The sequence below is a fragment of the Paenibacillus montaniterrae genome, assembly GCF_018403185.1.
Lineage (GTDB): Bacteria > Bacillota > Bacilli > Paenibacillales > Paenibacillaceae > Pristimantibacillus > Pristimantibacillus montaniterrae.
Genome location: NZ_BOSE01000003.1, coordinates 1 through 57,671, shown reverse-complemented (window position 1 = coordinate 57,671; position 57,671 = coordinate 1). Strand labels below are relative to the sequence as shown.

The 57,671-nt window shown below is 47.4% G+C and carries 45 protein-coding genes (1 of these 45 running past the window's edge); 6 read left to right on the top strand and 39 right to left on the bottom strand.

The window, feature by feature from the left end:
* The 10 genes from KJS52_RS09390 to KJS52_RS09345 all read right to left on the bottom strand — a co-directional run.
* Positions 1-2,187: the 5' portion of a hypothetical protein gene (locus KJS52_RS09390; protein ID WP_213514517.1), read on the bottom strand. Its footprint begins 1,824 nt before the window's first position; the window shows 2,187 of its 4,011 coding nt (coding positions 1-2,187); its start codon is at positions 2,185-2,187; its stop codon lies off the left edge, out of view.
* Between the two features lie 23 nt (positions 2,188-2,210).
* Positions 2,211-2,645: a phage tail protein gene (locus tag KJS52_RS09385; protein WP_281425587.1), complete on the bottom strand. Its 435-nt coding sequence runs from the start codon at positions 2,643-2,645 to the stop codon at positions 2,211-2,213.
* A 29-nt stretch (positions 2,646-2,674) separates the two neighbouring features.
* The gene (locus KJS52_RS27830; RefSeq protein ID WP_306433578.1) at positions 2,675-2,818 is read right to left on the bottom strand and encodes a DUF6760 family protein; all 144 of its coding nucleotides are present in this window, start codon (positions 2,816-2,818) and stop codon (positions 2,675-2,677) included.
* Between the two features lie 41 nt (positions 2,819-2,859).
* On the bottom strand, positions 2,860-3,237 hold the full coding sequence (locus KJS52_RS09375) for a phage tail assembly protein (protein ID WP_213514515.1): 378 nt from the start codon (positions 3,235-3,237) through the stop codon (positions 2,860-2,862).
* A gap of 127 nt (positions 3,238-3,364) precedes the next feature.
* Complete coding sequence (locus KJS52_RS09370; RefSeq protein WP_213514514.1) at positions 3,365-3,802, bottom strand: phage tail protein; 438 nt, start codon at positions 3,800-3,802, stop codon at positions 3,365-3,367.
* A gap of 35 nt (positions 3,803-3,837) precedes the next feature.
* On the bottom strand, positions 3,838-5,526 hold the full coding sequence (locus KJS52_RS09365; RefSeq protein ID WP_213514513.1) for a phage tail sheath family protein: 1,689 nt from the start codon (positions 5,524-5,526) through the stop codon (positions 3,838-3,840).
* A 1,240-nt stretch (positions 5,527-6,766) separates the two neighbouring features.
* Complete coding sequence (locus tag KJS52_RS09360) at positions 6,767-7,330, bottom strand: Pvc16 family protein (protein WP_213514512.1); 564 nt, start codon at positions 7,328-7,330, stop codon at positions 6,767-6,769.
* 5 nt (positions 7,331-7,335) lie between these two features.
* Entirely contained in the window at positions 7,336-9,606 is a 2,271-nt protein-coding gene (locus KJS52_RS09355) for an AAA family ATPase (protein WP_213514511.1), read from the bottom strand.
* A gap of 137 nt (positions 9,607-9,743) precedes the next feature.
* A complete protein-coding gene (locus KJS52_RS09350; protein ID WP_213514510.1) occupies positions 9,744-10,961 on the bottom strand; it encodes a hypothetical protein in 1,218 nt (405 codons plus the stop codon).
* A 62-nt stretch (positions 10,962-11,023) separates the two neighbouring features.
* Positions 11,024-14,167: a hybrid sensor histidine kinase/response regulator gene (locus KJS52_RS09345; protein WP_213514509.1), complete on the bottom strand. Its 3,144-nt coding sequence runs from the start codon at positions 14,165-14,167 to the stop codon at positions 11,024-11,026.
* A gap of 131 nt (positions 14,168-14,298) precedes the next feature.
* Between KJS52_RS09345 and KJS52_RS09340 the strand changes: the two genes are divergently transcribed.
* Positions 14,299-15,669: an aldehyde dehydrogenase gene (locus KJS52_RS09340; RefSeq protein ID WP_213515115.1), complete on the top strand. Its 1,371-nt coding sequence runs from the start codon at positions 14,299-14,301 to the stop codon at positions 15,667-15,669.
* A 139-nt stretch (positions 15,670-15,808) separates the two neighbouring features.
* Here KJS52_RS09340 and KJS52_RS09335 read toward each other — a convergent pair whose 3' ends face one another.
* The 8 genes from KJS52_RS09335 to KJS52_RS09300 form a co-directional block, all read right to left on the bottom strand.
* Positions 15,809-16,726, bottom strand: coding sequence for a nucleotidyl transferase AbiEii/AbiGii toxin family protein (locus tag KJS52_RS09335; protein WP_213514508.1), 918 nt, complete (start codon positions 16,724-16,726; stop codon positions 15,809-15,811).
* Positions 16,726-17,334, bottom strand: coding sequence for a type IV toxin-antitoxin system AbiEi family antitoxin domain-containing protein (locus KJS52_RS09330; protein ID WP_213514507.1), 609 nt, complete (start codon positions 17,332-17,334; stop codon positions 16,726-16,728). The genes KJS52_RS09335 and KJS52_RS09330 overlap by 1 nt, the downstream gene beginning before the upstream one ends.
* Before the next feature lie 326 nt (positions 17,335-17,660).
* Positions 17,661-18,434, bottom strand: a complete 774-nt coding sequence (locus tag KJS52_RS09325) for a hypothetical protein (RefSeq protein ID WP_213514506.1) — start codon at positions 18,432-18,434, stop codon at positions 17,661-17,663.
* A complete protein-coding gene (locus tag KJS52_RS09320; protein ID WP_213514505.1) occupies positions 18,431-18,973 on the bottom strand; it encodes an RNA polymerase sigma factor in 543 nt (180 codons plus the stop codon). The genes KJS52_RS09325 and KJS52_RS09320 overlap by 4 nt, the downstream gene beginning before the upstream one ends.
* Positions 18,974-19,135: 162 nt before the next feature.
* Positions 19,136-19,936 (bottom strand): DUF4097 family beta strand repeat-containing protein, encoded by an 801-nt coding sequence (locus KJS52_RS09315; RefSeq protein ID WP_213514504.1) that lies wholly within the window; start codon positions 19,934-19,936, stop codon positions 19,136-19,138.
* 186 nt (positions 19,937-20,122) lie between these two features.
* Positions 20,123-21,091, bottom strand: coding sequence for an SDR family NAD(P)-dependent oxidoreductase (locus KJS52_RS09310; RefSeq protein WP_213514503.1), 969 nt, complete (start codon positions 21,089-21,091; stop codon positions 20,123-20,125).
* A 144-nt stretch (positions 21,092-21,235) separates the two neighbouring features.
* Complete coding sequence (locus KJS52_RS09305; RefSeq protein ID WP_213514502.1) at positions 21,236-21,757, bottom strand: TetR/AcrR family transcriptional regulator; 522 nt, start codon at positions 21,755-21,757, stop codon at positions 21,236-21,238.
* 314 nt (positions 21,758-22,071) lie between these two features.
* Complete coding sequence (locus tag KJS52_RS09300; protein ID WP_213514501.1) at positions 22,072-23,226, bottom strand: MFS transporter; 1,155 nt, start codon at positions 23,224-23,226, stop codon at positions 22,072-22,074.
* 150 nt (positions 23,227-23,376) lie between these two features.
* On the opposite strand from KJS52_RS09300, the gene KJS52_RS09295 reads away from it, so the two are divergent.
* Entirely contained in the window at positions 23,377-24,255 is an 879-nt protein-coding gene (locus KJS52_RS09295; protein WP_213514500.1) for a LysR family transcriptional regulator, read from the top strand.
* A 20-nt stretch (positions 24,256-24,275) separates the two neighbouring features.
* Here the strand turns inward: KJS52_RS09295 and KJS52_RS09290 are convergent, their stop codons facing one another.
* Positions 24,276-25,241: a helix-turn-helix transcriptional regulator gene (locus tag KJS52_RS09290; RefSeq protein ID WP_213514499.1), complete on the bottom strand. Its 966-nt coding sequence runs from the start codon at positions 25,239-25,241 to the stop codon at positions 24,276-24,278.
* 128 nt (positions 25,242-25,369) lie between these two features.
* On the opposite strand from KJS52_RS09290, the gene KJS52_RS09285 reads away from it, so the two are divergent.
* Positions 25,370-26,284 (top strand): SDR family oxidoreductase, encoded by a 915-nt coding sequence (locus KJS52_RS09285; protein ID WP_213514498.1) that lies wholly within the window; start codon positions 25,370-25,372, stop codon positions 26,282-26,284.
* 124 nt (positions 26,285-26,408) lie between these two features.
* Here KJS52_RS09285 and KJS52_RS09280 read toward each other — a convergent pair whose 3' ends face one another.
* From KJS52_RS09280 to KJS52_RS09270, 3 genes are read right to left on the bottom strand one after another with little or no spacing between them, the layout of a single operon-like run.
* Positions 26,409-27,149 carry a hypothetical protein gene (locus KJS52_RS09280; RefSeq protein WP_213514497.1) on the bottom strand — a complete coding sequence of 247 codons (741 nt, stop codon included), beginning with the start codon at positions 27,147-27,149 and terminating at the stop codon, positions 26,409-26,411.
* A complete protein-coding gene (locus KJS52_RS09275; protein ID WP_213514496.1) occupies positions 27,136-28,023 on the bottom strand; it encodes an ABC transporter ATP-binding protein in 888 nt (295 codons plus the stop codon). Before KJS52_RS09275 ends, KJS52_RS09280 begins: the two co-directional genes overlap by 14 nt.
* Positions 28,020-28,394 (bottom strand): GntR family transcriptional regulator, encoded by a 375-nt coding sequence (locus KJS52_RS09270; protein ID WP_373871354.1) that lies wholly within the window; start codon positions 28,392-28,394, stop codon positions 28,020-28,022. The genes KJS52_RS09275 and KJS52_RS09270 overlap by 4 nt, the downstream gene beginning before the upstream one ends.
* 288 nt (positions 28,395-28,682) lie before the next feature.
* Between KJS52_RS09270 and KJS52_RS09265 the strand changes: the two genes are divergently transcribed.
* The gene (locus tag KJS52_RS09265) at positions 28,683-30,080 is read left to right on the top strand and encodes an MATE family efflux transporter (RefSeq protein ID WP_213514495.1); all 1,398 of its coding nucleotides are present in this window, start codon (positions 28,683-28,685) and stop codon (positions 30,078-30,080) included.
* A gap of 153 nt (positions 30,081-30,233) precedes the next feature.
* On the opposite strand, the gene larC2 is transcribed toward KJS52_RS09265, so the two are convergent.
* The 8 genes from larC2 to KJS52_RS09225 form a co-directional block, all read right to left on the bottom strand.
* Complete coding sequence (gene larC2 / locus KJS52_RS27690) at positions 30,234-30,710, bottom strand: nickel pincer cofactor biosynthesis protein LarC2 (protein WP_213514494.1); 477 nt, start codon at positions 30,708-30,710, stop codon at positions 30,234-30,236.
* A gap of 98 nt (positions 30,711-30,808) precedes the next feature.
* Complete coding sequence (gene larC / locus KJS52_RS27685; protein WP_213514493.1) at positions 30,809-31,939, bottom strand: nickel pincer cofactor biosynthesis protein LarC; 1,131 nt, start codon at positions 31,937-31,939, stop codon at positions 30,809-30,811.
* Complete coding sequence (gene larB, locus KJS52_RS09250; RefSeq protein ID WP_213514492.1) at positions 31,936-32,694, bottom strand: nickel pincer cofactor biosynthesis protein LarB; 759 nt, start codon at positions 32,692-32,694, stop codon at positions 31,936-31,938. The genes larC and larB overlap by 4 nt, the downstream gene beginning before the upstream one ends.
* Before the next feature lie 245 nt (positions 32,695-32,939).
* Entirely contained in the window at positions 32,940-34,421 is a 1,482-nt protein-coding gene (locus KJS52_RS09245; RefSeq protein ID WP_213514491.1) for a gluconokinase, read from the bottom strand.
* A 52-nt stretch (positions 34,422-34,473) separates the two neighbouring features.
* Positions 34,474-35,280 (bottom strand): ATP-dependent sacrificial sulfur transferase LarE, encoded by an 807-nt coding sequence (gene larE / locus KJS52_RS09240; RefSeq protein ID WP_213514490.1) that lies wholly within the window; start codon positions 35,278-35,280, stop codon positions 34,474-34,476.
* Between the two features lie 656 nt (positions 35,281-35,936).
* The gene (locus KJS52_RS09235) at positions 35,937-37,169 is read right to left on the bottom strand and encodes an IS110 family RNA-guided transposase (RefSeq protein WP_213514489.1); all 1,233 of its coding nucleotides are present in this window, start codon (positions 37,167-37,169) and stop codon (positions 35,937-35,939) included.
* Between the two features lie 579 nt (positions 37,170-37,748).
* Positions 37,749-38,519: an SDR family oxidoreductase gene (locus KJS52_RS09230; RefSeq protein WP_213514488.1), complete on the bottom strand. Its 771-nt coding sequence runs from the start codon at positions 38,517-38,519 to the stop codon at positions 37,749-37,751.
* A gap of 79 nt (positions 38,520-38,598) precedes the next feature.
* On the bottom strand, positions 38,599-39,867 hold the full coding sequence (locus tag KJS52_RS09225; RefSeq protein ID WP_213514487.1) for a nickel pincer cofactor-dependent isomerase, group 22: 1,269 nt from the start codon (positions 39,865-39,867) through the stop codon (positions 38,599-38,601).
* A gap of 224 nt (positions 39,868-40,091) precedes the next feature.
* On the opposite strand from KJS52_RS09225, the gene KJS52_RS09220 reads away from it, so the two are divergent.
* Positions 40,092-41,309, top strand: coding sequence for an ROK family transcriptional regulator (locus KJS52_RS09220; RefSeq protein ID WP_213514486.1), 1,218 nt, complete (start codon positions 40,092-40,094; stop codon positions 41,307-41,309).
* Between the two features lie 115 nt (positions 41,310-41,424).
* On the opposite strand, the gene KJS52_RS09215 is transcribed toward KJS52_RS09220, so the two are convergent.
* The 8 genes from KJS52_RS09215 to KJS52_RS09180 form a co-directional block, all read right to left on the bottom strand.
* Positions 41,425-42,096 (bottom strand): DUF4956 domain-containing protein, encoded by a 672-nt coding sequence (locus KJS52_RS09215; protein ID WP_213514485.1) that lies wholly within the window; start codon positions 42,094-42,096, stop codon positions 41,425-41,427.
* 31 nt (positions 42,097-42,127) lie between these two features.
* The gene (locus tag KJS52_RS09210) at positions 42,128-42,838 is read right to left on the bottom strand and encodes a polyphosphate polymerase domain-containing protein (RefSeq protein ID WP_213514484.1); all 711 of its coding nucleotides are present in this window, start codon (positions 42,836-42,838) and stop codon (positions 42,128-42,130) included.
* Complete coding sequence (gene pelG, locus KJS52_RS09205; protein WP_213514483.1) at positions 42,839-45,943, bottom strand: exopolysaccharide Pel transporter PelG; 3,105 nt, start codon at positions 45,941-45,943, stop codon at positions 42,839-42,841. It lies immediately after the preceding gene.
* Complete coding sequence (gene pelF / locus KJS52_RS09200) at positions 45,918-47,357, bottom strand: GT4 family glycosyltransferase PelF (RefSeq protein ID WP_213514482.1); 1,440 nt, start codon at positions 47,355-47,357, stop codon at positions 45,918-45,920. Before pelF ends, pelG begins: the two co-directional genes overlap by 26 nt.
* A gap of 8 nt (positions 47,358-47,365) precedes the next feature.
* A complete protein-coding gene (locus tag KJS52_RS09195) occupies positions 47,366-49,207 on the bottom strand; it encodes a DUF2194 domain-containing protein (RefSeq protein ID WP_213514481.1) in 1,842 nt (613 codons plus the stop codon).
* Positions 49,185-50,102 carry a hypothetical protein gene (locus KJS52_RS09190; protein WP_213514480.1) on the bottom strand — a complete coding sequence of 306 codons (918 nt, stop codon included), beginning with the start codon at positions 50,100-50,102 and terminating at the stop codon, positions 49,185-49,187. The genes KJS52_RS09195 and KJS52_RS09190 overlap by 23 nt, the downstream gene beginning before the upstream one ends.
* A gap of 4 nt (positions 50,103-50,106) precedes the next feature.
* Positions 50,107-52,296, bottom strand: coding sequence for an NAD-dependent epimerase/dehydratase family protein (locus tag KJS52_RS09185; protein WP_213514479.1), 2,190 nt, complete (start codon positions 52,294-52,296; stop codon positions 50,107-50,109).
* A gap of 99 nt (positions 52,297-52,395) precedes the next feature.
* Positions 52,396-55,086 (bottom strand): right-handed parallel beta-helix repeat-containing protein, encoded by a 2,691-nt coding sequence (locus tag KJS52_RS09180; RefSeq protein ID WP_213514478.1) that lies wholly within the window; start codon positions 55,084-55,086, stop codon positions 52,396-52,398.
* A gap of 347 nt (positions 55,087-55,433) precedes the next feature.
* On the opposite strand from KJS52_RS09180, the gene niaP reads away from it, so the two are divergent.
* Positions 55,434-56,657, top strand: coding sequence for an MFS transporter (gene niaP / locus KJS52_RS09175; protein WP_246563371.1), 1,224 nt, complete (start codon positions 55,434-55,436; stop codon positions 56,655-56,657).
* 640 nt (positions 56,658-57,297) lie between these two features.
* Here the strand turns inward: niaP and KJS52_RS09170 are convergent.
* Entirely contained in the window at positions 57,298-57,501 is a 204-nt protein-coding gene (locus tag KJS52_RS09170; protein WP_213514477.1) for a zinc ribbon domain-containing protein, read from the bottom strand.
* Positions 57,502-57,671 lie beyond the last annotated feature (170 nt).

Genomic DNA, 57,671 nt, shown 5'->3' with positions numbered 1-57,671 from the left:
AGAAGACTGCAGTCGGCGTACAATCGGCTGCAGCAGCTGCTCTAGCCTTGCCTGTACAGGCTCAAGCACTGTAATTTGTCGATTAACATGGGGTAGTCTTAGTCTTAGCTTTGCAGGCTGCTGGGCAAAAATGAGAACAGCCTGGCTTCGCTTTGCTGCATAAAACTGCTGCTGTATGCGAGCAACGAGCGCTCGCTTTGTTAGCAGATAGAAGCTTAGGCGATCATCTCGCTGAAGCTTCGTTATATTTCCTGCGCTTCTTTCATTATGATGCTTTGTATTTGCAATCTTGTTCGTACTCGCAGCCGCGGCTGGTAAAACGACTCCAGTACGCCTTGCACGTTCTATCTTTTGCTTTCTATATACAGGCAGTTCCGCTTGCTGTTTAGCCATTCGTTGAACAGTTAGCTGCTGCTCATGCTCTGACAGCTTGCGATGAACTAGCCGAATAGTCGTCGTTGCGGATCCTTGTTGCTTCTCTTGCCCTGATCGAATGGAAACAACTGTTTCCCCTTGCTGGTTGAGCCTTATATTCCAGTCTCGCAGCCCGGCAATTTGCTGCGGGCTTGTTTGAAGACGTTTGGGCATTATGACTTGCTCGCTATGTTGCTGGTTGTTTCCTGCAGCTTGCTCCTGTTCGTTGTGTCGCTGCTTGTTTCCTGCAGCTCGCTCCTGCTCATTGCGATGCTGCTTGCTTCCCGCAGCTTGCTCCTGCTTGCTGCGCTGTATTGCCGAGGACGCTCTCTGCTCTGCTACAGCAGTATATAAAGGCTGCGTACGATGCACCTGAGTTACTTTGCGCTCATGCAGGCTTTTTTGATCTTGTGTCATTCGGTAGCTTAACTGCAGCGGCTCGTTTGGCTTTGATTTTATGACTAGCTGCTGCATGTTCCGCAATAAAGCGGCTGAATGCTTACGAATTAATTGCTTGCTGCTTTCAGATACAAGCAGCAGCTGATGCTTCATAATTTGCTTATTCTGCACCTGCTCTTGAAGCTTAGCTTTTGCTTGCAAAATCGCTCTTTTTCGTAGCCTGACTGTGCTTTGTGCCACATTGGCAGTGCTGCTGTCCGCTGCCGCCTGACCATGATCTGCCGTCTTTAGATGATGAAGGGCTGCTGCATTGGCAGCTTCAACTGACAGCAAAGACTGCTGAACCAGCTTGCTCCACTTCACGCTAATGGCACCAGTCTGTCTGACCACCGAAAGCTCTGCCGTTGATCCGGGCACCGCTGCTGAATAGGGCTTTGCTTTTGCCAGTGGCTCTACTGCTGCTGGTAGCTTTATTGCTGCTGGCGGCTCTACTGCTGCTGGTAGCTTTATTGCTGCTGGCGGCTCTATTGCAGTTGGAGGCTCTTTCACTACTGATTGTTCTATTACTGTCGGAGGCTCTTTCGCTACTGATTGTTCTATTACTGCCGGAGGCTCTTTCGCTACTGATTGTTCTATTACTGCCGGAAGCTCTTTCGCTGCTGACGGCTCTTTCGCTGCTGAAGACGCAATTGCTTGAGCCTTGCTTGCAGTGGCAACGTGCTGCTGTAGTCCGCTATGCTCTGAATGCGTATGCTGCTGCTTGCTGCGAATCACTGCAAGCTCCTGTTCTAGCTTAAGCTCGACTTGCCCTACTTTGTCCAGCAGCTGCTGAGCTGATTTGCGTTTAACAGCAGCAACTCGTTCCTGCTCTATACGATGCAGCAATGGATAGGCAGAGCTAAATGGTACAAGCTCATGCCGCTGCGGCGCTGCAAGAAGCCGCCGGCCCTTTGCCTCGCTGCTTCGGGAAATATGCCTGGTTCCTCCAAGCTCGGCACTTGGCAGTTCTATTAATCTCATTTCTTGCTTAATAGAGGCTTGCTCTTTCACCGCCTGCTCCAGCCTCGGCATCGCATGCTTCGCCAAGGATGCCAATGCCTGCGTCTTTGCTTGCGCCAGCGCAGCAAGCTCGCCCGAACGATAGATGAGCTGCACATGCAAAGGCTGAATAAACTGCTTGATTTCAATACGTGGCGATATCGAGACTGCTTCTGCGCCAGCCTGCCGCTGCTCCTTATGGAACTGCATCGTGCTGCGAGGCGCTGCTCCATAAATGGACCAGCTGTATTTGCTCATTAGTCGCGATACAAAGCTATGATCAGTGAGATGAATAGGGCGTATTGCTTGTGCTTCGTCCCGCTTTCCAGCTTTCATCTGTATCGCTCCTCTCTGCTAACCTATTTAATAATTTTGAAGCCGTTATGCGCCAGCTCCAATTGCTCAATCGCAACCTCGCTAGAGGTAGCATTAAGATCAGGGCCAACCCATTTGATCGGGTAGGCATCTTCAAAGCTCCAACGGCGGTGCTCGTCAAAGCTTTCGTTGAATAAAATAATCGAGCCGCTGCGGCGCACAATATTTCCCTGTACGACCTCACGATGCCATTTCCACAGCACATCGTTGTCCAGCAAGCCGCGCTTGAGCACAATGGGCACATGCCTCGTCCCTTTAACCAGCTTATGAACGAAATCGTTGACACCGCCCTCGCGGTACTCCTCGATTTCCGTTTCCACCGTTAAGCCGCTTATCTCAGCAAAGCCCGCTACGATAACGAAATCTATCTCTACCATAAAGCGATAATTTCCAACTAATCCGTAGTTTGATGATTGAATAGCCCCTCGCTCCCTTCCTAAGACTAAGACTAGAACACATCAAACGGATTTTTCCTCTCGGCATCGCCGCTCATTTTACGGTTTATACGCGAAATTTCCTCGCACCAGCGTCGGCGATCCCGATGCTCCAAATTCATAATTTCCTCATGCGACCAATGGAAGTAGTAAGCGATAAATCCAACTTCTTCGTATAAGCGCTGCTCGGGATATACGCTTATGCCCCTTCCATCTGAGATAAAAAAGAGATATCGACCTCGTGATCATGACCGCATTTCGGACAGCTAGTTTTGACAGCAAGCTTCTCCATTTCATTGATTTCACGGTAAAAATTTTGTAAATAGGCCAGGTCGGCGGTAAACATTTTTTCGATCGTCTTCGTATCAATTGCTCGCAGGTCGCCAAGCTTGGTAATAACTCTTGCCAACAGGATGATCGACAAATAGCCAGGGTTTTGCTGGACGCGCGGATCGCGCATTGGCAAAATCTCATCCGCGGCAGTAGCCAATCTCATCGTGCCATGGCGATGCAGTGTTCCATTTTCATCTACGTAGCCGCGCGGCAGTACAAATTGAAATTCAGTTGCAAATGACATCATCGTGTTCCTCCCTAAACATAATTCAAGCTGGTAAAGCAGTGGGGCTGTTATAAGCTGTAAACAGACGAAGGAACAACCCAGCTAGCTGTTGTTCCCTTTGCCTGTACCTGTACGGCACTATTGCTTATTGTGTGCGGATCATGCCTTCATGAGCCAGCTCCAGCAGCTCAATCGCCACCTCAGAGGCCGTTGCGTTAAAGTCTGGCGCAGTATATTTCGTTGGCCACGCTTCATTTACTTGCCAGGTTGCAACATCCTCGCCTTCTTCATTGATCGCGATAATCGTAACGGTTTTACGCTCAATCGTGCCTTCCACAATACACTCCTGAATCCACTCGAATAGATCCATGGAGTCCGTCGCTCCCCATTTCAGCGTAATATTGCCGTATTTTGCAAGTCCAGGCAGCTTGCGCGGCGTTATCGTGTCCGTGCCCTCGCGATACTCAATGACATCCAGCGAAGCATCAAAGCCAGACACTTCATTGAATCCTCCTTGATCAATGCCTTCAACCTCTACACGGAACCGAAACTTGCGGTACGGATCATTTCTTTCTCCTGCCATGACCTAATCTTCCTTTCTCTCACAAGTTATATGGATTATTGCTCATTCGTTTTTTGTGTAATGCGGAATACAACAAATTCAGCCGGCTTCACTGGCGCAATTCCGATCACGCAAATGAGTCGTCCGTTGTCGATATCGTCCTGGGTCATCGTATTGCTGCTAATATCAATATAAAATGCCTCGCTTGGCGAAGAGCCCTGCAGCGCGCCGCCACGCCATACGCGAGTTAGAAATGCATCAATCGTACGATGTACTCTTGCCCACAAGCGCTCATCGTTCGGTTCAAATACGACCCAGTTCGTGCCTTGCTTAATGGACTCCTCTACAAAAATAAACAAGCGGCGAATGTTAATATATTTCCAAAGGCTGTTCGAGCTTGTCGTTCTAGCTCCCCAAATGCGAATGCCCTGCCCCGTAAAGCTGCGAATCAGGTTAACGCCGCGTGGATTGAGAATATCCTGCTCACCGCGATTGTACTGCACATCAAGTCCTGTTACACCGCGCAAAACCTCATTGGCCGGAGCCTTTTCCACACCGCGTGTGCTGTCGCTGCGTGCGAATACGCCAGTAACCGAGCCGGAAGGAGGAACAAACACGTTGCGTTTTTCAAGCGGATCAAAAACTTGCAGCCACGGGTTGTACAAGGCTGCATAGCTGGAATCAAACAGCTCACGATGCTCCAACACCTCCTGCACGGATGTTTTGTCGCGCGGAATGTCAAGCACCGCAAAGCGGCTGGCCAAATTTTCGCAATGCGCCACAAGCGCCAGCTGCACGGCCGGAATTGTAACCCCCGGGATAGCCATAATGCTGGCATTATCATTGTCGATAAACGCTTGAATGCCTGTACGCTTCCCAGGGCCGTTGTCCTCGCCGATATAGGTGCTGGCGTCTACAGCTCCTGCTGAGCCGTCAGAGCCTCCGCTTAACGTAATCGTTGCACGCTGCTCGTCAGCGAAAAGACTGGCAACCGAGCCGCCTTCCTTAACAGCTGCTTCAATAAGCGTGGATTTGACCAGCACCTTCTCAACAAAGTTGGCAGCTTCAATATTAAAGGACAGATTTTCAAATTTTTCAGCGATATTGCCGTAGGCCAGCAGCAGCGTAAATTCCGAGGTTGTCAGCAGCTTTGTCGGCACCTCGCCAGCAGCCGTCACAACATCGCCCGACAGATTGCCAGACAGCTCAATGACATTGTCCTTGACGCTGACAACAGCTAATTGCTCGACTCCGTTTTCACTCGTGAAAGCAACCTCATCACCAGCATAAAAACCGGCGCTGTTCTTCACTTGATACTTGTTGTCGCCAAGCTCAGCAACAATCGATGTTTTCGCTTTGCTTGACGGAACTAAAGCGATGCTGATGCCGTTCCCCCATGCGCCAACATTTTTGGCTTTAATCGTCATCGTGGCATGCTCGCCGCTTGCTGCTTGCGCATCGGCAGGCGCAACGCGCACAATGTAGGCTTGCGAGCCTCCGTTAATAAAAAACTGCTCTACAGCATAAGCCAAATATCTGTATTCACCAAACTGATTGTGCGATAAATATCCGCCGAAGCTGCGCTTGAAATCGTTCATGCTTGTCACTAGCGTCGGCAAGCCTGTCACTGGCCCCAGCTCTGCCAAACCAATAAAGCCGGCAATACTCGTGCTTACCCCTGATAAAGGTTGTCCAGCACTATCAAACTCCTCAACATAAACGCCAGGTGAAAAATATTCAGCCATGTGTATACCCGAAATCGCGCCAACAATCGCGACCTCGGTTCCTCCTTTCGGATTTGAATTTTTAAGGTTGCATTACGATGTTAAAGGCGACCCACTTCGTTTTTCAGCGCTACGGAGCAAAGCATCCTCCAGTCGCTTTTTAAATCGTAATGCTCTTATTTGAATTTTTAAGGTAGCATTACGATGTTAAAGGCGACTCACTTCGTTTTTCAGCGCTACGGAGCAAAGCATCCTTCAGTCGCTTTTTAAATCGTAATGCTCTTATTTGAATTTTTATGGTTGCATTACGATGTTAAAGGCGACACACTTCCGTTTTTCGGATTGCTTTGCTCCTTCGCTGTAGCTTTTTTTGAGTGCAGGACCAAGAAGCTTGGAGGAGCGCAGCGTAGGTCAATTGCTACGTGAGCACCGGAATTTTCGCTAGCGTTCAAGATTCGCCGTCGACTACGCTACGAAGCAACCACATCGTCATCAAAGTCCCGATTTTTAAACAACCCCTTCCAATAAAGGCTCAAAAACGGGGCTTTCAGGTCCAAGAAGCTTGGACGCTAGTAGAAAATGAGGAGCGCAGCGTAGGCATAAGCTACGTGAGCACCGGAATTTTCGCTAGCGTTCAAGATTCGCCGCCGAATACGCTACAACGCAACTACATCGTCATCAAAGTCCCGCTTTTTGAGCTACCACTTCCAATAAAGGTTTAAAAACGGGGCTTTCAGGTCCAAGAAGCTTGGACGCTAGTAGAAAACGAGGAGCGCAGCGTAGATAGACCTACGTGAGCACCGGAATTTTCGCTAGCGTTCAAGATTCGCCGTCGAATCCACTACAAAGAAGTTACATCGTCATCAAAGTCCCGATTTTTAAACAACCCCTTCCAATAAAGGTTTAAAAACGGGGCTTTCAGGTCCAAGAATATGGCACGATACTAGAAGGCGAGGAGCGCAGCGTAGGCAACAAGCTACGTGAGCACCGCAGCCTTCGGTAGCGTGACATATTCGCCGTCGACTACGCTACAGTGCAATCACATCGTCATCAAAGTCCCGCTTTTTGAGCTACCACTTCCAATTAAAGGTTTAAAAACGGGGCTTTCAGGTCCAAGAAGCTTGGACGCTAGTAGAAAATGAGGAGCGCAGCGTAGATAGACCTACGTGAGCACCGGAATTTTCGCTAGCGTTCAAGATTCGCCGTCGAATCCACTACAAAGAAGTTACATCGTCATCAAAGTCCCGTTTTTAAACTACCTCTAAAGGAGCTCAGTTTTAAGTTGTCTCTCCTTAACCCTCACCACACTCCTTGTACGGGTTGAGTCGAGATATATTGGGCCTACCCGATAGCTTAAAGAAAGCTTGTACGGTTGATTCGGGAATAGGTTAATCAATGTTTCCAAAGGAACCTCATGTTTAGCTATGCGGTATGTATCCTGTGAGCCTGCCAAAGCTCCTTCCAAGTCCTCGCCCTTCAAAACGGGATAGTCATGCAGCAGCTGCATCGTTTTGCCTATAATGCGCTGCTCGTCAATTGCTCGTGTCAGAACATCGGAAGAAGAGTGAGCGGTAACGATATAAAACAAATCCAGCGCAATCGGCGGGTAGCGCATGCGGTCGCCTTGATCGACAAGATCATTGATGCGCGCTTCCGCATTTTCTTTAACCTCGAACAAATAAAGCGACAAATTCATATCTCCACGATCTAACGGACTGGCAAGACCTACTCCATCAGGATGCGCAATCAGCTCTGGCACAAGCGCATTACGCAGCATCTTCACAAATGAAAGACCGATATCGGCGATGACAGAGTAATCTGCCACTATAATCACCCCTTCCAAAAATGAGCATATTGACCAAGCCGCTCCTTCATCAGAAGCTTGCCAGTTTTTTTATATTCCTGAACTGCCGCTTCGATCATATGCTTCATCGTTACGCTGCTTTGCTCTTCAGCTGCCAAATACGCAGCAGTCAGTACAATATTTTTAATTGGACCGCCCGCTAGCTCGAAGGTTTTGGCGAGAAACGGCAAATTCAGCTCCTCGCATGGTAGCTTGTCCGGAAGCACAGAGCGCCACAGCTGCTCTCGCTGCTCTGCGTCTGGAAATGGAAATTTTATAATATAATGAATGCGGCGCATAAAGGCTTCATCGAGATTTTGTGAGAAATTGGTCGCCAGAATCGTTAAGCCGTCATACTCCTCCATTTTTTGCAGCAAATAAGAGGTTTCCATATTTGCATATTTATCATGGGAATCCTTGACCTCCGAGCGCTTGCCAAACAAAGCATCGGCTTCATCAAAAAACAGAATCGCTCCGCTTAGCGCGGCACGGTCAAAAATTTCAGCAAGATTTTTTTCTGTTTCTCCGATATATTTGCTAACAACTCGCGTCAAATCGACTCGATAGAGCTCCGTGCCCATCGCTTTTGCCATCACTAACGCAGACATCGTTTTGCCAGTACCGGGAGGACCAGTAAACAGCAGGCTGATGCCTCTTCCGTAAGGTAGCAGGCGATCAAAGCCCCATGCCTGCATGACGGTATGACGATGCTCAAGCCGCAGACAAGCTTGTTTTAGCAACGACAGCGTATCTGCAGGCAGGACGAGATCGTTCCAGGTCCAGCGTGAATGCATTTTTACCGCTTTATCCTGCAAGCCATGGTAGATCATTTGATAGGCAGCTCGCTCAATGATCGTTGAAAATTGCGGCTGCCAATAAGGCTGCTGACTCTGTTCAGCTTGCTGCTGCTGTGAATGGTATTCGTGTGGAGCTATAGCCTCGCGGCCTGCTGCTTCCCAATTGAAAAGCTGCTTGCTGCGCATAATCGTGGCAGCAATCTGTCCTGCTGTAAATTGAAATTTGCTTGCTAGCTGCAAGCTTAGCTGATGTGAAAGATGTACGTGCGGTTCGCTATAATACCGCCAAAGCATTGATGATTGATCTAAGGTGGGGAGTGGGATTTGAATAGAAATAGAAGTTAGATTAGGTAAGACTTGAAATGGCAGCTCGCTTGTACTGTGAAGCATAACGAGCTGGTTTTGCTTGACCAAGCAGGCCTGCAGCTGATCTGTCAGTCCGAGGGGAGTTTGCTGACGTCCTGCACTGCTTAGCTTTTCGGCTTGCTCTATAATTAAAATCGCATCAAGCAGCTTGGCTTCCTGAAGAATTAGCTTGATGGCATCATGCAAACCGTCATGTGTCGCTATTCGAGCTGCATCGACGACAAGCAACGATTTTCGCAATTTAGAGGCGATATGCCTGCTTTGCAATGTTTTTCCCGAGCCGCTGGCTCCGATCAAAGCAATCATTAGCGATTGCTCCGCCTGCGCCTGTATAAAGCTCCAAAGCTGCAGCTGCAGCTGCTCGTGTATCAGGATCGCTGGCAGCTCCGTGCTCTGCTCTGGCTGCTCATGGCGAGCGCCGCTTAACGGCCCTTCATACTGCCACGGAAGCCCTAGCAAATAATGAACAATTCTTGATTTCAGCGCTAAAGGCACGGACAGGCAGGATACCTCTTTTACGGTCGTTGCATGGCTCTGAAAGCTGCTAAAAAGCTGCGCCAAATTGCTTTCGCTATTCATCATGCGATAATATATCGTATCTCGTTCCTCTTGACTGCGGGCGCAAAGCCGCAATATGAGATCGAGAGTAGCATATTGGCATGTAAGATCATCCTGCAAATAGCCAAACAGCCTAATATATTTGCGGTGAAGCTGTGGCGCTATCGCTAGTGTAATGACGCGACAGTCCAGCTCGTCAAGATGATATTGGCGCTTTAAGCGCTGGATCGGCAGCATCGGCACCGCTGCCTGCAGACGCTGCATGAGCGTATATTCCAGTTGAGCGATCAGTGCCTGCTGCTGCTCATCGAGCTGAATATGCTCATCATGCTGAAGCAGCATTTGATGAGCCTCGGTGTCGCTAACATACATGCCCTGCAATAGGCCAGGCTGTTCTGCCTGCTTGCTATGCTGCTGGGACATGCGCTGGATTTCAGCTTCTATAATGAGATCAAGTACGACAAGCTGATCTTGAAAATATTCCACGGAGGATCGGTACGCTCTAAGCTGGGAGGCTGTTTCGAAGCGCTGGCTCATCGTATAGCTCCTCTTTTAACAATATGTAAGTAACGAAAAAAGTATTTTTCACTCTTATTGTGTCATCCCGCAGCTCATTTGGCAACAGAAAATGTTGCTTTTTGTAACATGAGTCACATATTTTTCGCTCATCACAATCAAAGCTGCCTCAGTGATTGAGCTGCTCCCAACAGCTGATCCTGCAAAGCCTGCCGCAGCTGCTGCTTGCTGGGCATTGCATTTCCCTGCATTAGCTGCATGCGCCGCAATAAAGCAATGTAGCGAGCATCCTTCTGCTTTCTCGCTTTTTGCTCAAATTGCTCGACAAGCGCTGCAATTGTGAGCAGCAGCAAATCTCGTATACTAGCAAAACCAAGCTGCTTGACTCGCTTCTCTCGCAAGCCCGCACGCTTTCCTGCTGCGGCGTGCTCCACCTGCAGCAGCCGATCTGCTAGCTGCCTGCCACTGACTGGAGCGGCTTGCTGCTTAGTGGAAAGTGAAGCATTGAACAGCAGCCGTGATAATTGCTCAGGATCATGCAGCGCAGAAAATAGCTTCTCCTGCTCTCCCTTCATGCTGTCAGTCAACCCGCTTGTCAGCAGCGCTTGCCATGGCGCTCCGCCTTCATTTTCAATCAGTTGCTCCTCTTCCAGTTCATCATACTCTGTCATGCTGTGATCGGCCCGAGAAGCATCGGCAGCCTGCTGTGTTTGTTCAAGCTGCTGCTGGATATGCTGCTCACTAAGTGCCTCCAGTCGCTGAAGCTGCTGCTTAATGCGAGCCCAATCAAGCCATTCCTGCTCATGCTGTTTAATTGTTAGTGAGGCTGATAATGAGGAAACGCTTAAAGCTGCTTTATTGGCAAGCCGATACAGCAGCAATTGCTTTGCGGGCAAACTAAGCTGGTCAAGCCTGCGCAGCAGTTGCTGCTGCCCCTGCTTGTTGCCTTTATAGCTCAACCACTGCCATAGCGTTCGATATGGAGACAGCAGGCCATTGAAGGAGCCTGCATAAGGCGGGGCTTGGACGCCGAGCCGGGCAACATCACCTTCACGCAAAGGCTCGTTGGGACGCAGCTCGATTTGGCCCAGGCGCTCCATAACTCGCAGCCAATGAACCAAATCTCCAGCTTGCGCCAAGCTGCTGCTGCGGGAAAGGTTCAGCCAAAATGATTGCTGCTGACCAGCCGTGAGCGCCGCGAATTTGACCCAGAAGCTCTGCATTGCAGCATTGCCGATTAGCTGCTGCATATTCCATACCGGAGACGGCCGCTGAGCAGGATGGGCAACGAGCCGCTTGCTAGTGCTCTTATTATATAAGGACTCGTTATATAAGGACTTGCTGTCCACCATCCACAGTCGCTGTTTATGCTCCATTGCTATTCCTCCTGCCATTGAAATTTTAAACATCCAGTATCAAATTCGCGCGATATGATGGGTCAGACTGTAGCGGAAGCAGCTCTCTGCTCCTTTGGAATATGAAATCCGATCGTTGTGCCAAAGCCAGGCCGGGACTCGATGAGCAGCCCGCTGCGGTAATGCCATTGCAGGCGGCGGTTCGTATTGAGCAAGCCGACTCCAGTAAGCACTGCAGCATCCTCTTTCAAAACTGCCTGCTGTGTCGCATCATCCATTCCTATACCGTTATCCGTTACAGCAATTCTATAGTCATGCGCTCTGACCTGGATCTGAATCGTTACACAGCCACCCTCGGCGCGCGGCATAAGTCCGTGGCGAATTGCATTTTCCACAAGCGGCTGAATCGTGAGCGGCGGCAGCTTCAGCTCGGCGCATTCATCCAGCTCCCACTTTACCTGCAAGCGGTCGCCATAGCGCGCCTGCTCAATAAAGAGATATGTACGCACCAGATTCAGCTCTTCCTCTATTGAAGCCATATCCTTGGCATGACTGTAACGGAACTTGTCACGGAGATAGCTGCTAAAGGCTTCGAGCAGCTTTTTCATTTGCTCAAGGTCGATTTCACTTAGTGCAATAACCGAGTTTATCGTATTAAAGAAAAAATGCGGTTGAATTTGCGCCTGCAGCCATGCCGCCTCCATAAGCAGTCGTTCACGCAGCGATTTTTTAACACTGGTTAAGGCGCGCACGCGGGAACGAATTTCATTGGCGTCCATCGGCTTGCGAACATAATCGTTTGCTCCGCAGGCAAATGCATGCTGCAAATCCTGAGGCTGACTTCTTGCTGTAAGCAGCAAAACAGGCAGCTCTGTTAATGAATACTGCTGGCGGATGCGCCTTGTCAGCTCATAGCCTGACATTCCTGGCATCATTACATCCGATATTACTAGATCCCATTCTTGCTGCTGCAGCATTTGCAAAGCCTCTTCGCCTGAGCTTGCCTGCTTCATTTCATAATAATCCGCCTCAAGAATTGATTCCAGCACATGCACGTTGATAGGTTCATCATCAACTAGCAGCAGCTTAGGGCGATACAAGTTGGCTTCAGCCGTGCTTGTATTTTCAGAGGCCGGCTCTGCACGCTCGACAGGCTCTGTTGCCTGCTGCCTGCGAGCAGCGTCGTCTACAGCATGAATAAACAGCTTATTTCGACTATCCGCCTCTACCGGCTCAGCCTCGGTTGCGACAGGAGCTAGCGGCAGCGTAAATTGAAAGATAGAGCCTTGATTCGGTACAGAATGAACAGAAATTTCGCCGCCGTGCAGCTCAACCAGCTTTTTAGTAATGCTCAGCCCTAAGCCAAAGCCTCCTTCTATTGGCCTATTGTTATCTGTTCCCTGCTCATAAGGCTCGAATATTTGCTGCAAAATAGACTCGCTCATGCCAAGACCAGTATCCTCCACCTTGATCAGCGCATACTGCCCGCTAATCTCCGCACTGATCGTTACCGTGCCTTTCACCGTATATTTCAACGCATTGTGCAGTAAATTATACAAAATTTGGATGAGACGGTTTTCGTCCCCCCATACTGTAGGAAAATCACTGTCGATTCGATTAATAATGACGACATGCTCAGAACGACGCATATAGGCAAGCAAATCAATGACTCCGGTTGCAAGCTTGTCGAGCGAAATCTGGCTTTTGTTCATGCGCAGCATATTCTCCTTGTAGCTCATCACATCAAGAAGCTCATCAAGCATTAACGATAAACGCTTGCCTACTGCAACAATCCCTTCAAAGTCTTTGATGCTGCGCTGCGACAGCAGCTTGCCATCCCGTTCCAGCACAACCTGGGCAATATTAACCATGCTATGCAGCGGATTGCGCAGCTCATGCGACGTATTGGCAAGAAATTCATCACGCATGTCGATGCTTCTTTGCAGCTTTTCTGTCAAAATGCTTTTTTCACGGTATATACTTAAAATATGACGGCACCACATAATTGAAAAGCCAGTCATCGCAACAATTAGATCGAATGGATAGTACATTACCTTTATGCCGGTAGTGATGAAAATAAACCACCATAGCAAATGATTGCAAACCGCTAATACTGATAATAAATAAATACGATTTATAGAGTAGCCTTGCTTAAGGTTTAATAGAAAAATTATAAAGCTGATTAGCAAAACAACTACAATCACTAAGCTGTAACCATTGTTTAGCAGCATTAATGCATCGAACGGTACAAACATCGCAGCAATAAATGCGGACGCATTGATCACTTGAACCACATAAAATGCTTTTTTATGCTTGGTCAGCAAATAAGGGGACAATAGCTGATATAATGCAAAGCACATTAAAGAAAGCGACAATACGACGAGCCTGAAGCTAAAGCTGTAGCTCATACCGAGCCACAATTGCAGCAGCTTGTCCTCGCTGCCTCCCATGATCAATGCCGTAAAACTCACAATAAAAACAAATAACCATACAAGCTGCATGCGGCGAATTCCTGCAAAGTAAAGCGCAACAGCGTAAAGACCATGCATTAGAAAAACACTGGCTACGAGCTGCTGCATGCTGTTCGACAGGTTGACTTCGTTGGTCACGGCTTGCTCAGAGCCAAGCTTCAATGAGCGGATAAGCCCACCGCCGCGAATATCAGCGAAATTTGCCGCTTCAATGATGATTTCGATTTTGCCGTTTTCATCGCTTGTAAAGGTTCCATTGTACGGAATGTTGTAAGGATGGTAATTCTCTTTTCGCTCAGCCGGTATACCGGATTGACCTAACAGCTTGCCATTCACATACAGCTTCGATGCGCTTCTGGCGCTTACGACGCGCAAGGTATACGAATGCTGTAAATCAGGATCAACCAATAGCGTCAGGCGATAGGAACCAAAGCCGTATGGGCTGGGCTGCTGAGGGTCCAAGTGCTCGCTCCAGTCCTCGGGAACGGCAATATACTGAGGCTGCAATTCTTCTCCCTTTGGATTGCTGGCAATAAATTGTTCGGGGTAGAATTCCCACTCGCCATCTAATGTTATCGTTTTGTCGTCCAGGGCATCCCAGCTCCGCAGATCAAGCACGCCTTGCTTTATATTTTGCGCTTCACCAGCTTCGAAAGCAGCAAGCCAGGCCAGACGCCCTCCGTTAAGCACGAGAAAGACGAGGAGAAGGTAAACGATATTCAACCAGAGCTTTCGTTTTTTTATAGGGTTCAGCAAGTTCTTTTGCTCCTTACTTCTTTATAAGCCGTATTAGATAAACAAGGACAGAGACAGAAGAGCTCCGTCCGTAGGCGGTTCTTTGCCTAATGTCCAAAATGCTTGCATGTTAAATAAAAGGAATGATGACAATGAATAGCTTTCAAATGCTTTTGCAGCAGCAACAGCGCTATTTTCACGAAGGACACAGCAAATCTGTTTCTTATCGCATCGAGGCGCTGCGCAAGCTGCGGCTCGCGATCAAGCAGTTCGAGCCGAACATTATCGAAGCGCTCAAGGCCGATCTTAACAAGTCGGAGCTTGAAGCGTACAGTACTGAAATCGGCATTGTGCTCGAAGAAATTAATATTACATTGAAAAATATTAAGCGCTGGGCCAAGCCCAAGCGCGTAAAAACACCGCTTACTCATCTCGGCTCCTCCAGTTATATGTACGCACAGCCCTATGGTATTGTTTTGATTATTGCCCCCTGGAATTATCCGTTTCAGCTCGCGATCTCGCCATTAATTGGTGCCATTGCTGCTGGAAATGTTGCTGTTATTAAGCCTTCAGAGCTTGCACCGCGCACCTCCAGCGTCATTAGCCAGCTTATTGCTTCCGTCTTTTCTAAAGAGCAGGTCGCTGTCGTGGAAGGTGGGATTGATGTTAATCAAGCGCTGCTGGCTGAGCGCTGGGATTATATCTTTTTTACGGGAAGCGTACCAGTTGGAAAAATCGTAATGGAGACTGCTGCCAAGCATCTGACTCCTGTAACGCTGGAGCTGGGAGGAAAAAGCCCTTGCGTCGTGCACAAGGATGCTCATATACAGCTTGCTGCCAAACGGATCGCTTGGGGCAAATATCTTAATGCAGGACAGACCTGTATCGCGCCCGATTATGTATATATCCATCAGGATGTGAGGGATGAATTTGTCTCTGCATTCCGCGAGGCGGTGCAGCAGCTGTACGGTGAAAATGTGCTGCAAGGCGAGCATTATACACGTATCGTCAGCCCGCGTCATTTCCAGCGTCTGATCAGCTTTTTAGAGGATGGTCGCATTGTAATGGGAGGAAAATATGATGAAGCGAGGCTGCAAATTGAGCCTACGCTAATGGAGGAGCTTACGTGGGAGTCGCCAATTATGAAGGATGAAATTTTCGGGCCGATTTTGCCAATGATGACCTACGATGAGCTGAATGACGTTATTGCCGGGATTAGGCAGCATCCAAATCCGCTGGCTCTCTATTTGTTTTCCGAAAGCAAGGACGTGCAGCAGCATATGATTGAGCAGGTTTCATTTGGCGGCGGCTGTATTAATGATACTATTTTCCATGTAGCGAATCCTTATTTGCCGTTTGGCGGTGTAGGCACAAGCGGGATCGGCTCTTATCATGGCAAATTCAGCTTTGATGTCTTTACCCATTATAAAAGCGTGCTCAAGCAAACAACTCGCTTTGACTTGCCATTCCGCTACCCGAATATGAAGAATGCGATGAAAATTATTAAAATGCTCTTGAAATGAATTGTCGGCCGCAACCACATCTCCTTCGAGATGTGGTTGGAATTAAGCACGAAGTCAGTAATCACCAAACAAGACAAGATAACTTGCATGGTTTAATCAACATTAATTAATTGCTTTAATATGCTTGGAACTCAGAATATTATTTTTGCAGCCATGTCATATTGGAACAGCTCCACCACCAAAAAAATTCTTTTTCGTCAAGTATAGATTGATAGACAGGTCCGATAAAATCAACAAGACAAGTCATTACATCCTTGAATGCAGGTGGTTCCTTAATGCCTAGGCGACGTACAAAAGCCAACCACTGCTTCGTCCGACCTTCATCCTCAGCAAAATTCGCCATAAACAAAGGATGCTCTTTTTCAAATGCTGTACCTCGTCGTTGGAACGTCTCAAATATTGCCTCGTAAAGAATCCGCCCATCAAAATCATAAGTCTTCAATAAGGTATAGATATCATAAAAATCCTTCATTCGACTGTTCATAACCGATAATGTAATCATCGCTTCAAATTTTTCTGAAACCACAGATTCCTTTGAGTAGGCTTGCACCTGTGGAGTCTCCATATCAAGCAGAACAGGGTAGTCGATAAGCTGTGGCTTCGGAACCACGACATCACCAAATCCGATATCAAATTGCAAGCTTTTTCTCATTCGCCCTAAAAGAGCGGTTACTTTGACTCTTACTCCCTCATAATCGGCCCCCTCTTTAATCCGCTCCGTTATCATTTCATCCAGATGAAACACAATGCCGTCTGTAGGAATTTCTATTGAGCAAATCGTAACAAACGATTCCTTTAATATGTCTTGCTCATTAGCAATCTGTCTGGCGAGAAAGTCAACATCTTTGGTTGGACGAGCTTTGAATTGGGTTTGTGAGAACAGAAACAAGCCGCCTTTTAAGATAAATTTGTCCCGGTAATCGGAGATGGACAAGCGATATAAAAAGCGCTCTTGAAAATAAAGGAGCAGCAGCGTATCAAATGATTTTCCTGCTTTTTTCGCAATATTTTTCAAGCGTTCTGAAACAGAGGCGGGAATGTTCTTAATCTCACTCATCAGATCATCACCTCCAAATATTTTTGCAAAACCGTTCGAATTCGCAAATTATCAGCATAAGAGACAAGTCTTGATATATTTTTATAAGGGGATTGAAGGTAATTTCTCAACCCTTCCTTCATCAGATCAATTCCAATTTTCTCACGATACCTCACCATGTCACAGATTGTTTTTTCACGGTCATAAATTTTAATCGCCGAGCCATCAACAGTAACCTCGTCGATACCAATATTGAATGGAGCATCTGCCAAATAAAATATTTTAATAGGAGGGTAATCTGGAAGCTTTGGTTTTTTACTGCTGCGATGAATTGCAATGTGATATTCCCAAGGATTGTAGGTTGTCAGTTCATAATAGGAAAGGGCAGTGAGAAGACAGATCACCCCTTTAGGAACCAGCTTTGATACTTCGACCATTTCATTTAGCGGTTCATTATTTTGAGCAGCTTGTCGATAAACCCCCTGCTTAACCCGTTCAATTTCGCCATTAAACTCTAGCTTTTTTATGTAATAAGGTGATATTCCAGCTGTAATAAAATCTTTCGTTCGAGCAAAGCCATGATGTTCTTCTAGCACTCGCATCGCTATAGTTACAATTCGTTCGTTCATGCACTCACCACCATTCACAATTACTTAAGAAATAGCTCTTCATAAAAGGCATTCGAGATTACTTTATAATTTCCTTTTATTATTTACAAAAAACTCTGCACTTAGACGTAAAAGCAGAGAAATATTCTATTGAATCTAGCTTAATGTTAGAGGGTGACGGATTGTCAAACCAAGTGCGACAATTTCTCTTAAAGGATTCCGTATCTGGAAAAGAATTTGCGCTGCAATTGACGAGCAAGAGGCAACTACTCGGTAATTACGAATAGTTGCCTCTACTTATGAGGGATTTGTTAGTCAGACTTACAAGTTCAAAAAACAACGGCGATTTACTGCTCTTCTTGCTCCTCAACAATGGTGAACTGCTCAAGCATGTAGTAGAAGCGCGCACCATGACCCTCTGATGCCTCAAGGAAGTATTTAGCTGTAATAATAAAGCTGCCGCCTTTTTCATTGGAAAGCACATAGACTTTAGCTACGGGACTATCCCATTCCTGTCCGTCAATTGCTGAAATTAACGTTGCTTCAAGCGGCTCAGTGACAGCCTCCGGCTCTTTTACGGTCGCATATTGGCCTGCCAGCTCCTGCTTAATTCGTGCCACCGCCTGTTCTGGCGTTTCATTTTCGGACTGCTCGATGCTCATCGAAACCTCTGGGTAGATGTCGCCAAGCGGCTCCTTCGTTACGATCACATCACGATTTTCCTCTTCAACGAGCTTATAGCGCTCTTCATCGATATAGATGACATAGCCGGATTTCGTATCCTGCAGCACAATTTCTTTATCCTCAGGCGTTCCTTCTATATGCTCTTGCACTTGCTTTTTCGGCTCAAAATATTGCTTGATTTGCTGGACGAACGCTTGCCCTGTATTCGTAGTCGTAAAGACGCCAATAATGCTGGCAGCCGCAGCTACTCCGATAATCCAGCCGATTCGTTTGGACGCGCTCTTTTTACGCTTGCCATGTGTTGTTTTCCTGCTCGTTTCCGCCATAAATAATTCCTCCTCAATATTTCTCCAGATGTCTTCTTTATGATTCAACATGGAGTCGGTATGCTTGTTTAGGGAACGCTTCATTTCTTCATCAAATTGTTCGTCTCTCATCCTTCTCCACCTCCGAATGAAGTCTGCAATCTTTGTCTCAGCTTCTGCTTCGCCTTAAAGATGCGTGATTTGATCGTGTTCAGGTTTTCTCCCAAGGTATCGGCAATTTCCTGATCTTTCAGGTCATGCATATATTTCAAAATGATCGGGATCCGATTATGCTCCTCCAAGCGCTGCAGCTCTTCGTACAGCTCCTCGTATTGCTCAAAGGCATGCTGATCGCGACCGCCCGTCTCCATCGCCTTCATTGCCTCTTCACCTACTGCAATCAGCTTGCCGTGCTTGGCAGCAATTCGCTTGCACTCATTTAACAGAATGGTATAAAACCAGGGCTTGAAGGATTGGGATGTCTCGAAGCTCGCAGCGCTGCGGTACATCCGTATAAAGGCTTCCTGCACAGCATCAAGCGCCAGCGACGATTGATTGCGCAAAACAATGGTTGCGACTCGCACAGCGTACTCATAGTAACGATCATACAGCTCTCGAAATGCAGTTTGGTCGCCCTGCTTAACCGAAAGCATTAATTCATTGTCGTTCAAGGCTGTTGCTCCTTTCTCTTAACGTTAAGCTATATACATTACCCGCCACTTGGCAAAATAGTTTTCGCTTGCGTAAAAAAATTTTAAAAAGCTAAAAGCTGCCTGGCGGTGCAAGCAGCTTCTATTACGTGTTTTATTTTATTATAGTACCAAAGCATTCATTTAATTCACTCTTATATTGCCTACTGAGGTGATCGCTTTAATTAGCGGACCGCCACTGCCGCGCTCTGCTTTAATTACTGTATTGCGATTTTCGTCATAGTTCACATCATCTATGCCCAGCTGTACCTTGCCCACCTCAACCATTAATTCGAAGCTTGCTTGTGCGGGAGCTTCAGCAAAGGTGATGTTGATGCTGCCTGCCTCGGCATAAGCAGTAATCGGATAGCTGCCATTGCCTTTCTCGACTCGAATGTCGCCTGCATCTACCTTAAGATCCAGTTCACCTGTTGTACCGCTTGCTACAATTGAGCCTGCATCGAGCTGAACCGATGCGCTGCTGAACACCGCTTCTTCCAGTGACACCTTGCCAAAGTTGTTCGTAATATTCAAGGCTGGCTCGCGTTCAGCAGGCAAGGTTACAATCAGCTTGCGCTGTCCGCGCTCATCATTGACTGAAAGCAGCTTATCCTTCTCGGTAACTGTCACCTGCAGCACATCGCCTTGAATCGAGGCATCAAAGGCAAATGTTTTACCAATGCTGCTATCTCTCATAAATTCAACCGTAGCTTCATCGCTAGTCCCTTGCTGTACGACAATTTCCATTGCTTCCGTTACAATATCAATGCTATCAAACTCGTCTCCGCCAAAGGTTTGCACGCCCTCCGAGACTAGCTCGCCTGTGCCCGAGCTCTCGCCTAATATAAAATTAGTCGACTTTTCTGTAACTGCCCCACAGCCAGCTAGTGTCAGCGCCATTGCCAGCCCGATGCAAGTGATGCTCAACTTCCAATATGGTTTCATTCTCCTGCTCCTTTTTCCATTTGTAAACAGTATAGTTCAGTTTTAGCCAGGTTAAAACCGCCGCATGGCTGGTTTACGGCTGGACCAAAGGCGGGGAGGCTAAACGCGGTGAGACCTTCACATCGTAAGCGGATTGTCTGATTCGCATCCTCTTGGATTGTTGTGATTGATCAATCAATTACAACTTTACATGTCTGCTCGCAATCTCTTTTGCAATGCATGGATCGTTTTGGTTATAGCTTGTTCGTGACTTGTCGCCCGAATTGGACCTATCGCTTTTTCATATTTTGCTCCACTTAAAATGAGCGGTTCTTCTGTTAGGTAGAGCATTTCTACTACCTCTTTCATAACAGGTGAGCTCAGACCAAGCAAGGACAAGCCAATTCTTCCGAGCGGAATAACAGGCTTGGAGCTTCCGCTTGCTCGCTTGGCGATGCGTACAATTTCATTTCCAGATAGCAAGCCGGAGCCGGGAATATTCCAGTTTTGCCCGTACGTGTTGTCGCGCTTAGCCAGCTCGACAATCATTGCCGCTGCATCGGGCAAATAAATAAACTCTCGCGGCACATGCATATTGCCAATATGAAAGGCCAGCTTTCCTGCCGCGATTGCTTCCAAGGTTGAGCCTAAATAGGAAGCCTGATTAGCTGTTGGGCCGTAATAATCCGGCAGCCGAACAATCATAATTTGCGCACGACTCCAACGACCGCTAAACAGCATGTTTTCATATGCCAGCCTAACCTTGCCTTTTCTCGTATGCGGCTGCTTCGGATGCTCCTCGGTTACTCGCTCCATCTGACGTCTGCCGTAAGGATAAATTCCGTCTATTACCACTACTTTTAAAGCCAGTTGATCCGCCGCTTGCAATACGGCCTCGCCTAGCGGAATTAGCTTAGCTTCCATTTCATGGTATGGCACATTTGCGCAATGAAACATCGTATCTGCTTCAGTTGATGCATTGACAATATCGTCCGTGCGAAATGCATCGCCTACCGCCAGCTTTAGATGCTTTGGATTGCCCAGACTCGACTTAAGCTGCTCAAGCTTCTGGCGCGACCGACCAAAGGCTATTGTCTCAACTCCTCGCTTAACCAACTCCTCTGTAATCGCAGCTCCCGTTCCTCCTGTTGCTCCTATAACAATTGCTTTTTTCATAAGTATCACCTCAGTATCATTTTTGAAATTGATCAATCACTCACAATTATAGACGTGTATGAGTGATTGATCAATTACTTACTGTTAATGTAGCATTTTGTGATTGATTAGTCAATCACAAAATTTGAAAATAAATAAGCTTCATCATTTGCCCATCAATTCAGGCATATCCAATGCTGCTGAAATATTGCACAGCATGCCTCTCGCTAAAAACAGTAATGTTCTCTCTTCTGCATCGACTACACCAGCTTCCTGGAAAGCTTCCAGTACGATGCTGCGAACTTCGGCGAAACCGTTGCGCATAGCAGCTTGAACCGCGTCCTCGCGGATCGTTTGAGCTTGCATCTGGAGAAGGATTTCGTTTTTATACGAGGCTAAAATATCCTCGTAGGCTTGAATCAGATTTTTCTCCATCTGCTCCTTCGGAGTGTTCTCGATAACCTTGCGGAACGATTCCAATACTCTTGTCCAGGATACTTCCAGCGCCGTCAGCAACAATGCTTCCTTCGTTGCGAAAAAACGAAAAATATACGATTGCGAAATTTTAGCCCGCTCTGCAACCTGCGCCGTCGTCGCTCTAAAATAACCAACCTCGGCAAATACCTCAATCGCCGCGGAAATAATGTCCGCTTTGCGGTTAACCGACACCGCATCCACTTTTGCCACTTGCTTGTCACTTCCTTTCACGCACACGTGTAGAGTGCCGTATTCTTCACGTCATTATATCACACCATTTTCTAATCATTCAATCCACGCACTCGTGTAGAGTGCGACAGCCCGCACATTTCGCCCTTACACAGCAAGCATTTGCAAACGCTTTAGTGCGGATCGCTTTAAATGTACCATATTTTAGGGAAGATTTCACCCTAAAATTGCCGAAAAGTCTTATTTTATGCGGGGTGCGGATCTCCCAGGGTTTTTATGTGAGCTTCCGATCCGCACCAAAATAACTTGTATCACAAAAAGAACAATGCCAACCGTTAACTACTCACCTGTGCCTCAGGCTTGCGATCCGTAATGAAAGTCTGCACGCCTATCATCACGAGCACGATTACGAGCATCGCCAGCAATGCCGCTTTAAAGCTTCCGGCATGATCATAAATTACGCCAACCAGCATAGGCCCCATCGCCCCTATAATGTAGCCGCCGCATTGAGACATCGCTGACCATGAGCCCGCTTCCTCAGACGAATTCGTCTCGACTATTGGCAGCATCAGCGCCAGTGGAAACAGTCCTCCTGCTCCAATTCCCAAGCAGATTACCGCTGGCAGCATCGGCAGGTGAAGCAGCAGCATAATCACGCCCGCCAGTTCAAACACGCTGCATGTAATGAGAAAAAATCTGCGTCTGCCCGTTTTCGCAGCCAAGCCGGGAATAATTAACGATACCGGAACCTGCACTATGGTAAATATGGTAAGCATCATCGCTGAGCCTGTCTTACTGTAACCGAAGCTGTGTGCGATCGGTGAAATCCAGGCGGTGACCGTGTAAAACATGCTCGCCATTAAGCCAAAGAATATAGTAAGCAGCAGCGCTCGCTTGTTGCGCAGCGGCAATCTGGTTTTGACCACATTGCCACGCGTTCCTTTTTCACGTAAAAAGAATGCCCAAACAATTAGTGCCACTACACCTAAAAGGCTCCAGCAGGACAATGCCAGCGTAAAGCTGTGACCGCTACCCTCAAAAATAGGCACAGACAGTGCCGAAGCCAGAGCCGCTCCTACGGTCATTGCCGCAGAGTACAGACTGACAAGACTAGGCTTTGTTGGGAAATACTTTTTGATAAAGCCTGACAGCAAAGGACCTGCCAAGCTAATGCCAACCCCTCCGACAAATGCGCTTATGACAAGCATTGCCGCCGAGCCGATTATGCCGCGAGCAGCTGTTGCCAGCGTAATAAGCAAAACAGCGAAAAATATGGTACGCTCCAGCCCTAACCGATCACGTAGCTTCGTGGCCGCAGGCGCAAAGATCCCCATGCAAAAAACAGGCAGCGTCGTCAGCAGGCTGGCCAGCAACCCACTCATTCCAAGCTCGCTTTGCAGCGAACCGAGCAAAGGAGCGACAGATGTAATGATTGGTCTTAAGTTTAGCGATGCAATAATAATTGCAAGCAGCAAATACAGCTTTTTCATCTGAATCGCCTCCTATAATGTTTATATCTCAGTATAGGGACGGAGCTGTAATTGTTCAATCCAATAATTTATATTATTATGATAGTAAAATACTATTAATTACAGCCACAGCTTGATCATCTTCAAATCAATGATAGGAGGCTACTTGCGATGGATACACGCAACATCCAATATTTTATGGCGGTATATGAGCATTTGCATTTTACGAGAGCTGCTGAAGCACTTGGCATTTCCCAGCCTACCTTGAGTCAGCAAATTCGCATTTTGGAAGCTGAATTCGGCATACCGCTGTTTGATCGAATTGGCAAAAAGGTAGTTGCAACCGAGGCCGGGCGGCTGCTCCGGCAATATGGCATGAAAATGATCCAGGCCGAGCTCGATGTAAAAAATGCTATTAAGGAGCTTGCTTCCGCGCAGCGAGGTACTGTACGACTGGCGGTGCTCCCCTCTGATCTTGACTTTCAGCTCGTCCCGCTATTCGTGCAATTTAATGCAAAATATCCGGATATTCAGCTGCAAGCCATCTCTACAATATACGTACAAGAAGAGGTTTTAAATTATAAGGTCGATATGGGAATTGGATTAGCCGGTCCGCCAGACCCGCGACTGGTGCAAATTCCGCTGCGTTCCGAGCCTTATCACCTGTTTGTTCGGGCAGACAGCGAGCTTGCCCGCAGAGATTCGATTACGCTGCAAGAGCTGCAGCAGCATGCGCTGGTCATGTACCCGCAAGGCTTTCTTGGTCGCGATCTGGTCGATAAGGTATGCAAGCAGGAAGGCTTTGAGCTGACTACCGTAATGGAAACGAGCTCTGCCAACTCCTTGCTGCAGCTGGTGTCTGCTGGCATCGGCGCAACCATTCAACCCGACAGCCTGCTCAGACAAAAAAATGAATACCCTGCTATTACGTCGATTCCCATTAAAGGAGCCACTCCCGTGCGTCAGCTGCAGCTGATGTACTACGCCGACCGCTTTATTAGTGGCTCACAGCAACAGCTGACGAAATGGCTGATTGATTTCTTCAAATGAGCTGCAGAACGCATACTGCTTTACTCATACTGCGCGATTGCTTGCCTGGCCTGCTCGACAATTTGATCGACCAGATAGCTTGGCTGAAGCAGCTTCATCATCCCGCCAAAGCCAAGCACATACTCCACTGCCTCTTGCTCAGAGTTAAAGCGCAGTGCGACATGCACCATTGGATCATTGGTTGCTTCGGCCTGCAAAATTTCCATCCGGTTTACAAATTTGTCGGTAAAGCTCATGCGGCTTAAGATCGAACGATGCGCCAGCACGCTAATCTCAAAAGTAGGCAGCGACTCCACAAAATCAAGCTTGCTTTGCTTCCAATACTCCCCCAAATTAAATGCTTCCGGCCGCGTAAATGCTTCCGCTTGAACCTCCGCTTGCGCAATACGCGATACTTTAAAGCTGCGATGCTCTCCCTGCTCATTTAGCGCGACAAGATACCAGGTGCTGCCTTTGGCAACAAGGCCAAGCGGACAAACGATTCGCTGCGAGCTGTCCCCATTTGCTTTCTGATACGTAATTGCCAGCTTTCTATTTTCCCATAGCGCCAGCTGAACATCCTGCAGCGCAGTTGATGCAGCGCGTGTCGGCTTCCACGTGCCAGTATCAATGTAAATTTTGTTGAAATATTGCTGCGCATCGCCCTTGCTGGCAGCCGGCAGCTTGGCAAGCAGGCTTTGGCGGATCGTGGTGCCGCTCGCTGTTATATTCAGCGCCTCCAATATGCTTTCCGATGGCACAATAAACAGCGCCTTCAGCTCCTCCAAATGCAAATCGCCAATCGCGCTGCGGAAATGATCCATCAGCTTCCAGCCGCCGTTAATTCCCCGCTCTGCCACGACAGGTATTCCTGCCATCGTTAACGCATCCATATCGCGCAAAATCGTTCGTTGCGATACTTCGACCTCCTCGGCAAGCTGCTTCGTTGTCAGCTTCCCCTTGCTTTGCAGCGACAATATAATTTTGATTAAACGATCAGCACGCATGATTATTCCTCTTTCTCTGCAAAATAATTGGCAGTTGCTTTTAATATATGACAAAGGGTGTCGTCTTTATAGTTTACAATAAGACAAGTATTCAAGCTAATTAATAAAAATGCCAGGAGGAATGGTACATGAACAAGCCATTGCAAGGAAAAATCGCGTTAGTAGCAGGTGGAACGAGAGGTGCAGGACGAGGCATTGCCGTTGAATTGGGTGCCGCAGGAGCCACGGTATATGTAACGGGCCGAACGACACGCAGCCAGCTTTCAGAATACCAACGACGGGAAACGATTGAGGAAACGGCTGAGCTGGTTAATGAGGCAGGCGGCGTAGGCATTCCCGTGCAAGTCGATCATTTGCAGCCCGAGCAAGTAAAAGGGCTCGCTGAAAAAATTGAGCGCGAGCAAGGGAGGCTCGACATTCTCGTCAATGATATTTGGGGTGGCGAAAATTTGGTGGAATGGGAGGTGCCAGTCTGGCAGCATTCACTGGAAAATGGACTGCGCATGATGAGACTCGCCATTGATACCCACCTCATTACGAGCCACTATTTGCTGCCGCTAGTGATCCGCAACAAAAACGGATTAGTCGTGGAAATGACCGACGGAACAGCAGCTTACAATCAGGATCATTACAGGCTGTCGCTGTATTACGATTTAGTCAAAACATCTGTGATCCGCATGGCCTGGGGACTGGCTAAGGAGCTCGCGCCTTATCAATGCAGTGCTGTTGCGCTGACGCCTGGCTGGCTTCGCTCTGAGATCATGCTGGAGCATTTCGGTGTTACAGAGGAAAACTGGCGGGATGGAGCGGCTAAGGATCCGCATTTTCTTATTTCAGAGTCACCGCATTTTGTGGGGCGAGCGGTAGCTGCACTGGCGCAGGATGACAATAAAGCACGCTGGAACGGACAATCGTTATCAAGCGGAGAGCTGGCGCAAATTTATGGCTTTACCGATATCGATGGCTCGAAGCCGAACTGCTTCGCTTATTTGATCGAGGTCGTAGAAGCCGGAAAGCAAGAAAATGCTGCTGCCTATCGTTAACGCTAATTCGGTAAAGCTGAGCTGCCATAAATTAGCGTGCTAGCTAACGCGAAGCATTAAAAAGCGTATTGCCAAACCTAATCTGTCATCGTCGCAGCATCGGGCTTAGCAATACGCTTTTGATTTATTTTAATTTGATGCGAATCCGTTTCGTCATAATGCGAACGACAGTAAAGGAAGCGCCAATGAGCACAGCCGTTGCCAAAATCGACACCAGGCCTGACCATACCTGAGCAAGCTTCAACGTATCACTCAGCGGCATTTCCCACATAACCTCAACTGCGATCGCCAGCAAAATAGCTAGCAGAATAAACAATAATCCGCCAAAGCTAAAGCGGTAAAAGCCTGCTCCAATTAACCAGCCCGCAGCGTAATAAGCTAAAATGTTCAAGCCGTATACCACAATAGCGATAGGCCATGCGTAATCCAGCTGCAGCTCAGGGGCAAATATAAGCTGCTCAATTAGAAAAACTACGCCTGACACAATAGCCAAAACAAACGCTACTGCAACCGATGAGACTGCCGCTCCATAGAAGTAGTCCTTGCGCGTCAAGCCTTGCTTTACGAAAAAGGTAAGGAAGCTCGGCACGGACAAAATGCCGCATACCAGCATAAAAATTTTTGATGGATTTGCGATAAAGGCGATAAAGCCACTGTTGTCGATGTTGAAGGACTCTTTGTCCCAGCTGCCGCTTAAAACGTTGGAAAACAGCTGCCCCAATTTATTGTTCGATTCAATATTAATCCCAATCAACGGAAAGACAATGTAAGCAGCTAATGCAAAAGCGCCAAACCAAACGGCCCAAGATAGCTGGGCCAGTGTCAGGTCCATTCCAATCTTGCGAAATGAATTAGCGGACTTCATTCACATTCTCCTCCTCTGTCATATGAATAAACAGCTGCTGCAGCGAAACAATGCCAAGCTCAAGCCCTGCCTGCTTTGCCGCTTGGCGCTGAGCTTCCCCAAGATTGCCGAACACCATTGCCTGCTTCGTACCACCCAATTGCTCCGTATGCAGCACCTTCATCTCCTTGACAAAGCTGTCTACGTCCTGCGCTGCGCCCGTAACTGCTGCTCCTCTTTCCAGCAGCTGATCGATCGGCGCATGAATGAGCAATCTTCCTTCATGAAGCATAATCACCTCTTCGAAGAGATGCTCAACCTCCGATACATGATGCGTAGACAATATAATGGTGCGCGGGTGCTGCGCATGGTCTTCAAGCAGCTCTCTATAAAAAATATCTCTGGATGGCGCGTCCATACCCAAATACGCCTCGTCAAAAATCGTAACTGGCGAACGGCTCGCCAAGCCCATTGTGATATTGACTGCGGACTGCTGGCCTTTGGACAGCTCCTTCATTTTCTTTTGCAGCGGCAGCTTAAAGCGTTCAGCCAAATAATCTGCATATTCACGGTCAAAATGGGGACGATAATGCTCGACAGCCTCCAGCATATCCTGCACCTTTTCCGTTTCTTCCTTATAGTCGGCATCATAAACAAAGATTACATGCTGCATAACCTCTCTTTGTTCAAAGATTTGCCGCCCGCCTAAGCGAACTGTGCCGGAGGTTGGCTCCATAAATGAACCAAGGATGGACAGCAGCGTTGTTTTCCCTGCTCCATTTCTGCCAAGCAAGCCATAAATTTTGCCATATTGCAGCCGCAAATCAATATGATCCAGCGCTTTCGTCGAACTGTACTGTACATTGACCTTGCTAATCTCGATATCAAAACTCATGTATGATCCCTTTCCTTTCTTGCGATAATCAACTGCACCAACTCCTCAACCGTCATGCCCAAATGATCAGCTTCCTTGAGCAGCGGTTCTATATACTGCGCAACAAATGATTCCTTACGCCGAAACAGCAGCCTTGCCTTTGCACCCTTTGCTACGAACATCCCGACACCCCTCTTCTTATAGATCGTGCCATCCTCGACCAGCAAATGAATTCCCTTAGAAACCGTCAGATGATTGATCTTATAAAAATTGACGAACTGAGTTGTAGAAGGTATCTGCTCCTCTTCCTTCAATTGATCACTAACAATTTGCTCCTCAATCCGTTCCTTAATTTGCAAATAAATCGGTTTCGTATCATCAAATCCGGACATTATTGTTGAGTCACCTCCAGTATATGCTGCAACACATATATGGTTATATAGTCATGTATATAAGTATATTGGTTTCATTTTATGTCGTCAATACGTCATTTCGTCATTAAATGGGCGGGCCTAAAAATATTCACATAAGCTTCCAAATGCTGCAACACCAGCAATAGCAAAGAAATTTTACATCTAAAATATTTTTTTCGTAAATCCAAAGAAAAACTAATGAAATTCATATGTAAATGTGCTACGATACGTCTTGGTTTATTTGTCTACAGAAAGAAAGGGAAGCACATGTCAACTAATGCATCTATTGAACAAACCGAGACTGGCAAAGGTGCTCATGAATTCAACTTATTCAAGCTAACTTGGCCTATTTTTTTAGAAGTCTTTTTATTTATGCTAATGGGTATCGTCGATACCTTTATGCTGAGCGAGATTTCGGATAATGCCGTGTCTGGAGTTGGTGCAGCCAACTCTTTTCTTCATATTGCGATTCTTATTATGGAGGTCATCGGTAATGGTGCTTCGATCGTCGTAGCCCAATATCTCGGCTCGCGCAAGCTGCTGGAGGCGTCACGCATATCGGCGCTGGCGGTTACGCTAAACTTGATCGTCGGCCTTATTCTTAGCGCCACCTTCCTTGTCACCGGCAAGCACCTGCTGATGATGATGAATTTGCAAGGCGAAGTGCTGGAGCATGCGCACAGCTATCTCGCGATCGTTGGCGGCGCGATTTTCCTGCAGGCGATTATTAACTCACTTGCAGCAATCATTCGCGTTCACGGCTATACCAAGCAAGCGATGTTCGTTTCGCTAGGTATGAATATTATCCATATTGTCGGAAACTATGCGCTAATTTTCGGTCACTTTGGCATGCCACAGCTTGGCACCCAAGGCGCGGCGATTTCCTCGGTGCTTAGCCGCTTTATTGCGATTATCGTATTTTTCTGGCTGCTCTATCGCATTATGGAGGTGCGCATTGAGTGGAAGCATTATTTCACACTGTCCAAAACGTATATTAAAAACATTTTGAAGATCGGAATTCCATCCGCTCTCGAGCAGGTTATGTATCATTCCTGCCAAATGGTGTTTCTATTCTACGTTACCTATTTGGGCGAAGCGGCATTGGCAGCGCGGACCTACGCCAACAACATTTCCATGTTTATTTATATGTTTGCGATGGCAGTCGGCATCGGTACTTCGATCATTATTGGACGGCTGGTTGGTGCAGGCAAGCCGGATCAAGCATATCGCCGCGTATGGAGCAGTGTTAAATCGGCTTCGATCATTTCACTGATTATGATCGCAATCGTAACCTTGTTCCGTGTTCCGCTTATGTCGATCTTTACCGACGATCCCGATGTGATCGCAATTGGCGCCAGTGTTTTGCTGCTGAGCCTTGTGCTCGAGTCAGGGCGTACCATCAACATTATTATCGTAAACTCGCTGCGCGCCTCAGGCGATGCCAAATTCCCGCTTTGGGTCGGGATGTTTACGATGGTCGGCATGAGCTTGCCGCTCGGCTATTTGCTAGTTTTCCAGCTGGAAATGGGGCTGGCAGGCGTATGGCTGGCAATCGCGGCCGATGAGTGGGCGCGTGCGGTCATAATGTCGCTTCGCTGGAAAAGTCGCGGCTGGGAAAAGCATGCCCTGGTTAACCCTAATTCGACAACTACAGTTGGACATTAAAGCTCGCTAGGCAATTTCTTTTGCATAGCAAAAAGCCGCCTCCCTGGAAACGTGTCTGTAAACACAGTCCAGTGGAGGCGGCTTCTTGTTTCTTATAAGCTTAAATTCTTACAGGCTTGCTCTCTTTATGGGCATGCTATCCTTAGGGGGTTGCTATAGGCGATTATTGCCTTGCGCTCGCCGCACCGCATCATACACTGCTTTAAGCGGAAGCTGATGCTGCTGGGCAAGACGCTTGCATTCTTCATATTCCGGCGCCCATTGCATCACTTGCCCCTGATAGCTGCCGATTTTCACTGTAACCTCTCCCAGCTCGGTTGCGACCTTGATGAAGCTTCGCTCCAGGCGGTGCACCGTTAGCGGGTAATAGCGAATACCAAGCGTCGTCGTCTCGCGAAAAATGAGCTCCTTCATCTTATCAAGCAGCTCCACTGAGCATAGCACCTGCAGCAGGACGCCCGGGCGGTTTTTCTTCATGTAAATCGGCGTATAGTAAACATCATTGGCTCCATGTTCAAACAGCAGATCAAGCACATAACCGAGCCACTCACCCGTTGTATCATCCAGATTCACTTCCAGCTTGATCATATCTGTATCAATATGCTCATGCGGCGGCGGTGTATTCCTCAACTTGCTCCACTCCTTGCTTTTACCAATGTCGTAATGCGTACACGAGCTGCATGTCGCGTGCTGCCAGTGACCGTTATGCTGGTCGAGCCAGCTTAGTGTTACATTTCACCAAGCATAACCCGCAGCACATTAGGATGCTCGCCAAAGCTTTTTGTCCCTGCTCCATAGCCAATACGATTGACAGTCATAGAAGGTAATGGTCCAAATTGCTGGGCAAGCACTGCTGCAATCGCTGCGCCTGTAGGGGTAGTCAGCTCGGCGCGAATCGCGGATTGCTCAAGCGGCACACCTTTCAAAATTTCCAGCGTTGCCGGAGCTGGCACCGGGTAAATGCCATGATCGATTCGTATTTTGCCCGAGCCAACTGGAATGCGCGAAGCATACACTGCTTCAACCTGCAAATGATCTAGTAAAATAGCCGCGCCTACAATATCAATAATCGAATCGACCGCGCCTACCTCATGAAAATGAACCCGCTCAAGCGGCACGCCATGAATTTTGCCCTCAGCTTCGCCTATTTTGCGGAAAATGCTTAGCGCCGTTTCCGCAATCGAGTCTTTAAACCCGGCAGCCTCGATCAGCTTCACAATATCAGCATAGGAGCGGTGATGATGATCATGCGTATGCCCATGGCTGTGTGTGTGCCCGTGGCTATGCGTGTGATCATGATCGTGGCTGTGCCCGTGACTGTGCGTGTGATCATGATTGTGGCTGTGCTCGTGACTATGCGTGTGATCATGAACATGCTCATGTGCATGGCTGTGTATATGCTCGTATCCGTGGTCATGACTGTGCGTGTGCCCGTGGCTGTGCGTGTGATCATGACCGTGTTCATGATCGTGACTGTGCGTATGCTCATGTGCATGACTATGTACATGCTCGTGGGCATGATCGTGACTGTGCGTGTGATCATGCTCATGGCTGTGTGAATGCTCGTGTCCGTGATCATGACTGTGCATGTGCTCGTGGGCATGCTCATGCCCATGACTATGTGCATGCTCGTGACTGTGTCCGTGTCCATGACTGTGTGCATGCAGCTTAACATCGAATTTGGTAGCGGTAATGCCATTTTTAATGACCTTGCGCCATTCCAGCTCATACTCATCCTCTATATGAAGCCGCTTCAAGCCTTGCTGCAGCACAGCAGGATCAGCGCCAGCATCAATAAGCGCACCAATAAACATATCGCCGCTAATGCCAGAGATGCAATCCAAGTATAGTATATTCATGCTTCACTAACTCCTTTGTTCGCAAGCCGATGGATAAGCGCTGCATTGTAGCCTCCACCAAAGCCGTTATCTATGTTGACTACACTAATTCCCGATGCGCATGAATTAAGCATCGTTAGCAAGGCGGACAAGCCTTGAAAATTGGCTCCATAACCAATGCTCGTCGGTACAGCAATTACCGGATGTGCAACCAGCCCGCCGACAACGCTCGGCAGCGCTCCTTCCATCCCTGCCACTACAACAGAAACGACGGCTTGCTGGATTTCCTCCGCATGATGCAGCAGCCGGTGAATGCCCGCTACGCCTACATCATAAAAGCGCCGCACATTGCTGCCAAGCACCTCTGCTGTAATCGCAGCCTCCTCGGCCACCGCAAGATCCGATGTGCCTGCTGCGAGCACGGCAACGTAGCCCTTCAGCTGCTCTTGCTCGCTAAGATCGGCTTTTTTGTAGAGCAAACGTGCTGTTTCATTGTATTCCAGCTCGGGAATGGCCTGCTGCACCTGCTGTGCCTTATCCGCCGACATGCGCGTGCATAGCAGTTGTTCAGTGCTGGTTTGCAGCGAGCGAACAATCGCAATAATTTGCTCAGCCGTTTTCCCTTCGCCAAACACGATTTCAGGGAAGCCCTGCCGCTTTTTGCGGTGGTAATCCACCTTCGCAAAGCCAAGATCGTCAAATGCAGCCAGGCGCTGCTTTGCTTCCTCGATGCTTAGTTGTCCTTGCTGTACCTGCTGCAAAATATGATCAAGCAAGCTGCTCCCCCCTGTTTCATAATCAATGCAAGTCCATCAAAATGGATCAACACTAGGGCGTGTCTGAAAACCCGCTCAGTGGCCCCTTTCACCGCCTTTTCGCCCCCTGCTTCGTTCCGTTTGCTTGACGTACGCTCGGTACGCCTTCCCAAACGCGCCTTGCATGGAACGAAAATTCGGCAAAATGGGCTGGCCTCGGAGTTCTCAGACACGCCCTAGTTTATACGAAATAAGCGCGTTTAACTTCAGCAGCTCTTGAATAATGGAGCAACTGTAGCAGCTAACCGCTCATAATTCCGATATAATTCCGCGTAAATTTGTACCCGTTCAGCATTAGGTAGCGTCGGCTCGCTCATCGGAATATTGTGCTTGATCTCCGCAAACGATGGGACAAGCTTTAGCGCAACAAGCCCTGTCCAGGCCGCTCCCCAAGCCGCTCCATGATGATTTTCCGAAACATAAATTTCCGCATTGAAAACATCAGCCATCATTTGCAGCCAAATAGGTGAGCGCGACAAGCCGCCATTTACGTAAATTTTCCGCGTACCCTCTTGCTTAGTCTGCAACGAGCTGCCAATCTGATACAAATTAAAGGTAATGCCTTCAAGCACCGCGCGAATAAAATGCGGCTTTTGATGCGTTACCGACAAGCCGTAGAAATTGCCTTTGGCGCGCTGATCCCATAATGGCGCGCGCTCGCCGTTAATATACGGCAGAAACAGCAAGCCGTCCGCCCCGGCTGGGACTGTGTCGGCATCTGCAAGAAATTGGGCAAAGCCACGCTTGTCCTGCAGCAAATCCTTCAGCCATTGCAGCACGATGCCGCCGTTATTTGTAGGTCCGCCAACAATAAATTGGTCCTCAGTGAAGGCGTAGCAGAACGTTTCCTGCTGCTCGCTCACCGTAACCGCATTAGTAAACTGTCTAATAGCTCCGCTTGTGCCAACCGACACAGCCACTTCTCCAGGCAGTACCGCGCCAATTCCCAAATTAGCCAGCTGTCCATCGGCCGCTCCGACCACGACAGGCAAATCGTCGCGTATGCCCATTGCAGCCGCTGCTGCCGGCTTAATCGCCTGTAAAACGGTCGTTGGCGGCACAATGCGCGAAAGCTGATCCTCTTCAACACCTGCCAGCTCAAGCGCTTGCTTATGCCAGCGCAGATCGCGCGGGCTGAACATGCCAGTAGCGGACGCCATTGAATAATCAATGACGCGCTCCCCGCTCCAGACATAAATCAAATATTCCTTAATCGACATAAAATATGCCGCTTGTTTGTATGGCTCGTAGCCTGTTTCCTTCATCCACAGCAGCTTCGTAAACGGCGTCATCGGATGCACTGGCGTGCCAGTCTCTGCATAAAGCTCCTGCTTCAGCTCGTTGTCCAACGCGTCTACCTGTGAGGCTGCCCGCCCATCAGCCCAAATCATTGCAGGAGAAAGCGGCTCGCCTTGCGCATCAAGCGCAATAAGCGAATGCATTGCCGCTGAAAACGAAAGCGCGATGAGCTGCGTCTTGTCAATTTTTGACTGCTCCAGCGTCGCTTGAACCGCTTTCACTGCAAGCTGTTCAATTTGCTTCGGGTCCTGCTCAACCAAGCCTTGCTGCGGATAATGAGAGGTGATCATTTCTTCAACTGACGCGATCAAGTGCCCTTGCAAATCAAACAAGCATGCCTTCGCACTTGTCGTGCCCAAGTCCAATCCAAGAATATATGAGTTTGCCATCTTCGTTGCTTCCTTTTCATTACTTTAAAATGTTCGACTTAATAAAAGTGACTCATGAAATGTTCAGCATTTTGTTCATGCTGCCGCTTTTATAGCCTAATAAGTCTAGTGTAACATATTGATAGCCATAGGACTGCAACGCATTTACAATTTCCTCGTGATGCTCTACAACTTTTTGCAAATCCTGCGGCTCAACCTCTATTCTGGCAATCCCCTCATGCGTCCGTACTCGTACTTGACGAATTTGCAGCGACTTAAGAAAAGCTTCTGCTCTTTCAATTTTGCCAAGCTTCTCATTGGTTATCCGCTCGCCGTACGCAATTCGCGAAGACAAGCAGGCGAAGGAAGGCTTATCCCAGGTCGGCAAGCCCAATCGTTGAGACAGCTCGCGAATTTCCTGCTTATACAGCTCCGCCTCGAGCAATGGTCCGCGAATACCGCGTTCCTTCGCTGCCTGCATGCCTGGACGATGCTCATTGCGATCATCAGCAATTACGCCATAAACAATGTTATCGAAGCCCTGCTGCTCCAGCAGCGGCAGCAGCTGATCGAACAAGCTGCTCTTGCAGAAATAGCAGCGATTTTTCGTATTTTCCGCATAGCCCGGAATATTCAGCTCAGACGTTTCAATCACCTGATGACGTGCCCCGATCTGTGCCGCCAGCAGCTTCGCTTCCTCCAGCTCACTGGAAGGATAGGTTTCAGAATCCGCCGTTACAGCAAGAACCTGTTCAGCACCTAGCGTATCGACAGCCGCCTTCAGCAGAAAAGTACTGTCAACTCCTCCTGAAAATGCAACAACAACAGAACCCATCTCGTGAAGAATTTGCTGCAATGCCTCATATTTGTGCTCCAGCATCATCCCTTATTCACGTCCCTTCATTAACATTTTACGTTATCATTCACTCTTGATATATTCATCAGTGGACGTTTCTATCCGTACACAGCCTGTACTTTTTAGCGCTCCGGAGCAAAGCATCCTTCAGTCAACGCTCCGGAGCAAAGCATCCTTCAGTCGCTTTTTAAATCGTAATGCTTTTATTTGAATTTTTTAAGGTTGCATTACGATGTTAAAGGCGACTCACTTCGTTTTTCAGCGCTCCGGAGCAAAGCATCCTTCAGTCGCTTTTTAAATCGCAATGCTCTTATTTGAATTTTTAAGGTTGCATTGCGATGTTAAAGGCGACTCACTTCGTTTTCCGGATGCTTTGCTCCTCCGCTGGAGCCTTCTTGCAGCCAGGACCAAGAAGCTTGCATGAAAGTAGCAGCGAGGAGCGCAGCGTAGGCAATTGCTACGTGAGCACCGCAGCTTTCGGTAGCGTGACATATTCGACGCCGACTATGCGACAACGCCCAGCATCGTCATCAACTTCGGACTTTTTATACGAAAATGGCTGTTTGCTCAAAATTTAGGTCTGAGCGTGATTTAAGTCATAATTTTTCTGGAAAATGACACAAAAAGACCCACTACCCTTAAATCAGCTCCCTGATTTTTTAAAAATAACGAATACGAATTTAGGCGGTTTCCATCGGCTGGATTTGAACGTGATAACCTAATGCCTTCATTTTATTTACCCAATATTCCACGTCTCGTTCATGTTTCTGTTGATAATTCCAACCTAACTCGTGGTAAGGAACCTGGTTCATCAGCATGTGGTAAATAATCCTTAACAACAAATGGGCAAGTGCCATATTCGCTTTTTTAGGTCCTCGTCGCTTCACAATTCGGTAATAAAAGGATGAAAGTCGCGTCTTTCTCGATTTCATTGCTGCCCATGCTGCTTGGCAAAGGGCTGATTTCAGTCCTTTGTTTCCTTTATTCGTTTTTGAACTTTTTTTTTGACCTGCACTTTCATGGTTTCCTGGACTTACTCCTGCCCATGATGCCAGATGGTCTTCTGTAGGAAATACGGTCATATCGGTTCCAATTTCCGCAAGGATACTCGCCGCTGTATCCTTTTGAACGCCCGGTATGGTGATCAATAGACGGATTTCCTCTTGGTATGGGCAGAGAAGCTCGTCAATACGTTGTTCCAATTCGCCTATACATTGCTCTAAATAGTCAAGATGGTCCAGATGCATTCGAATCATAGCGCGATGATGGGCGCGTATCCGCCCGTTCAACGCTTCGATTAAGCTGGGGACTTTCTTCTTGAGTTTCGTAAAGACCAATCGTCGGACGGTTTCTGGCTCAAGTACCTCTCCGTTGACAACGGCATCCAAAAGACGTCTTCCAGAGGCGCCAAACACATCGGATACGAAAGTCGTTAACTTGATATTCGCATCCTGTAATATCTTGTGAATGCGGTTCTTCTCTGCCGTGGAGTCACCGATCAATTTACGACGGTACCGCGTGTAATCTCGTAACTCTCTTATAGCCTCTGGAGGGACGAAACTTGGTTCAATTAACCCGCATCGCAACAGCTTAGCGATCCATTCGGAGTCTTTCACATCCGTTTTGCGTCCGGGAACATTCTTGATTTTTTTCGCATTAGCCAATACTAACGTAAATGATTCTTGAAGAATGTTCCAAACAGGCTTCCAATACACACCTGTACTTTCCATCGCAACATGCGTACATGCTCGATCAGTTAGCCAATCCAACAGGTTTAGAAGCTCATTCGTTGTTGTTCCGAACGTTTTAATTTCTTTACGTGGTCGTTTGTCCAATGGACCAGACAACACGCAGGCTACTACGGATTCCTGGTGCACGTCCAGCCCAGCACACCGTTCTAAAATAGCATCCATCTTAACACCTCTATTTCGTAAATGGATACAGGTCATGCAACATATGAGTGTGTATTTTTATACACGTGCTTGTAGCAACAATCGGCGGTTCTCCATGTTGCAATCGGCCGGTTTTAAACTCGGGGTTCCTAGCCCACCAAAAAAGCTTCGACCTGCGACCTGTCTATTCCTAGTATAGGGGCGTTGGATAGAATTCAAACGCATACCATTTTCATGCATAGCGGTGGCCGTCAGGCCATGTCAGTTTTAAACTACATCTTTCAATGAAAGTTTAAAAATTCGGCTTTCAGGACCAAGAAGATAGCATGAAGCTAGGGAATGAGGAGCGCAGCGTACGGTTTTGGTACGTGAGCACCGCAGGCTCCCGATGAATGCTATATTTAAACTACATCTTTCAATGAAAGTTTAAAAAGCTGGGCTTTCAGGACCAAGAAGATCGGACGCTAGTAGAAAACGAGGAGCGCAGCGTAGGCACTAGCTACGTGAGCACCGCAGTTTTCGCTAGCGTTCGATATTCGCCGTCGAATCCGCCACAGAGCGTTACATCGTCATCAAAGTCCAGCTTTTTAAACCACCTCTCTAAATGGTCATGCTGCCGAATCCTCCGTCTACTCTAATCAGCGCCCCCGTAACAAAGCTGGACGCTGCGTCAGAGGCCAAAAATACCGCTGCGCCTTGCAGCTCGTTTGGCGTGCCGAAGCGGTTCATTGGCGTGTGGCGCATTATCGAATCGATTCGCTCCTCGCTCAAAATTTTACGGTTTTGCTCCGCCGGGAAAAAGCCCGGGATGATCGCGTTGACGCGAATGCCGTGCGGTGCAAATTCTCGCGCCAAATATTGTGTTACGCTATTAATGCCAGCTTTTGATGCAGAATACGTAAATACGCGCGAAAGCGGCGTAGTTGAAGATACTGATGAAAGATTAATGATGCTGCCTTGACGCTGCTGCTCAATCATTTTTTTCACGAATATTTGGCAGGTTAAGACGACGCCCTTCAGGTTGACGTCCATAATGTCGTCCCACTCCTCCATCTCCAGCTCAAAGAAAGGCGTAGAGCTGTTTTTGCCAGGCGCATTCAGAATTATATCCCAGCCGCCGCTCCATGCCTCGATTTCACTTGCAGCTGCCTGCAACGATGCTTTCGAGCTGACATCGGCACTGAACGCCTTGGCCTTGCCGCCGCGCGCAATAATATGCTGCGCTACTGCTTCTGCCTTTTCCAGATTGCGGCCAATAATAGCCAGCTGTGCCCCATGATCAGCAAGCCCCTCGCAAATGGCTGAGCCGAGTGTGCTGTTCCCCCCGAAAGCTAGCACCGTTTTCCCTGTTAAATCAAATAACTGCGACATCTCTTCCACTCCCTGCTATAATTTCGATCATCATCTAAGCGGTTGTTCAAAAAGCCTGACTTCGGTGACGATGGTTTGTCTAAAATAAATTGCCCTGCTCGTCGAAGCTCATCGGATACGGTCCTTCAACGACTTCCATTTGCGGATGCTGCTTCACGTAGTCAAGCAGCGCCTCTGAAACTTCAATTTCGCTAATTTCCAACGTATTATGAATGCGAACAAGCTTCACCTGCTCAAAATCCAAAATGTTGCACGTTTTAACAGCAGCCTGAATGCATTGCAAATCATTCGGCAGCGTCGTAGCAATTTTCGTCGGCGCGCACACCGTTGAGGTCAAGCCGTTGGCATAAGTAACCTCCAAATCCATCTTGTCAACCAGTCGCTGAGTTGTGAAATCCGCTGTGCCTACGCCGTTGGCATTGCCTTCTGTTTGCGGCGTCAAATCAAGCACGCACATTTTGTTGACATCAGGGCCGCCATGCGCATATGGAGTTGGATAGCGTCCTGTAATGTTCGGGTCCATCCCGTCGCCGCTAATATTTTTGCCGATCTGGTCAATGACGAGCACGTCGATCTGATCGAAAAACAGCTTGGGCAGCAGTGTTTTAGCCTTTTCTTGCAGCGCAGGCTCCTGCTCAACGATCTCTTCCTTCGTCAGCACCTCAAGATGTGCGACCTTGTCGAAGGCGTTCTCAATGCTCGCTACGCCAAACAGCAGCGGCTTTTTGTCCATAATCATATGAGCCATTGCCGGCACATTTTCTGCCATATATTTAAATCCGAGCTGGTGGCAAGCCTCTGCGCCGCGCTGCTTGCCCAGCCCAATGCTGATCATTTTCATAATGCCGCTTTCTACCGGCCCGCGGAAGGCGGTATGCGGCTTAATGCGGTTAATGACGACGATGCCGTCTGCTTCTGAAGCAAATTTGTCGATATATACAGGCAAGCCATTCGGCAGCGTGCCAAGCTGGACAACCTCCATCGAGGAACGAATTTCGCACTGCACGCTTTCCTCAGTTACGCCCAAATGCGCCAGCACCTCGCGCTGCCCTTCAGCAGTCGCACCACCATGACTGCCCATGCTTGGCACAATAAATGGCTTGGCTCCCGCTTCCTTTAAAAATTGAACGGTGGTCGCCGTAATTTCGACCAAGCGATCGAGTCCGCGACTGCCGACCGCAATTGCAATTTCCATTCCAGGCTTAACCAGGCGCTTAATTTTTTCCTGCTCCAGCTTCGCGCTCAGCTCTGCACCAACATGCTCAATACTCGTTCTGTCAAAGCTAACCTTTACCTTGGCCATCTTAGGCACGGGTATATTTTTCAAAAGCTCCTGTACAATTCCCATCGCGTCATTCACTCCCACTTATGTGATTAAAAACAAATTTTGACTTCGATTCGATGTTGTTATACTATTTTGTTTAGTAGGTAAACTAATTATAGTTTTAAGGTAACAATTCCATTGCGCTTTGTCAAATACTATTTTCCGCATTGCAGATGCATGAATTTGCGCAAATGCCAGGGCATGTCTAAGAATTTCGAGGACAGCCATCTTCAAGGAGGAGGTTGGGTATGGCAGCAGGTGATGCAGCACTCATTAAAAAGATCAATCGCTCGCTTATTATCAATGAAATTGTAAAGCATGAAGCTATTTCCCGCGCCAATCTATCCAAGGTTACGAAGCTGACCCGCGCGACGATATCCGCTCAGGTTGCCGACTTAATTGAGGAGCAGCTCGTCGTTGAAAAGGAAATCGAATATAATCTGGTCGGCCGCAAGCCGACTATGCTTTCACTAAATGCCGAGGCTGGCTATGCACTCGGGATTGATTTGGAAAGAAATCAGCTGACCTTTGTCGTAACGGACCTGCTGGGCAGCCCCGTTTCCGTTGACGTTATGCGCTGCGACTGCACGAATTACGCGGACACGCTGCGTCTGCTCATAGCGCAAATATCGAGCTACCAGCAGCAGTACAACGGTCGGCGCTACGGCTTGATCGGCATCGTCATTTCCGTGCATGGGCTTGTCTCCTCTGATGAAATGATTCATTTCATACCGCGCCTGGACTGGCATCAGGCTCCGCTCAAGCAGGATTTGCAGGCGGCGCTTGGCGTAGAGGTTCATATTGACAATAACGCCAATCTTAGCGCTTATGCCGAGCGCGTATTTGTCCATCATCCTACGAAAAATTTAATTTCTGTATCGCTGTATTCAGGTATCGGAATGGGCATGATCGTCAACGATCAATATTTTAGCGGACATGACGGCTTTGCAGGCGAAATCGGCCATATGATCGTTGTTCCGGCAGGCAAGCCATGCGAGTGCGGCAATCAAGGCTGCTGGGAAAAATACGCCTCTGAAACGATTGTCTTCGAGGCTTTGTCCAAGCTTTACCCCGATCAGAAGCTGGACTATACCTTCATCCTGCAGCAGGTTGAGCAAGGCGATCAGCGGCTTGCTGACGTGATGGAGCAATACATTTACTATTTAACGATCGGTCTGAACAATGTGATCAACATCTATAATCCAGATGTCGTTGTGCTGGATAGCGGACTGCTGCGAATTTATCCGGATGCGCTGAATAAAATTAAAGCCGGCCTGCGCTCGCGAATCAGCCATTATCACGGGCTCTATATTTCAGAGCTGGGGAGAACCTCATGCACGTTAGGGGCATGCGCCAAATCGATTCAGCAGTTTCTCGACATCCCGGCACTCAGCTTGCCTTACCATGCCGCCTTGTCTCTGCCTGCGGCTGCGCCCGAATATACGCTATCCTCGAGCATGGAATAACGAGACAATCATGCTCATCATCAACAAACAAGCCCGATGCTTGTGCCGAGACGATCGGCTGCAAGCTTCGGGCTTGTTGTCATGCAATTTATAGTGCTTTCTCCTATTGTGCGTGTTATTGCGCGTAATCTCCAGTGTAATTGACCAATGAAGCGTCACTTACTCCTTTAATATCAATTAAGGTTTGCAAAAACGCAGTGTTGTCATCCACCAGTCTAATTTCATAGGTGACCTCAGTATAGTTTTTGCGCACATTTTTCGATTTCAGCTTGCCGCGCAGCTTCTTCAGCTCAGGGCGCAGCTCGTTCGTTGCTTCATCAGTATGACGAATAATTAGCAGAAAAGCCTCTTCTTTAATTTTGCGTCTGCTCATCCAGAAAATGACGAGACCGATAATAAGCGAGCCACCAATCGCCAGCGGATAAATTTTAGCACCCGTTGCAATCCCGGCGGAAATCGCCCAAAACATATACACGATATCAAGCGGATCCTTGACAGCAGTACGGAAGCGCACAATACTGAGCGCGCCGACCATACCAAGCGACAGCACGATATTGGTGCTGATCGTCATAATAACAAGCGTCGTAATCATCGTCATCAGCACGAACGACACATTGTAGTTGTAGCTGTACACCACTCCGCGGAACGTCTTGCGATAGATCGCATAAATAAACATTCCGATAGCAAATGAAATAATTAAACCAACAATAACATCATAGTATGATACCGTTCTGAAGCTTTCCAGCGTTAATACACTTTTCTTAATAATATCCTCAAACGTAGTCATTCATATCCTCCAAACTATTCTACGTTACACATTATTGTGTATGCAGCAGCAAATGTTTTTCTTTACATAATACATATTTGGAAATGCTCGAGCGCAAATTTTTAGCTGGAGTAACGAGCTGTCTGACAACATTAGGCAGCACATCGTCAAACTTTACCTCCATAATCGTTACACCAGGCATTATAATCTCGGACAGCATTAGCTCCGGATGGAATAAATCCAGCTGATTCGCGCCAACGGCAAGACGCTTGTCGAATGTAATACGCACATTGCCTTGCGGAAAAATATACGCCTCACGCCAATAGTCAACAATCGTAGTCGGCAAGTAGCCGTAAGAGGTCATTGCCGCATAAAAATCCTGCGCCAGCGGATCTCCGCTTTCGTACAGACTATTGTAGTCTCCCTGCAGGATTTGCTCATATTGCTCTCTACTAAGCGGGACAGACTCCTTGGCAACGAAATCGCCCATCTTGCTTTTGCGCTCCAATGCAATATGCCGATCTTCGCCATTATAAATGCGAATCCGAAACTTTTGCCGCTTGAAAACACCATCGTTTTTCGTTTCAAGCGACGTTCTGCGCGGATCATCAAAATAAAGGCTGCGAATATTGTAGCCGTCAATATCAACCGAATTCGGGTCCAGCGTCAGCAGCTGTGATACCTTCATACGCAGCGTCAAATAGTCATGCATATGCAGATAATACTTTTGCTCGGTACGCAATCTTTTTCCTCTTAGCCTCATCTAGTTCACCTCGAAATCTCTCACGCCGTAGTACTTTTCGCCTTCGTGATCAAGATAGATTTCGAAATTGTATTGCTGATTGCCTTTGCTATCAACAACATCAACAAGCCAGAAATAGCGGCCAGGCTCAGGCTTCGGAATTGAGTAGGAAACATCCTTCAGCTCCATGTTTTGATGGACAATATCCTTCAGCTCCTTATCTCTGGCAACCGTTATGCGATAGGTCAAATCATCATCCTGCAGGTCAAAGGATACGCCCCAATCGAAGTACAATCTTCCATCGCGCTCCACTACTGGATTCATATAAAATGGCTTAGGCTTTTCCAAATCCTCGTAATAGCGCTCCATGGAATTTTTAGGCGTATTAATAATGCGCTGGATATCCTCTTCATATTGCGAAACATGATCAGGCAAATATTGAATATCCGGCATGCGTCTTACGAAAGGCTCAACAATGCCGAGATATTTGTCAATGTGTGCAGAGAGAGTCTCTTCGTTAATGTAATGCTCATACAGCTCTTCCATCTTTGCAGTCAGCTTATCGACATTTTCCTGGTTTCTAAAGTAGCGGTTATGAAGGCTAACTCCCCAGTAGTTGCTGATTCCCGCTTGATATGGACGAATGAAGTTCATATTTCTTTGCAGCTCCCAGCTGCCATCATAGTCCCAAGGCAGGAAGTACCACTTATCAACATTAAGCGGCGAATACAGGAAGAAGTTGTTGGCATCGGTATCCATGTTGTCCATCAAAATATTCACAGCCGTCCATGTCAAGAAGTTGTCCATATCAAAATACTTTTCGATTGTTTCCTCGATTGGAATACTGTAATCATTGACAGCTTCAAGCATTTCAATCAGCTTTTCATGCTCCTCGCGCCCTTTTATTTCAAGAATCTCCTCAAATCTAGCGACGTCATAGGTCGGATCGTCAGTAGATTTGATTTGATCCGGATAGCGGAAGAACTCGAAAAATTTAACTTTGTACAAATATCCGTTTGGATCAAGCAAATGAGCCTTCAAAAACTTTTTGTTAGGCTGCTCTACATGGGTATACAAGCCATAATCTACATAAGGCGCATCCTTTTCGCCGTTAGAAAGATCCTTGACATAAAGCTGGACAAACTGTGTTCTCAAGCTCGTCATATCAGGGATCGTTTCCATCAAATCAAAGCTGAGCTTGTTGCGCAAGCGCGACAAATCGTCGATATGCTTATTCAGATTCAAGGTCCGCTGATCCATATAAACCCCTGCATCATCGTACAGCTTCAAGCGATATGATTTTTGCACACGTCCCCAAGCCGAATTGCCTCGTACTGTAATCGAAGCATTGGCCTGCGACGCGTCAAATTCAAACATCCCGGCTTTAGGGCCAGCTCCGTCAGGCAAGCCTTCCTGTACAATGACCTCAAGATCCTGACCAAGCTCCTTGTCGACCTGGCGATTCAACTGGTACCAGTCAAAGCTGTTGCCTTCCTCTTCCTTCGGCAGCACCGTAATATAAAGCGCCTTTAATGAATCGTCCTGATCGCGCTCATATAAGCGCTTGTCGTCGACAAGCCGGTAGCTGACCTCACCCGCCAGCGCAGCGCTGCCAGTTTCCTTTAATTCCTCCAGACTGTTGTCAGACACATCGCTGCACGCTGTAGCAAGCAAGCTGATCACGAGCAGCATCGTCGCCACGCTTGTTTTGAAGCGTTTCGTTTTCCCTTTCGGCTCACTATTTTTCTTGTAAATTGGCTGAGCGCAGAACGTGTAGTAATCGATATTGCGCAGCACATAGAGCAATCGGCCAATAACAGCAAGCAGCGCAACAAACGAAGCGATGAACATGCCGAGCCCGTCATAATTAAGCTTCATCGTAACAATCGTGCAGACAATGTTAAGCACAAAGAACAGCAGCCCAACAAAGAACACGCCTTTTTGGTCATCAAAGTACATAAGCACATGAACCAAAGAAAACAAAATGATAAACAAGTAGTAGGCCAGAGCCAAAATAATAAACAAATCAAGCTGCTGCATCGTAAATCCAATTTTCGGTAATAGCAAAATTCCTACTCCTATCGAAAGAACTGTAAATAATAGTTGTATTTCCATCAAAAAGCTAATTTCCCGTACCAACGTTTTCTGCATTTGCTTCTTGGCATTTTGAATATCCTGCACCGTGCCGTCGTTAAGCACGTTTAAGTAATAATGGCGGAACTTCTCGAAAAACGACGTTTCCACGGACACGACAAATGTAACAAGCGTCGGCATAACCGATAAAAATGCGTAGAAAACAGGCACATCATAAAACATATAAACACGAAAGGCGTCGCCGATTACATAACCGTTGTCGCTAAACCAATAGACAAAGTTGTGCAAATAAATACCGGAATAAATCAAGCAGCCGCTAAAGAACATCGCCGGAAACTTCTTGAAGTATTGCAAAAACTCATAGTAGACACTTGGATCAGCCTTAGGAAATTTTTGCTGAAAATGAAGTCCTGTCAGCAGGCAAATGATGAAAAAGCCGACATCCAGCCCGATAAATGAGCTGAGCAGCGTTGATACCTCGAAAAACTTCATCAGCACCCAGGCTACCAGTACCGTCGAAAGCGCACCTATAAAGAAGCTGCGCGCAATTCGCACATAGTCCTTCAACGCAGACAAGTAAACGCCCTGAATCCAGATAATAACTAGAAATATAAAGAAGAAATAAGCGCTGAACTTATAGGCAAGCCCCGCCTGAACCTGACTTAAAAACAGAACAGATACAATTGAAGCAAGCGGAATGATAAGACTTAACACCCCATAATAGGATGACATCAGCTTGCGATAATCCTTCGTATACAGGCAATCCGATACGTAGCGCGTAATCAATAACGAGATGCCTGAGGTAATAACAATCGAAAAAATAAAACAATACGATACCGTAGCAATATACAGCTCCCAATCCATGTAGCTTCCGTCGTACCGCGACATTAAATATTGCAAAATAATAATTAAAGACATGCATAAAATCATGGGTCCGACCGTCGTCATGGAGGAATATGCATAGGCTCGCAAATTATTCAGCAGACCTTCCTTGCGAAAGAGCTTCCTAAGCTCGAATCCTATCCCTGCCATTTGCCTTGCCCCCCAATTCCAAATATAGTTTGCGATAATTAGAGATGACGTCCTCATGCCGATAATATCGACTTACACGCTGATAAGCATTTTCGCCATACTGCTCTCTAAGCCGCTTGCTGTTAGCCAGCTTGATTACAGCCTGAGCGATTTGCTCGACGTGCATGACAGGCACAACTATGCCGGCCGGTCCGATTCCGTCATCCAGCCCTTCCAGCAGCTCCTTGCAGCTTCCGACATTCGTCGCAACATACGGCTTGCCTGCGGCCATTCCTTCCAGCATCGCAAGCGGCTGCCCTTCACTGATGCTGGTGAGCAGCAAAATATCCATTTTACCGACATACTCCATAATGTTGACAGCGCCAGTAAAGATAACGTCCTTCAGCTGCAGCGAGCTTACGAGCCTTATGCACTCCTCGTAATATTCTTCATCTTCCTCGTAGGAGCCCATCACATAGAAAACAGCATCCGGTATTTCTTCCTTAACTAGCGCGAAGCTTTGCAGCATCGTTTTAATATCTTTAATCGGCACGACGCGAATGATCGCACCAACAAAAAGCTGCTGAGCAGGCTTCTCTCGATCCAGCTGCTCATACTTGGCAATATTAACGCCGTTCGGAATGATTTGAATTTTGTTGGCTTCGCAGCCCAGCTCGATCTCGATTTCACGATTGCGATTAAACAGCGTCGTGACCTGGTCGGCATGGTCGTAGGCACAGCTCGATAAACGGTAAAAATATTGAATCCACAAATCCTTGAAATAGCCCTTTACCCAATCCGCCTTAATAATTTCTTCCTCTCGCTCACGCGAATAAATGCCATGCTCCGTCAACAAATACGGCTTATTGTATAAAATTTTGGCAAGCGCCCCGACGACGCCGGCATAGCCGGTAGATACGCTATGGTACAAATCAGCTGCAGGGATTTCCTCGCGAATCGTAAGAAACAGCGGCAAAATCATCGAGCGCACCGTCCAAAACATTTCAGTGTATGGCACAAGCGGGTAGCACTTCATGCATAGCTCCTGCAGCACATCATAAAAATCCTTGCTCTGCAGAAAATCGGAAACTCGCGTATATTGCTTGCGGCGCAACAAAGTAAACAAGCGCTCCCATTCAATTGTCCCGCTATCGCCCAGCAACCGCAGCAAGTTTTCACGGTCGGTTTCTTCAAGCTTGAATCGTCTGCCCCACTTTCCTTCCTCTGTCAAGTAGGAGTCGAGGAACGTTTCCTTTACTTCCACGACATTGGGAGGAAGCTCATACTTGAACTTCCCCTGCTGTGAACGCTGCGCAGCAATTGTAAAAATAACAAATTCATGCTCTTGCATCTGTGTCGCAATTTCATGAATCCAGCTGGAGACCCCACCCGTTACATACGGATAGGAGCCTTCAGCAATTATGCAAATTCTCATTCCTTCACCTACTTTAGCTCGATATTAAAGCTCGCGTCCATCGCTTCCACCAAATACGTATGCTCGTCGATCAGCTTAACCTGGCAATTCGTCAGCCTCCCGATTTTTTTCTTGGAGCGAAGAATAAAGTATTGCGGCGTCTCATAGTTGTCGATCTCAACGCTCAGCTTTTTATCCGTCTGACTGCGTGTTAGTTGGCTATTCAAAACTGTGGCAACATGCATTGCAGCATCTCCCGAGGTTTGTGATTTCAGCCAAGGGTACGTATCATGGACTCGGTCCAGCATATGTTCAAAATCTTTATAAAGCTCGCTCCACACCTTGCCGCCGCCGCGATGATCATCCAAAAGGTCATCCGGGTGAATAAAGTGCGAGAAGTATCCATGCGCCGTCATAATGCTTGCCTCCAGCCACAGCATATCCGGCGAATCGGCATAGCCTGAAGTGATGCGCGGCATCTCAACAACGCCGTCTTCGGCAATTTCAAACTCCTGAACATAGGAAAACCCTTCATGATCCTCCTCATACAAGCTGGAAACTACCCGCAAGCTATCCCAGTTTTCCTTAAGCGCAGTTCTGCCCTCTTTGCTTAACACATTGGAAGGCGGCACATAGCTGACTGTATGATAGTTCGGAAAAGCACGCTCGACAAAAGCAACGACCTCCCGTACCGCCGCTCCCATGTCCTCATAGGAATTCCACGTTTTGTAGCCGTACGCCTTGGCAATGTCCTCACGGAACTGCAACGGCTGGTGGTTGTAGCCGTGGATGCCGATTTCACCGCCTGTTTTCAGCACCTCGCGTCCATAAACGATCAAATTCGTCAGGTCTTCCTGTCTATATGCAGGCAATGGAGCGGCAACGGCTTCGTTATAATCCTCGATCGCCACCGCAGTATATTTCAGATCATAATTTTTCGCCACGCTAATCATATCAGGCCACCAAATTTCCTTAAAAAACGAGGCGACATTGCGATTGTATTCAGCTGTTATGATCGGATGCTTTTCCGAACTCATCGGTGCCGGGTAATCATCAATGTAAAACAGCTTGGCATTGAAAATCGGATAAATATAATCTGGAACTAATAGACTAAGCGCGCCGACGATCAATCCACGATTGGATTTCATAAACAAATTGTTGCCATTGTATACGAAGACCGCGCCTTCGCCATGATCATAGCGCCAAGCCAACGGTGAAAGCTCTCCCTTGGCATACAGTTCGCTGCCATGGTCCAGCTCTACCGAAATAGAATCATTGTAGAAATAGTCATCCGCAAATTTTTTACCCGTTTGTCCGATTAATAGATTCGAGGTAAATTCAATGTCGTTATTGCCAATGACAAACCAATAGTTCACAATACCCAGCTTGCGATAGATTTTAGTAAAGACTGGTCCAGGATGATCCATTCTTGCAAAAAATACATAACCGCCGCTTTCAATATATTGCTCGAGCTGCTTGATCGAATCGGCCATCGTCTCCATATTGCTCAGCACAATAACAGCTTGGCAGGAGTCATAGCTCAACGTATCCGCAGCAGTATCCTGCAGCGTGTATGGCTGCTTAATGTAGCGGTACACTTCTTTGAAGTTTTTATAGTATTTCTCACTAAGCTCATCCGTACTGTCGTATACGATGCAATGCTTGCCGACGCTGTCTGATTCGTCGACAAGCATGCTTACTTGCGTAACAGTATCCTGAAATTGCTCCCATTGCTCCAAGGACATTTGATTGTCATTGGATATATATTTCAAAACGAGATCCGAGCGGGCAAGCTGCGATATAATGCCAAAAATTAAGATGCAAAGTAGAATGATGTATACATTTCTTCTAAATCTGATGTTGTTGTCCATCTCCGACCCCTTTAGACCAAAATCTTACTGTTGTCAGGCCTTCGTTCGACAAACGTATTGGCGAGCTTTTTAATCGGTTTAAGGTTTGCTCCAGTTTCTGATGCGAACGAATAACAAAGTAATATCTGAGCAGCGCCATATAAGCCTGCTCGCTTAAAGGATAATGCTCCACATAGAGCAGCGCTGTTTGCTCCGCATCGGCATAAATGCCCAGCTCTATCTCAATATCGAGCTTGGCTGCAAACAACGCTTCCTCCTTCTCGTGCTGCTGCAAATAATGCGTTAAAACCGATAGATACGTATATTGATACTTGCGCTTCGTGCGCTCATCAAGAAAGCCGCTCTTCAAGTAAATTGCGAGCACCTCAATATATGCCTTGGCGAGCTGAGCATTGTCCTGCTCCTGCTCGTAATGAACCTCGAGCTCCTGCAGCGACATAAGCAGCTTGCGCTTAATTTCCATAATGGCGCTGACCGCATAGTGCGAGGTTTCCGTATCCTCGTTGCTGATTGCTTGCTGCAGTACTTCAATATATTGAATCGTGTCCTGCTTAAGCACATCAATCAATACTTGACGTCGTTCACGATGCTGGCTGACGATTAGCGCATCCTCAATCGGCACAATGTCAAGCTCGCGCTGCCTTTCTATGTTGTGAAACACGCCAATTCTGCGAATTTTGTGCTCCTGCTGCTGGTTTTCAACGTATTCCGAAAACTGCTGCTCCGAGCGGCGTTTTGGCTTTCTAATCCATATAATCGGCAGCAACCAGCCAATGACAGGAATGCAGGCAACAATAAGCAGCTTGATCAGCAGCGTCTGCTTATGACTCCAATTGAATAATGCTAAAATAACAGCACTTACGACCACATAAATTCCGTATACTAGCCAAAGCATGACCTCACCCCTCACTTAACACCGCAAATGATATTTTAGGATGAGACAGTCTGGACATAATGACCTCGATATCCTGCTCACTTGTGTTGGACAGCAGAACCTGAAGCTGCTGCTCCTTGTTCACTCCCAAATAATCCGTTTCACGCAGCAGCGGTGTAATGAACTGCGATGCCTCCTGCAGCGAAATATCGTCCAAAGCGCTTTGCAGCAGCAAGTAAGGCACCTGATGCTGATGCTTGATTTCATTTTTCGATTGCAAAATCTCACTGAAAATAGCAGGCTGCAATATCGTCGTGCCCTCTACATAGCGATCGTTTTCAGTAGCATCAATAAAGGTGAACGCCTTGCTAAGCGCGGAAGCGATCAAATTCGTCGTAATCTGGAACAGATTTTGATGATAGAGCGAGAAGCTTTCGAATTTCATGCCGTCAACAGCAATAATCGCTGCTACTTGATCACGATGATAGATTGGCGCAACCATTAGCGGAACATCCGCCTCCAGCTCCTTATTGACATAAATCTGTCCGTTTTCCAGCACCTTCTGCAGGTAAGGAAAATCCGCAACACGCAGCGATTTCTTCAAATCGTCAGCGTGATGGCCCGAGCTGGCAAGCAGCCGCAAATAGCTTTGGTATTTATTAACGCGGTAAATCGTAACCTTCTCTACGCGCATAATCGACTTGACAACATTAACAGCAGAGTTAAACACGATTTCCGGCTCCAAACTCTCAAGCTCTTTCGTTGCGTAATAGATTTTGCCGTAGCTGTCGCCAGAATTTAAAATACGAAGCTGAAGCTCATCCTTAACATCGCGCACTTCTTTATAAATGTTTTCAAGAAAATCATATCGCTCTGTTGCTTCAGACACCTTCTGCTCCTGCTGGGCGATGCGCACATTTTTACGCTCAATTGCATACCCGACCACAAGGCCAATAAACAGATAAATCGCAATGCGGAAAAAGAAATCTGTATCATAGGTCAAGCTCAGCAGGTCTCTGCCCGCCTGCAGCTCCTGATAGGTCAGCAAGCAGATCGATAAAACAACGGAAATAAGTGCCTGACGATTGCCGTACAAAATCCCTATAATCGTAATATAGAACAGCTTGACATCAATCACGCCGTACATGTTGTCAACGAGACTCAAGCTCAACCAGGCCGTCAGAATGAATGCTGCAAAATTCTCCAAAGTTGGCAGCAGCCACTTTCGTCGTTGTCTCATGCGAGCTTTGCTCTGCTTCAGCTCTGCGGTCGCGGCAGCTGATACCGCCACCTCGGCCTGTGCGCGCTGTCCGGCGAAATAAGCATATGTACGTTCCAGGCCCTCCTTAAAGCTGTATAAAGGAGCCCAGTCCAGGTCGCGCATAACGGCTGCATTGTCAAGTCGAGAATGCTTAATGTCCTGGTCGCGAGGCGGATTTTTCTGCACCTTCAAGTCCGGCTGCAGCTGCGACAAATATTCGATCAAATCATTGACCGAGCTTGACTGATTGGTAGATAAATTATACAAGCCGGTAACCGACGCATTTACACTTCGGAAAACAGCATCTGCCACGTCCTCAACATAGATAAAGTCTCTCGTCTGCTCGCCGTCTCCATAAAGCTTTAACGGCTTGTTGTCGAGCAGGTCGTTAATGAAGATGGAAACTACGCCGCCTTCTCCACCAGAGTTTTGCCGCGGCCCGTAAACATTGGAAAACCTGAAGCCAATCGTTGACAAATCATAGAGCTCAAGCCATTTCTTCGCATAGATTTCATTGACATATTTGCTAATGCCATAGGGTGCGATCGGATCGACTGCTTTATCCTCTTGATGCGGCACTTGCTCATCAAGACCGTACACCGCAGCGGAGGAGGCATAAATAAAGCGCTTGACGCCATACTTGGCTGACAGATCGAGCATATTGACCAGCCCCAGCACATTGGCTTCCGTATCAAGATGCGGGTTGACAAGCGATTTGCTGACGCTGACCTGGGCGGCCATATGTACGACAGCATCAAAGCGATACGCTCTGAATATTTCCTCGCATTTCGGGTCCTTCACATCCAGCACATAGCCGCGATGCTTCACTTGGACGTTTGCCTTATTGCCGGTCGATAGATTATCAATAATGTAGATTTCATAGCCTTCTTTATGAAAACGATCGGCAATATGTGAGCCAATAAATCCATATCCCCCAGTAATTAAAACCTTCATACTTCTTCCTCATTTCTAACATAAATTGATCCCGTTAGTATGGTGAGAGGCATCCAATAGCTGAGCTGCGCTAGCCAGCCAGTGGATGCCCGCATCACCTTATCGTTTCAAGTTGTATTGGACAAAAGCTCCTTCTGTCGGCAGCTTTAAGGTCGATCGATCATCCAGCATAATTCCGATCGTAATCGAATCACCAAGCTTCACTCCCAGCTGCGTCAAGCTAAGCTTCAGCTCAACAGCTTGAGTCGAGCTGGCAAAGGACGCCTTGTCGAGTGAGACTTGCTTCTGGAAGAGCCAGTTTTTACCCTCTCCTCCATAGCGGTATAGAATGCCGTTCTCGACCAAATAATCTACCCCAGAGCCCTTCCATTTGGAAGATTGATAGCCAGTTGCACTATTGTTGTCCGTATTCAAGTAGATTTGATTTTTCTTGAAGGAGGTTGTTGATTTCACTGCAACATAGAGATATTCAGCGTCATGCGTTGCATATACCGCCAGCGAGCCATCTGATTTCTCAGACACAGCCTTGAAACTACTCCAATCCTGCATGTTTCCATCGATTTTTATCGTTGGAGCAGGTGTTGGTTTGGGAGAAGGTGTAGTTGTTGGCTGCGGCTCTCCGCCTGAAGCCTGGCGTGATATCGCCGCCATTGCTCCGCCTGCTGGCAATAGATTGCTCTTGCTATCCTTCCATATATATCCTATGTGCAATTGCTGCGTATCTTGACTGTCCAAGTCAGATAATGGTATTGCCATTTCAATTGCTGTATTGTTCAGCACGATCTCGCGGTTGCGGTAATCCTTCAGCTTCTTCCAGCTCCAGTTTTTGCCGGTTCCCGAGTATTGATAAAAGATGCCATTTTCCACCAAATAGTCAGCCTGCTGATTAGACCAGTGCGGAACTGTAAAATAAGAATGGTCGGATTGATTCGTCTGGATATACAGCTGACCTTTCTCCTTCAGCAATTGTCCGCTAACAAGCACATACAGCGTCTGATCTACAATGATGCTTTTCAGCTCCTTCACATTGGAGCTGTTCGTTGCTGCTGCCGGATAGCTGGCCCAGTCATCAGCAATACCATCAATAACAAATGGCTGCTGTCCTGCTGGCGGCGACGTTATTGGCGGCGCTGTCGGCGGGCTCGTTGTCGGCGGCGCTGTCGGTGTCTCCGTTACCGGCGGACTCGTGATCGGCGGCGCTGTCGGTATCTCTGTGATCGGCGGCATTGTTGGCGACTCTGTTATTGGCGGCAGCTCGCTGCCAAATTCAGCTGCGCCTATATCAATGCTATCGCCCGTCACACGTGCAGCAGCCATCAGATCAAGCTCGCCTACCTCCTTGTGCAGCAGCGTTCCCGCGTCTATCGCAGGAGAGCCTTCGCTTAGCGCTACAATGCCTTTGCTCACAGTCATAAGCTTCGGATCTGCGATCATTGAGTTTTGATCCTGCTTCGTCGCCTTCTGGAATTGCTCCAGGCTGGTGTAGCGTGTACCGCCGTATCTCCAGTAGGAGGTATCGGCATCCAGCGCATAATACAAATTGTAGTCAATCTTATTGCCTGAGCTGGTTGGCTTGTTATCGTAAAAATAAGGTGTCTCCTTGTTCGTCATAAACATGTTGTTAACGAACACATTGTTCTGTACATAGTTTTGGAAGGTGATTTCCCCGTCTCCAGTGCGCAATTCATTGTTGCTGTAGAACGTATTGTTCAGAATCATATTTTCTTTCGCTCCTCCATTGTCAGAGGAAGATCCACCCATAATCAGCCCGGACATATGATTATGATGGATATAGTTGTTGCGCAGTATAATTTTTGTGGCGGCTTTATTGCTATTCTCGCTAGAAATTTCAAAGCCATAATTGCTATAGGAAACCTCATTGCGCTCAATAATCGTGTTCGCGCCACCATCGACATAAATAGCCGCTGCCGCACGATAGCCTCGATAGGCAGGATTGCTGATCGTATCGACATAAGAAACGTTGTTGCCCGCGACCAAGCCATTGCGTGCCTGATCTATACAACCATCCCGGCAAGCGCCATAGAAGCCGGCAATATCGATGCCGATATTGTTAACACGCTCAATAACATTGTTCTCGACCGAAAAGCCGTCCACGTTGCCAGCTACCGTTAGTGCTTCGCTGGAGCCGAGCACTAAATCATGCAAATAATTGTTGGCGATTTTAATATTGGCAATCGCGGTTTTACTGTTCCCATATACAATAATTCCATTGGCATTCGCGTCATCACCCTTATGCTCAATGTGATGGATATGGTTGTTTTGAATGATCAAATTCGACGAAGCATCAATAATCTTAATTCCGTATAGATGCTTTGAACCGTCGCTTGTACGAAAATTACCCAGCTCAAAGCCATCGAAAATGATATAATGCGCATTTCTAAATTGAACGAGACTGGAGCCACTGCTCTTTTCTCCGCTAATGACAGGAATTTCGCCAGGATAAGCTTGAATTGTAATGTACCCTAGCGTTGGCGAGCCTGAGCTTTTAATTGTAATGTTTTCATGGTAAGTGCCCCCACGTACAAATACTGTTTCACCTGCCTTGAGTGTATTAGCAGCGTGCTGAATGGTTAACCAGGGCGATTTCTCGCTGCCGTCATTGTCGTCTGATCCCCAAGTCGCCACATAATAAATCTTTCCTCGTACATGTACATTAGCATTTGCAAAAGAAGTTAAATTTGCGATGAGAACCATGATACTAAGCAGTAGTACAAAGCTAATTTTAATGCCCATCATAATCCGTCGATGCTTTGCATCCTCCAAAATCATGCGCTGTCCCCTCCGTTCAACATGTACATGCCAACTATTGTACTAACCAAATCTATACAATTTCTAAAATTGGTCGTCGAATATTAGAACAATATGGTAGTTTTAATTGTAATTGGTTTTCATATTAAATCTAGTGGACAACTATAAGAATTTACTTTTTATCAACATTTTTTTCATAAAATGGGCTAGAAAATGCCATTGTTACACCATAGCTCGCCAGTAAAGAAAATGTCGAAGCTTGCGGAATATTACGCTGCTCGTCATAATAGAAGAAAATTATGTTCATAATGGTAGCTAACCATATTTATGCGCTTTGATCCCACTTTAGCTTAAGGAGTAGAGACCTATTGAGTAACTTTTGGAAAGATGCCAAGCAGCGCAAGCTGCTAACTAACGCAGGCTTCAGTTGGCTATTCGATGCGATGGATATTGGAATGCTCTCCTTTATCATTGCTGCGCTGGCTGTTTCCTGGGATTTGGGTGCTGATCAGGTTGGCTGGCTGACGGCTATTAATTCAATCGGGATGGCCGTTGGCGCAGCACTTGCAGGCGCGATGGCCGATCGCTACGGTCGACGCATCATGCTGCTTGCGACGCTTGTGCTGTTTTGTGTGGCAACAGGCTTATCCGCATTTGCCACCAGCTTTGCCATGCTGTGCGTGCTGCGCTTTATCGCAGGAATCGGCCTTGGCGGTGAGCTTCCTGTAGCGTCAACGCTTGTCTCTGAATCGGTTCCGATCAAGGAGCGAGGCAGAATTATCGTCATCCTGGAAAGCTTTTGGGCGGCAGGCTGGCTCGTTGCTGCGCTCATTTCATACTTTGTCATTCCGGATTACGGCTGGAGAGTAGCATTTATTATCGGTGCGCTGCCTGTTTTTTACGCCATTTACTTGCGGCGGGCAATCAAGGATTCTCCGCGCTATGTCAAGCAGGCCAATGAGCAGAAGCTGAATTTCTTGCAGCGCGTTCGATTTATTTGGTCGAAGCCTTACCGTCGCTCAACACTGGTACTATGGATTCTATGGTTTATGGTCGTCTTTTCATACTATGGAATGTTTTTATGGCTTCCGTCTGTCATGGTGCTTAAAGGCTTTACCTTGGTTAAAAGCTTCCAGTACGTGCTCCTTATGACGATTGCGCAATTGCCCGGCTATTTTACTGCGGCATATTTTATTGAGAAATTCGGTCGCAAATTCGTGCTTGTTGTTTATTTGACGTTAACTGCTGTCTGCGCGCTATGGTTTGGGCTAGCTGAAACTGAAGCTTCACTGTTGACTGCGGGAGCATTGCTGTCGTTCTTCAATCTTGGTGCCTGGGGTGGCATGTACGCCTATACGCCCGAGCTTTACCCGACGCCAGCAAGAGCAACTGGTGTAGGCTTTGCAGCTTCCTTCGGCAGAATCGGCGGGATATTGGGACCTTTCCTCGTAGGAATGCTCGTTGCCAGCAATGTGGCAATTTCAACGATCTTTGCAATTTTCTTTGTCTCTATTCTGATTGGGGTCGTGGCTATCCTGATTTGGGGCAAAGAAACGAAAGGTATCGACCCGGATGCCGAATCGCAGGTCTAAGCTGTAATAGAAGCATACGATAAGATAAGCGCTTATTCGGCAGGCAGCCAGTGCATGGACCTATGTACCAGAACGCACACTTTCCGTTCTGACAAAGCAAGCTGCTCGAGCACTCCTTCGCTCGGCGCTTGCTTTTCTTATGTGCGCAAACAGGATACAGGACTATTATACTATAAAAACTGAAAAATACTTCCATATTTTTGTGGCGATCCCATACAATTTTACTAACCGTTCATAGACACTAGCCGTTGCTGCGACAATTTGCAGCTCATACACTATGCTAGATTCGGAAAACGTCAGTTATCATCATCCGAATCCACCAGCAATGCCAGTAAAGCAACAGCATCGCCGATGACAACGATAATTGCAGCGATTAGGCCTATCTTTTCAGAATCAGTCATTGAGCCCCAGCTTTTCACAGGCATCTCCCCCATCTTTTGGCACGTACTTGGAAGTTGTTGTAGTATATGACGATCGGCCAAAATTGGGCTGTGCATATGCCTATCTGTGCGAGATGAGGAATGAGGGTGCTGATGTAAGGGGATAAAAGTGAGGTACATATTGATATAAATGATAGTGAGGCGGTATTTTTGAAAAGATAAAGGGGCAAGCCTGGTGGCTGCCCCTTGCTTGTTTGCAATTATCCGAAGAACAAGTCGAGAATATTCGACCCTGTTGATGATTGACGATTGTAAAACTCAGAGTATCCGCAGTTTTTGCAAAAAACTACAACAAATTCATTTTTCTGAATATCAAACATTTTAGAAAGTCCCGTTCCTGTCATCGCCACTTCTTTCGTATCCGCATCTCTGCTGCCGCATTTTATACAGCCTTTTTCTCTCATTCTTTACCACCCCTTCAAGTTTTTATAAGGCAATGCTATATGTCATGACTTATGCAGTTCACGAGATTAACTGGTAATGGTGAGAATCTTTCCTTGAATAAACGGGCCACCAATACATAGCAAGCTGCGACGGCCAAAATTCAGAAATAAGTGTTGCAAAACGGCGTACT

What these genes read in the sequence shown, in the direction of transcription:
- KJS52_RS09375 (WP_213514515.1), bottom strand. Translation starts at nt 3,237, where the DNA reads ATGTCATTTGCAACTGAATTTCAATTTGTACTGCCGCGCGGCTACGTA.
- KJS52_RS09370 (WP_213514514.1), bottom strand. Translation starts at nt 3,802, where the DNA reads ATGGCAGGAGAAAGAAATGATCCGTACCGCAAGTTTCGGTTCCGTGTA.
- KJS52_RS09365 (WP_213514513.1), bottom strand. Translation starts at nt 5,526, where the DNA reads ATGGCTGAATATTTTTCACCTGGCGTTTATGTTGAGGAGTTTGATAGT.
- KJS52_RS09355 (WP_213514511.1), bottom strand. Translation starts at nt 9,606, where the DNA reads ATGAGCCAGCGCTTCGAAACAGCCTCCCAGCTTAGAGCGTACCGATCC.
- KJS52_RS09350 (WP_213514510.1), bottom strand. Translation starts at nt 10,961, where the DNA reads ATGGAGCATAAACAGCGACTGTGGATGGTGGACAGCAAGTCCTTATAT.
- KJS52_RS09340 (WP_213515115.1), top strand. Translation starts at nt 14,299, where the DNA reads ATGAATAGCTTTCAAATGCTTTTGCAGCAGCAACAGCGCTATTTTCAC.
- KJS52_RS09335 (WP_213514508.1), bottom strand. Translation starts at nt 16,726, where the DNA reads ATGAGTGAGATTAAGAACATTCCCGCCTCTGTTTCAGAACGCTTGAAA.
- KJS52_RS09330 (WP_213514507.1), bottom strand. Translation starts at nt 17,334, where the DNA reads ATGAACGAACGAATTGTAACTATAGCGATGCGAGTGCTAGAAGAACAT.
- KJS52_RS09325 (WP_213514506.1), bottom strand. Translation starts at nt 18,434, where the DNA reads ATGAGAGACGAACAATTTGATGAAGAAATGAAGCGTTCCCTAAACAAG.
- KJS52_RS09315 (WP_213514504.1), bottom strand. Translation starts at nt 19,936, where the DNA reads ATGAAACCATATTGGAAGTTGAGCATCACTTGCATCGGGCTGGCAATG.
- KJS52_RS09310 (WP_213514503.1), bottom strand. Translation starts at nt 21,091, where the DNA reads ATGAAAAAAGCAATTGTTATAGGAGCAACAGGAGGAACGGGAGCTGCG.
- KJS52_RS09300 (WP_213514501.1), bottom strand. Translation starts at nt 23,226, where the DNA reads ATGAAAAAGCTGTATTTGCTGCTTGCAATTATTATTGCATCGCTAAAC.
- KJS52_RS09295 (WP_213514500.1), top strand. Translation starts at nt 23,377, where the DNA reads ATGGATACACGCAACATCCAATATTTTATGGCGGTATATGAGCATTTG.
- KJS52_RS09290 (WP_213514499.1), bottom strand. Translation starts at nt 25,241, where the DNA reads ATGCGTGCTGATCGTTTAATCAAAATTATATTGTCGCTGCAAAGCAAG.
- KJS52_RS09285 (WP_213514498.1), top strand. Translation starts at nt 25,370, where the DNA reads ATGAACAAGCCATTGCAAGGAAAAATCGCGTTAGTAGCAGGTGGAACG.
- KJS52_RS09280 (WP_213514497.1), bottom strand. Translation starts at nt 27,149, where the DNA reads ATGAAGTCCGCTAATTCATTTCGCAAGATTGGAATGGACCTGACACTG.
- KJS52_RS09275 (WP_213514496.1), bottom strand. Translation starts at nt 28,023, where the DNA reads ATGAGTTTTGATATCGAGATTAGCAAGGTCAATGTACAGTACAGTTCG.
- KJS52_RS09270 (WP_373871354.1), bottom strand. Translation starts at nt 28,394, where the DNA reads ATGTCCGGATTTGATGATACGAAACCGATTTATTTGCAAATTAAGGAA.
- KJS52_RS09265 (WP_213514495.1), top strand. Translation starts at nt 28,683, where the DNA reads ATGTCAACTAATGCATCTATTGAACAAACCGAGACTGGCAAAGGTGCT.
- larC (WP_213514493.1), bottom strand. Translation starts at nt 31,939, where the DNA reads ATGAATATACTATACTTGGATTGCATCTCTGGCATTAGCGGCGATATG.
- KJS52_RS09245 (WP_213514491.1), bottom strand. Translation starts at nt 34,421, where the DNA reads ATGGCAAACTCATATATTCTTGGATTGGACTTGGGCACGACAAGTGCG.
- larE (WP_213514490.1), bottom strand. Translation starts at nt 35,280, where the DNA reads ATGCTGGAGCACAAATATGAGGCATTGCAGCAAATTCTTCACGAGATG.
- KJS52_RS09235 (WP_213514489.1), bottom strand. Translation starts at nt 37,169, where the DNA reads ATGGATGCTATTTTAGAACGGTGTGCTGGGCTGGACGTGCACCAGGAA.
- KJS52_RS09230 (WP_213514488.1), bottom strand. Translation starts at nt 38,519, where the DNA reads ATGTCGCAGTTATTTGATTTAACAGGGAAAACGGTGCTAGCTTTCGGG.
- KJS52_RS09225 (WP_213514487.1), bottom strand. Translation starts at nt 39,867, where the DNA reads ATGGGAATTGTACAGGAGCTTTTGAAAAATATACCCGTGCCTAAGATG.
- KJS52_RS09220 (WP_213514486.1), top strand. Translation starts at nt 40,092, where the DNA reads ATGGCAGCAGGTGATGCAGCACTCATTAAAAAGATCAATCGCTCGCTT.
- KJS52_RS09215 (WP_213514485.1), bottom strand. Translation starts at nt 42,096, where the DNA reads ATGACTACGTTTGAGGATATTATTAAGAAAAGTGTATTAACGCTGGAA.
- KJS52_RS09210 (WP_213514484.1), bottom strand. Translation starts at nt 42,838, where the DNA reads ATGAGGCTAAGAGGAAAAAGATTGCGTACCGAGCAAAAGTATTATCTG.
- pelG (WP_213514483.1), bottom strand. Translation starts at nt 45,943, where the DNA reads ATGGCAGGGATAGGATTCGAGCTTAGGAAGCTCTTTCGCAAGGAAGGT.
- pelF (WP_213514482.1), bottom strand. Translation starts at nt 47,357, where the DNA reads ATGAGAATTTGCATAATTGCTGAAGGCTCCTATCCGTATGTAACGGGT.
- KJS52_RS09195 (WP_213514481.1), bottom strand. Translation starts at nt 49,207, where the DNA reads ATGGACAACAACATCAGATTTAGAAGAAATGTATACATCATTCTACTT.
- KJS52_RS09190 (WP_213514480.1), bottom strand. Translation starts at nt 50,102, where the DNA reads ATGCTTTGGCTAGTATACGGAATTTATGTGGTCGTAAGTGCTGTTATT.
- KJS52_RS09185 (WP_213514479.1), bottom strand. Translation starts at nt 52,296, where the DNA reads ATGAAGGTTTTAATTACTGGGGGATATGGATTTATTGGCTCACATATT.
- KJS52_RS09180 (WP_213514478.1), bottom strand. Translation starts at nt 55,086, where the DNA reads ATGATTTTGGAGGATGCAAAGCATCGACGGATTATGATGGGCATTAAA.
- KJS52_RS09170 (WP_213514477.1), bottom strand. Translation starts at nt 57,501, where the DNA reads ATGAGAGAAAAAGGCTGTATAAAATGCGGCAGCAGAGATGCGGATACG.